Genomic DNA, 57643 nt, shown 5'->3' on the forward strand with positions numbered 1-57643 from the left:
GGCGTCGGCGCAGCCCGCGTGCGCGACCTGTTCCAGCAGGCGCACGACAAGGCGCCCGCGATCATCTTCATCGACGAACTTGACGCGCTCGGCCGTGCACGTGGCATCGGCCCGTTCGCCGGCGGGCACGACGAGAAGGAACAGACCTTGAACCAGCTCCTGGTCGAGCTCGATGGTTTCGACTCGCGCTCCGGCCTCGTCATCCTGGCTGCGACCAATCGCCCGGAAATCCTCGATCCGGCCCTGCTGCGCGCCGGCCGCTTCGACCGCCAGGTGCTGGTCGACCGGCCTGACAAGAAGGGCCGCCGCGACATTCTGGCGGTGCATATGAAGATTGTGCGGCTCGCCCCCGATGTCGACGTCGATGCCGTAGCCGGCTTGACGCCCGGATTTACCGGTGCCGATCTTGCCAATCTCGTCAACGAAGCCGCGCTTCTGGCAACGCGCCGCGGCGCCGAGGCGGTCGGCATGCGTGACTTCAACAACGCCGTCGAGCGTATGGTCGCGGGATTGGAGAAGCGCAACCGCCTGCTCAATCCGAAGGAGCGCGAGATCGTCGCCTATCACGAGATGGGGCACGCGCTGGTCGCGCTCTCGCTGCCCGGGGTCGATCCCGTGCACAAGATCTCCATCATCCCGCGGGGCGTCGGCGCGCTCGGCTACACCATTCAAAGGCCGATCGAGGACCGCTTCCTGATGACCAAGGAGGAGCTGGAGAACAAGATGGCCGTTCTGCTCGGCGGCCGCGCGGCAGAGTTGATCGTGTTCGGTCATCTCTCCACCGGCGCGGCCGACGATCTGCGCCGCGTCACCGACATCGCCCGCAGCATGGTGACGCGCTACGGCATGTCGGAAAAGCTCGGCAGCGTCGCCTACGAGCGCGATCCCGGTAATTTCCTGGCGAGCGCCGACCGGCCCTATCCGGTGCGCGAGCGCGACTATGCCGAGGAAACCGCGGCCGCCGTCGACCGCGAGGTCAAGGATATCGTCGACCGGGTCCTTGAGCGGACCGAAGACCTGCTGACGACGCGCCGTTCGATCCTGGATCGTGCCGCCAAAAAGCTGCTGGAAAAGGAGACGCTGGAGCAAAGCGAGATCGATGCGCTGATCCGGGAGATGCCCAAAGAAGGCGCGAAGGAAGGTCTGCGGGCCGTTTGAGCAGCCGGCCGTTGAGTAGGCTCCGCGGCATTGCCAGCTTTGCAGCGGGCTAGGTCTGATGGCTGTTCGCAGTCGGCTGCCGAGGCTCGGCGGCGTTTTGGTGCGGGGAGGGCGCGTGGGAAACCATAGGCGAAGAGATTTCTGGCGCGCCCGGCGCGTCGTTTGGCGGATGCGGCGCTCTGTGTTCAAGATACAGCTGGCCCGCGACCAGCATGATGCCGGCGCTTAGCAGCACAAGGCTTATGCCCATGAGATCTCGATAATCGTCCATTCGATGTCACCGGCCCCGTCGATCGATCAGAGAACGCCAGTGCTTGTAGGTCGTTCCCGTCGTCTTGATCGATTGCACCGGCTGCCGATCGGCCGCGGCCGTTCAGCAGCCACTGCGGATCCGAAGATACAGCTGACACGATGCCTATGGCAGATTACGGCCCTGGCCCAATTCGCGAGGAGGATCGCGCCTATCTCGAATCCCTCATCCGGGAGGATTTCGCGCGATGCCATCGCGGCGACACGCTGGACGATCTTAAGCGGGGTGCTTCGTTTTCGAAGGAGGATAGGGGATTGTTGCGGGATTGGATGGTGATAGCGGTTCGACGGGCCACAGCCGATCGGGGCAAGGGATCGACCCGATGGAGCGGCGGTTGAGGTGTATCGGCGCGGCTGTCCATCAGCCGAGCTGTCCCGTGAGCAGAAACGCGTGCGCAATAGCGGGATCGTGGTGGGCGAGGAGCAGGCTCAAGCACCACGGCAGGAACGAGGCCAGCGCGATCAGCTGAAACTCGGACGCCAGCGGGAATCGGGTTCTGACTGGCAGCTCAGTGGGCAAGGGGACGCCTCCTTTCCGCGAAGTCCCTCGCGTGAGTGCTTCGCCAGCATGCGCGTCGCATTAACGGCCTCGGCTTCAGCCGTTGCTCAGGAATCGCTGCCGCAACGGCTTGAGCACAAATAGAGCCAATGCCACCACCGCGAAGTTCATGATGGCAGTCAATACGAATACCAAATGCCAACCGCCGCTCGCTGATTTGATGAGATTGGCAATCGGCACGAGGAAGGCCGACGCGCCTTTGGCCGTGTAGAGCAGGCTGAGATTGACGGTTGCAAATTTGGTTCCGAAAGTGTCCGTGCACGTGGACGGGAATAGGCTGAAGATTTCACCCCACGTCAGGAAGATCAGCGCAGCGAAGAGAACGAATGCCCAGGGGGCATGACCCAAAGTCCCCAGCAACCAGTATGCTACTCCGCCCAGACCGAACGCGATCGCCATGGTGTATTCGCGGCCAATCTGGTCTGAGATCCAGCCAAACAGAGGACGCGCTCCACCATTGCAGATGCTGTCGACGACCAGCGCCACGCTCAGCGCCGACGCGCCGAACAGGATCGCCACGTTCCCAATATTGAAGTCCTTGGCAATCGGTGCGATCTGCGCGGTTGCCATCAACCCGCTCGCCGACACCATGATGAACATGATGTAAAGTAGCCAGAATACCCCGGTGCCCAATGCTTGCCGAGGCGTGTAGCTACGCGTCGTCTGCATCACTCTTGGTGCGGCGACGCCGACCATCTCGTCGAGATCCGGTGCCCGCAAGAACCACGCCAGGACGAAGACAAGTCCACCCTGGACCAGCCCGAACCAGAAAAAAGCTGCTTGGTATCCGGCAGCATCGATCACTGCGCGAATAGGAACGACGGTCAGCGCTGCGCCGGCCCCGTATCCGGCAGCCGTAAGACCGACGGCCAAACCGCGACGGTCGGGAAACCATTTGACTGCTTGGCCGACGCAGGTCGCGTACACCGCTCCGCCTCCAGTGCCGCCGACCACCGCACCGAGATAGAGCATTGCGAGAGATTCTGCGTACGCGTTGATCATCCAACCGAGAGCGACCAGGATGCCTCCAACCGCCACGACCAGCTTGGCGCCACGTCGTCCGCCGAGACTGTCAACGATCCAGCCATGGATCGGCGTCAGCCAGGTCTCGAGGGCAATGAAGATGCTAAATGCAACTTGGATCGATGCGATCGACCAGCCATGTGCCTGGCTGATCGGATTGACGAAGAGCGTCCAGCCGTACTGCAGGTTGGCGATCAGTACCATGCATAGGACGCAGCAGATGAGCTGACTTCGCCGCGTCGCCGGAACTGCGGGTGATCGGGAATCAATGGTTGCTGTCGTCATGTTTCCGTCCCTGTTGGCGGCATTGATGTGCCGACGGTTGGCCAGTCATTCGAGGCAGGGACGCCCGCGTATTTCTGAGTTTCGGGGTGGCTAGTTAGAGTCAAGCTTAGTTCCCGAACGTAGGCCTCTTTCCATCTGCCAAGTACGAGGCGGGATTACACTGACCGTTGAATGAACGGCAGGTCCGGAAAGTTCCACATGACGTTCTAGTCCATTCGTCGCGCAGGCAGGAAATGGCCGGTTACTTTGCATCCGCAAAGGGGCCGGCGGCCTGCGGACCTGTTGGTTTCCTTTCTGCGTCTGCGCCGTCTTTTCACTGCAATTTTCCTGGGAGCGCGGCGTAGGGAATCCGGCAGAGAGCGGTCGACCCGGCGGAGCGGCGCTTCAGATGTTCTGCGCGGTCATCGCTGAGGGCCGGTTCGACGGTGACGCCGGATCCGGCGATCGGAAGGCGGCCTCGGGCGGCGCTCCCTGGGATGGTCGATGGGCTGCGGTTGTGGGAAGCACGATCACTTTCGCTCCGACTTTCACCCGCTCGTAGAGGTCAACGACGTCCTCATTGGTCAGCCGGATACAGCCGGACGAAACCCGCCTCCCGATCGTATCGGGCTTGTTGGTGCCGTGAATTCGATATTCGGTCTCGCCCAGATACATCGCCCGGGCGCCGAGCGGGTTACCGGGACCGCCTGCCATGAACCGCGGCAGATAAGGCTGTCGTACGAGCATCTCTGCAGGCGGACGCCAATCCGGCCATTCCATTTTACGCGCCACACTCTGTTCGCCGGACCATGTGAAACCTTCACGGCCGACACCGATGCCGTAGCGCATCGCTTGCGCGTCGTTCAGAACGAAATAGAGGAATGTGTTTTTGGTATCGATGATCACGGTGCCCGGCGCCTGGTGGCTGGCGTAGTCGACCACCTGCCGAACAAACGCTCCGGGACCATCAGCGGCTTTTGGTGGTTCGACCAGAGGGGCCGGGACCGAAATCGGAGCCGGAGCTGGCGCCGATGCATGAACCGGAGCTGCCACGTAGACCGGAGTTGACGATGCCTGGGCTTGGGGCGCAGACGGCTTTCGTATCGGTTGCACGCTCAAGGGGCGAGACAGCAAACCGTAGCCCAATGCGGCGAGGGCCACAGCGCCAATTGCAACTCTTCCGGCCATCGGCAGTGCGAGCGTCTCAGCCTTTCCACGCTTGGCCCGCTTCCTCATGTCTTTCCCCAGGTCACCATGCCCAGAAGAGGTACCCGGCAAAATTTAAGAAAGTTCGAAGCGATGTCGCCCAGATGGGAACCGTCGGCAGTGGTTAACGGCGCACTCCTGTGCGGCAGCATGGAAATTGCGCAACGCGCAGACGACCATTCAGGCGTTTTGTCTTCCGCAGTCTTGCGAAAGAGGATATTCTGTCAGCTGACGCATGCGACCGTTGCTTCGGTCCCGCGGGCTTTGCTCCTCCGCCCATCCTGCGTCTCATCCCCACATTCCGACGTAACCTCACCGAGAAAGACGGGAGACGATCCCATGGCTAATGCCCAATGCCTTTGCGGCGCTCTTTCACTGAAATTGCGAGAAACCTCAAAGCTGATTGTCGCGTGTCATTGCCTCGCCTGCCAGCGACGAACCGGTTCGCCATTCGGCCTCGGCGTTTTCCATGCAATCGACACCGTCGAGATCTCAGGAACGGCTACGGAGTTCATTCGCGTCGGCGATAGCGGCCGTAAGGTGCGATACTATTTTTGTCCAACATGCAGCTCGACGGTCTATTGGAAGCCCGACGCCTTGCCATCTCTCATCGGCGTCGCGGTTGGCGCGCTCGGCGACCCCAGCTTTCCGGCTCCCGCCTTTTCGGTATTCGAGCGGTCGAAGCATCATTGGGTCCACGTTGATGAGGCAGTCGAGCATTTCCAGACAAGCGGACTGCAAAGAGGGACCTGAGCGCCGTGACGAAGTGCAGAAACGACCTTCTACGACCTCGAGCGTGCCACACTGGGAAAGTCACATCTCAGATGGTCTCAACAGCAGACATCACCGGCCCCGGTCGGGAGATCAGAGATGGGCCAACAGCTGCCATTCTACAAAGCCGATTGATGCCGGCGACAGAGATGCTCTCTCTACTCGGCTGAAGCTTCACTCTGTCCGGTCGGCTTGCGTCCCGCCGGCGCGAACATACTCAGCGCGAACCACGAGTGAAACGCGGTCACGTCATCATGTGATCCGTCAAGACGCAGCTGCCCCTCCCGAATTGCCTGGTTGAGCGAAATGTGGCCCAGCCAGACCTGCGTCAGGACGTGTAGACTGGCGCCGACGAATAGGTCAACATCAAAGCCTGGAATGCGATAGCAAAGATCAACAATGCCGTGCTCGAATATCAACCAGTAGCGGCGGCGGCTGATTGGGACGCCTGACAGCTGAAACTCAACGACGTACCGCCCATCGCGCGGCGAAGCTCGGGCCGCAACGTTGCGACGGATATCCCACATCAGAAGGTCGGGATCCAGGTTCGCTGTATCGACAAGATCGTGACGCAGCCAGCGCTGCGCCCAAATGCCCATGCTCTCCACTACCGGAAATAGTTCGCGCCCGGCTGGGGTCAGATGGTACTCAAAACTACGCGCCTCACCGCGCCGCCGCTCGACGATGCCGGCGAACTGCAGCTGTCTGAGGCGCTGTGCCAACAGTGCCGAGGACATGCGCGGCACCCCGCGCTGCAAGTCGTTGAACCGAATGCTGCCACACAACAGCTCACGAATGACGAGCGGCATCCATCTTTCCGCCAGTATCTCGGCGGCAAGGGCGATGGGGCAGAACTGACCGTATCCTCGCTTTTCCGCCATGCCAAATTCCGGCTGAGATCATGAACCGCGCCGCTTCAATTTTTAAAGTTGCCCGCGCCGGCTGTCGATAACAAGCTGGCAAAATGTACCAAACGGAGGTTTGGCTATGACGCGAGTTCCCCACCTGCAAGAGCTTGTTCAAGTCCTCGGCCCGCGCTTTGCGGAAGGCGCCGCCGAACGCGACCAAGGCGACGTCTTTGTCGCCGAGCACTACCACGGGCTGAAACAACACAAAGTATTCTCGGCCCTTGTTCCCACCGAGCTTGGCGGCGGCGGCCTTCGCCACAGCGCGATGTGCGCCTTCCTGCGCCAGCTCGCCCATTATTGCCCGTCGACCGCGCTGGCGTTGTCGATGCATCAGCATCTCGTTGCCGCGGCCGTCTATAATCACCGCAACGGCGGGCCGGGGAAGAAGCTGCTGGAGCGGGTCGCGGCCGACGAGACGGTTCTAATCTCAACTGGCGCGAATGACTGGATGGAATCGAATGGTACGGCTGAGCGCGCCGACGGCGGCTTCCGCGTTAAGGCGCGAAAGCCATTCGGTAGCGGCTCGCCGAGCGGCGGCATATTGGTGACGTCAGCTCCCTTTGAAGACCCTAAGGAGGGCTGGCAGGTTCTACACTTTGCAATTCCGTTCACAGCCAACGGCGTCTCGCTCGCTGACGATTGGAAAACCCTCGGCATGCGCGCCACTGGCTCGCAGTCCATCATACTTGATGATGTCTTTGTGCCCGACGGCGCCATCGCCTTGCGTCGGCCACGCGGTCGCTTCCACCAAGCGTGGAACGTCATTCTGACTGTGGCAATGCCGCTGATCATGTCGGTCTACGCTGGCGTGGCCGAGGCCGCGGCCGCCATCGGCATGGAGCAGGCAAAAAAGCGCAAAGGCGATCCAACCGTGCCCTATGTGCTCGGTGAACTCACCAATCAGTTGACGATCGCACAGCTTGCCGTGGACGATATGGTCCGCTTGGCGGACGATCTGGAATCAGCGACGAACCTGGAAATGGCGAACGCCATGCTGGTGAGAAAAACGATCGTCGCCGAGCACGTCTTGGAGACCGTCGAGAAGGCGTTGGAGGCGGCGGGCGGCGCCGGCTTCTACCGCAAGATCGCTCTTGAGCGGTTCTTGCGCGATGCACACGCTGCGCAGTTCCATCCATTATCCGCAAAGCGCCAGCACCGATTCACCGGCCGCATTGCTCTCGGCCTCGATCCGATAACGGACGCAGCATGATTCACATTGAGATCGAATACCGCCGGAGCCACCTCCCGCCCCGGCGGCCGTTGCGGTTCGCCCAATTCCGGTCCGGGTCACAAGGCGAAGAGCTCAAGCTGAGCAAATCTAGTCCGCCGTTGCTCTCTGAGCAGACCTCTGAGGGTCCGGTACTTCGTCGCCGAGGCCAAGAGAGGTCCTCAGCAAAGCTGGCGCGAAAGCCCTTTACGCGTCGGGTGTCACCCGCGCCGGCACATAAACATTCGCGTGGCTGTCGGAATTGTCTGGTCGCGAGCGTCCTTAGGTTTCAAGGAGGCAGTTTCATGATCCGATCGCGTGAAGTTTCGATCGTGGCCGATGCCCGCGGTCTGGTGGAGTCGCCACGCTGGCACCAAGGACAGTTCTGGTTCGCTGACTGGAGTGCTGGCGAAATTCTTTCAATCGACGACCAGGGAGCGTGCCAAGTGCGAGCTCGCGCGCCGGCACCGCCATTGTGCTTCGATTTCGCCGCAGACGAGGAAATGCTGATCGTTTCGGCTGCGCAGGGATTGCTCCTCAAGCAGCACGCGAGCGGGGAAGTCGCCAATTTTGCAAGACTCGGGCCGGGCATGTGGAACGAGATCGTGGTGGATGGCCGAGGTAACGCCTACATCAATGGCCCTTCCTTGCTGCTGATCCGGCCTGGCGGACAGGTCTCGCAGGAAGCAGACGGATTCGCTTTTCCCAATGGAATGGCGATGTTCCCCGACAACCGCACGCTCATCGTGGCAGAGTCGCACGCGAAAAGGCTTACCGCCTTCGACGTGTCGTCAGATGGCCATCTCTCAGGCCGCCGCGTTTGGGCGCAGCTCGAGGGACCGCCAGACGGCATTTGTATCGATCAGGAAGGCGCCATTTGGTACGCCGACGTCCCCAATTCTTACTGCCGACGGGTCAAGGAGGGGGGCGAAGTGCTGGATGAGGTACGTCTCGACCGCGGAGCATTTTCCTGCGCGCTGGGAGGACCTTCGCGACAGACCTTGATGATTACCGCAGCGAAATGGTTTGGAATGGACCGAATAGCCGACGTTGCGGGCACCGGGCGAATCTTCACGCTTCCGGTGTCTGTAGCCGGCTCTGGTTGGCCATGACGCCAATAAGTCGCTTTAGAAAACTGTGGCCTGACCGAACAAGTATCTCAGGCGACAACGGAAGCAACCGAGAAATCCCCCGAGCCTGGCAATCTGCTCCGGCACGAAAAAACCCGCGGCGGATTGCTCCGCGCGGGTATTACGAAATTCCGATGATGTCATTCTGCCAGTGTTTTGCCCGACGAGTCAAACGCCGATGTGCGCAGCAGATTCCTGTCGCGGACCGGACAGCACTAGTCCAATGATTTCAATGTCCCGGCTACTGTGCATGGGGTTGTTTTGCAGCTTTTTTGTTCCGGCCGCAAAGCGGTGCGAGTTCACCGCCGGCCGCGCGGTGCTTCGGCCTTGGCCGGCGGCTCGGTTTGCGGCGCGCAGGTGGCGGCCGCGAGCGAGGCCTGCGCCTGCGGCATCAGGCCCGGTTCGGCGGCGAGCGCCTTCATCACGATCAGGCCTGTTGTGCTCGGGGAGTCGATGATCAGGCGGTCGGCCGCGGTGATCTCTTCGTCCTCGGGCAACTCGTTGTGCTGCGGCTCGGTCATGAGGTCGAGCTCGATCACCTTCTTGCCCGCCGAGCGGTCGTTGATGGCGTAATAGGCGATCTCGTTGCGGGTGTAGAACGACACCGAGGTGTAGGCCTGGCTCACCGGCACCGTGAGCTTGATCGGGCCGCCCGACAAATCGTAGCGGCAGATCGCCAGCGCAAACGCCGGATCCATGAACGGCATCGGTGAGGTCTGGGGATCGGCGAGCGGAAGCGCGGTCACGGCGTTGAGCTTGGTCATCGGCGTCAGCCGCGAATAGGCGTCCTGCGTCGCGATCCGCGGCAGCGCCAGCACGCTGACGAGGTGGACGACCAGACCCAGCACGATGCCGGCAATGATGGTGAACGCGAGCCGGATCATGAGCAGCCCACCGTCGCGATTGTCGGCATCGGCGCGTCGCGCTTGGTCCGCGTCGCAACGCCGACCGGGGTATCGTAAAGCCGAAGCATCAGCGCGTAGCGCTCGATGCCGCCGGTCGGCAGCCAATTGCCGGAGCGCGAGCGCGAGGCGATGCGGATCTCGAATGAGCCGTCGGACTGGCGGACGATCTCCTGGCTGGTGAAGCCGTAGCGCTGCAGCGAATTGGCGACGAGATGGCCCTTGCGGTCGTAGAGCGTCAAGGTCCAGAACCGCGCCGGCGGCGTCACGCCGGAGACGACGACGTCGCAGCGGCCGTCGAGCGCCTTCTTCTTGTCGTCGGCGGTCGCGGTGAAGGCGACGCCGTCGCCGGTGCCGATCGGCAGTTCGCCGTTGCGCACGATGGTGGCGCGCGAATAGGGATCAACGTCGGCGGTGCCGGTGCGCGGCCGGGCCGTCCAGGGACCGATGGTGAGCGCGCCGATCTCGGTGCCGCGCGTGGTCGTCATCCAGGTCGCGCCGACGCCGACCACGGTCGCGAGCAGGAGGGCCGTCAATGTGATCAGGATCAGCCGCACGGGATACGATCAGTTCTTGCGCGGGGTGGATGAGTTCGCATTGTCCTCCGCCGCATAGTTCTGCGGAAAGGCGAGCGCGCTGGTCGATGACGCCGGTTTGGCCGGCTTGGTCGCGTCGTCGGCCGCCGCCTTGGTCGCGGTCTTGGCCGCGTCGTCCAAAAGCTTCTCGACCCGCACCAGAATATCGGCGCCGCGCTTGGTCAGTACCGGCGGCGGACCGGGCTTGGTCTCCAATATCTTCGGTGCCGCATTGGCCTGCGCGTTGGCGACCCGCTCCGGCGGCAGCTTCTGGCCCATGCCGACGCCGGGGATCTCCCTGACCTCGACGCCCTGATGGGCCGCGAGCATGATGTCGTGCCAGGTCTGCGCCGGCAGCGAACCGCCGGTCATGCGGTTGGTCGGCGAGTAATCGTCATTGCCGTACCAGACCGCGCAGGTGAAGTTGCCGGTGTAGCCGACGAACCAGGCATCGCGATACGCATTGGTGGTGCCGGTCTTGCCCGCGGTCGGAATGCCGTCAAGCGCGGCGCGGCGCGCGGTGCCTTCGCTGACGACGTGGCTCATCATGCCGGCCATGTCGGCGGCAATGTTCGGCGGAATGGCCTGGCGCGGCTTCGGACCGTCGCGGTCCCAGCGCCAGACCAGGTCGCCGGCGCCGGTGCGCACCTCCAGCACCGCATGCGGGGTCACGGCCTTGCCGCGGTTCGGGAAGGTTGCATAGGCGACGGCGTGCTCGAGCACGGTGACTTCATCCGAGCCGATCGGCAGCGACGGCGTGTCGGGCAGGGGGGCCTTCAGGCCGAAGCGGCGGGCGACTTCGACGATCTTGGCCCGGCCGATCTTGGCCGGGTTCGGTGCCTTCGGCTGCTCCTTCTGGCCGATCGCGATCGACAGCTTCACCGGGACCACGTTGATCGAGCGCGTAATCGCCTGCGTCAGCGTCACGGCGCCGGAATAGGAATGGCCATAGTTCTGCGGACACCAATTGCCGATGCAGACCGGGCCGTCGATCACGATCGAGTTCGGCGTAAAGCCGTTCAGCAGCGCGGTGGTGTAGACATAGGGTTTGAATGACGAGCCCGGCTGGCGGTAGGCGTCGACGGCGCGGTTGAACTGGCTTGCGCCATAGTCGCGGCCGCCGACCATGGCACGGATGCCGCCGTCGAGATCGGAGACAACGGTCGCGGCCTGGGTCGCGTGATAGTCGCGGCCGAACTGGCGCAGCTGGTTCTCGATCGCGTCTTCCGCCGCCTTCTGCACGTTGGTGTCGATCGCGAGGCGCACCACGAAAACGCGCTCGGTGTAGGATTTCGGGAAGGTGTCGACCAGCTTGCGCATCTCGTCGAAAGCGTAGTCGAGATAATAGTTCGGCGAGGCCTCGTCGCGGCGGTCGACGGCGAAGGCAGGATTACGGCGGGCGCCGAACACCTGGCCCTCGGTCATGAAGCCGGCGTCGACGAGGTTGTCGAGCACGACGTTGGCGCGGGCGCGCGCGGCGGGCAGGTTGATGTGCGGCGCGTATTTGGTCGGCGCCTTGAACAGGCCGGCGAGCATCGCGGCTTCCGCCAGCGTCACGTCGCGCGCCGACTTGTTGAAGTAGAAATGCGCAGCGCCGTCGACGCCGAAGGTGCCGCCGCCCATATAGGCGCGGTCGAGATACAGCTTCAGGATCTCGTTCTTGGTCAGGCGCCATTCCAGCCAGACCGCGAGGAAGGCCTCGTTGATCTTGCGCTCGATGGTGCGCTCGTTGCTCAGGAACAGGTTCTTGGCGAGCTGCTGGGTGATCGACGAGCCGCCCTGGCGGACGCCGCCGGCCTGGGCGTTGGTGACCAGCGCGCGCGCGGTGCCGGCGATGTCGATGCCGAAATGGTCGTAGAAGCGGCGGTCCTCGGTCGCGAGCGTCGCCTTGATCAGTACGTCCGGAAAGTCTTCCAGCGGGATCGAATCGTTGTGCTTGATGCCGCGGCTGCCGATCGGGTTGCCGTAGCGGTCAAGGAAGGTGACGGCGAGGTCGGACTTCTTCAGCCAATCCTCGTCCGCGGTCTCGCGGAAGGCGGGGATGGCGAGCGTGAGCAGCAGGACCATGCCGCCGAGGCCGATCGTTGCGGCCTCCGACAGCGGTTCGATGAACACCCAGCGCTTCCACCGCCCGACATAGAAGCGGTCCATGAAGGTCGAGTAGCGCTCATAGAGTTCGCGGATGCCTTTGGCCGAGGAGAACAGCGAGGAGTCGATGCGCGCATCGAGATCCAGGAAGAAATTCCGGACCCTGGTCTTCCAATGCGGTGGTATGATCTGGCGCACCTAGAACCCTCGAGGCTCGGTTCGAAAGCGTTCAAGCACCCGGCCGGGGCGGCATCGAGACGTCTTGCGGGAATGTTGCGGCAAACCCAAGGCGCCCGGTTCGCGTCCGAGGGGACTTGCCGTTCCTTCTAGCCGAGCGGGACCCATAAACCAATGGCCACGCTTGCGATTTTGAACAACAGGCCTAATTGACCCCGGTTCATTACGGGCCTCACCCGAGCGCTGCTTGCAGTGCCATGGGCGCGCGCCCTAGATGACGTTAGCCGTAGCTCTTTCGAATCTTGATGAGGCGCATGACCGCAGCTCCCAAACGACCTTCAGGCCAGGAGGGTTTCTTCTGGAAAACCAAGACGTTGGAACAGATGTCTGGGGACGAGTGGGAAAGCCTGTGCGACGGCTGCGGCCGCTGCTGCCTGAACAAGCTCGAGGAAGAAGACACCGGCGAGATTTATTACACCCATGTCGGCTGCAAGCTGCTCGATGCCGGAACCTGCGGCTGCAAGGACTACGCGAATCGTTCCGCCAAGGTTCCTGACTGCGTTCGCCTGACGCCTGCCAATGTCCGCACCCTGAACTGGCTGCCGCCGAGCTGCGGCTACAAGCTCGTTGCCGAGGGGCGCGATCTCTATTGGTGGCATCCGCTGGTCTCCGGCGATCCCAACACCGTGCATGAGGCCGGCGTCTCCGTGCGCGGTCGGGTCGAGGGCAGCGAGGTAGAGATCCCGGATGACGAGCTTGAGAACCACATCGTGCAATGGCCGGCACAGCTGCCGAAACGGGCACGCCTGAAGCGACGTCCGAAGGACTGATGCGCCATCGCACTCCGACGACCATCACGCGTTCGGGATGGACCGGCGGCGGGATGCTCCCATGCGCCCGGGGGCCTGCCTGAGAAGGACTTTGCTGTCTAAATACATTTCATAGAACGAATCCTTCGCCGGCTTTGCGCCGCAACATCACGTCTGACACGCCCGAAATGAACAAGTTCGCACGGCAGAGCAGCCAGGCTGCCGATATCCAGACTTTGCCCGACGACATCGCCGACGAGCTGACCCGTCTTCCGGGCGAGGTCATCAGCGTCAGCGATGCTCCCTCCCTGGCGCCACCGGTGCCGCTGTCGCAGGACGAGGTTCGGACCATCGTCATCAGCCTGATGCTGACGATGTTTTTGGCCGCCCTCGACCAGACCATCGTCGCGACCGCGCTGCCGACCATCGGGCGCCAATTCCACGACGTCTCCAATCTCTCCTGGGTCATTACCGCCTACCTGCTCGCCTCGACAGCCGTTGCGCCGGTGTTCGGGACGCTGAGCGACATCTACGGCCGCAAGGCGATGCTCGTCGTGTCGCTGAGCCTGTTCATTGCGGGCTCGGTGCTGTGCGCGATCGCGCCGAGCATGCCGATGCTGATTCTGGCGCGCGGCCTGCAGGGACTCGGCGGCGGCGGCATCATGCCGGTGGTCCAGACCGTGATCTCCGACGTCGTCTCGCCGCGCGAACGTGGGCAATACCAGGCCTATTTCTCCAGCGTCTGGATGGTCGGCGGCATCCTCGGCCCCGTCATCGGCGGCGTGTTTGCCGAGCATCTGCACTGGTCGATGATCTTCTGGATCAACCTGCCGCTAGCAGCCGCGGCTCTCGCGCTGCTGCTGCCCAAGATGAAGAAGATCCCGGTGTTCCACCGCAAGCGCAAGGTCGACTGGCTCGGCGGCGTGCTGCTGATGGCCTCCGCCGTCGTCTTCATGCTGGTGCTGACCTGGGGCGGCACGCGCTTCCCGTGGCTCTCGCCGACAGTTCTGTCGATGGTGGGCGGCGCTGTCGCGCTCGCGCTCGTCTTCGTCTGGCATGCGCGCCGGGCCGACGAGCCGTTCCTACCGCTGCCGCTGCTCGGCGGGAAGGTCGCACCGTTCGCGTTGACCGCCGGCGGATGCGGCCTCGGCGCCATCACCGGCCTCACCGTGCAGCTGCCGCTCTATTACGAGTCCGTCTACCACCTCAGCGCCAGCGAGGCGGGGCTTGCACTGATTCCGCTCGCGGCGGTGTCGACCTGCGGCGCGGCGATTGCCGGCCGCACCATGGCGCGCGCCAAGCACTACAAGCGCGTCGCCATCATCGGCACCTCCTGGGCTGCGATCTGTGCGCTCGGCCTCACGTTGACGACGTTGCCGCTGTGGGGCCTGCTGACGCTGATGGCTGCCTTCGCGCTCGGGCTCGGCACGACCTTTCCGGTCTGCGTGGTCTCGCTGCAAAATTCGGTTGCCCGCCCCCAGGTCGGCACCATCACCGGCGCGATGAACTTTTTCCGCTCGCTGATGTCGTCGTTCACGGTCGCTGCGTTCGCCGCGATCCTGCTCATTGCGCTCGGCGCCGACGTTCCGCTCGCCGGCGAGCATCACGCCGCCGTCAACGCGATCCCCTCCGACGACATGCGGCACGCGTTCCGCTACGTCTTCGGCGCCGCCACGGCGCTGATGGCCACCGCCGCGCTCTGCCTGATCGCGATGGAAGAGCGGCCGCTCGCCGGTCCGGCCGTCGCGCAGCCGGTGGAGATGGCGGAGTAGGGACCTCTAGCCGCCGCGATCGGGATCGTCGTCGCGACCGCCTGCACTCGTCTTTCGCGCTTTTGCCGCAAGCTGCTCTTTAAGCCGCGCCAGCGCGTCGGCGGACCAGTCATGGACATCGGTGACCGCGACCCAGGCATCGACGTAGTGCTCGGGCGCGTAGACATGGCCAAAGCCCATCGGCGTCTCCGTCGCGACCGCCATGTCGAGGGCGAGCTGCAGCATCGTGACGATGGGATACCATCGCAGCTCCGGTGAGACGTCCGGTCCGCGCGGTGCCTTCATCCAGGCCGGGGGGCGATAGGCATCGCGATAGGCAAAGAACGTGATCGCGTCACTGGCATATTGCAAATAGACCACGCGCATCGGACCCCAGGGCGTATCTGGCGGCACCGTCGGCCCGTTCTGGTTCATGAAGCGGACGAAACGGCTGTCGCGGAATTTCGGCAACCACGCCGGCGAGCCCTGATTGCGGTTCGCGGTGATCGAGCGCCAGATGCGGCTCTCGAACGGCGGCCCGCTCCACAGCGCGCCGGCAATGGGATCGCCGATGGTCTCGAACAGCTCCGCGGATTTTTCCGAGTTCAGGGCACCGAGGCTCAGTCCGTGCAAATACAGTTTGGGCCGGGCGTCCTTTGGCAGCGTCGTCCAGTAGCCGTAGATCTGCGCGAACAGGGCGCGCGACGCCTCTGCTCCGTACTCCGGCTGAAACAGCAGCGACAGCGGGCTGTTGAGATAGGAATACTGCATCGCGACGCTGGCGACATCGCCGTGGTGCAGATATTCGACCGTATCCATCGCGGACGGGTCGATCCAGCCGGTGCCGGTCGGCGTGATGACGACCAGGACCTTGCGTTCAAAGCCGTGCTGGCGCTTGAGCTCCTCGAGCGCCAGCCTGGCGCGCGCCTGCGCGGTGTCGCGGCTACCCAAGCCGACATAGACGCGCACCGGGTCGCGCGCGGGCCGCCCCGTGACGGCACTGATCTCCGCTGCGGTCGGACCCGAGGCAATGAACCTGCGCCCCATGCGTCCGAGCTGCGTCCACTTCACCAGCGATGCCGGGCTTCCTGTTCGCTCAGCGGCGGTCGGCTGCGGCCGCTCGGGCTCCAGCAGGGCATCGACTTCGCGGAAGGACGAGTCGAGCGCGTGGAACGCCGTGCGGATCAGGACATTGCTGACGATCGACCAGAACAGCAGGGCTGCAACGACCACGCCGATCACGTTTGCAATCTTCCGCGGGATGACGCGGCTTTTGCGCGCGGCAAGGAAGCTCGCAGTCAGCGCGAACAGCCGCCCCAGCACCAGCAGCACCATGAAGGTGATCAGGGCGATGGCGCAGACCTTGAGCGGATGTGCGGTCTCGACCGGCGCCATCTTCATCACGGTGCGGATCGAGTTCTGCCATTCGGCCGTGCGCCAGAGAGCGACGATGACCACGATCAGACAGAAGGCTGCGACGAGCGCATTCGCAATCGACCGCGCGCGCGCCGACGGCTCGGGCAATTCGAGATAATGCCACAGCCGGCGCCACAGCACGCCGCTGAGATAGCCGAGCGCAAAGCAGCCGCCGGCGAGCACGCCTTGCGTGAGATAGCTGCGCGGGATCAGCGTCGGCGTCAGCGCGGCCGCAAAGAACAGCGCGCCCAGCATCAGGCCGACGCCGGACAGCGACAGCAATTGCCGCCGAATGAGCCATGCCGATGTTATGAGGACAGTCATGAAATACGCGCGGTCCGTCTCGCAAGCCGCCGAGTTGGCGGAGCAGGCGCCTACTCTAGCTGCATTCGTGCGGTGCGAACACCGTTGAGCAAGCGCTCGACATGAAAGGCGGCCATAGGGACCTGCTGCTCACGCACTCTGTCCGAGCCTGCTGTCGATCTCGTTCCTTAGCAGGGCAAAATCGATCGGTTTGGTCAAGAGCCCGTTGGCCCCGCTTTCCATCGCCTTGCGTCGTGTATCGGCGTCGCCATAGGCGGTGATCATGATGATCGGCACATCCGGGCAGATTTCCCTCGCCTTGGGGAGCATTTCGATGCCGGTCATGCCGGGCATGTTGATGTCCGACAGAATGAGGATCAGCGATTGTGCGGACGCGGCGGCAATGTGCGACAAGGCGGCCGGCGCCGAATTGGCAAAATCCATCACAAAGCGCTCTGCGCGAAGATCGCGGCGAAATTGCTGGCGGAACAAAGCCTCCACATCAGGCTCGTCATCCACCACGAGAACCATCACACCCACGGCTAACCTCTCGTTTCGTCTGAAAAATTGCTTTTGCGCGGCAATCGAATTGTAAATTCAGTAAACTCACCCGAATTCGTTTTCACATCAATCGTACCCCCGTGCTGTTTCACGATGATGTCGTGGCTCATGGAAAGGCCGAGACCGGTTCCTTCGCCGGCCGGCTTGGTCGTGAAAAAGGGATTGAATATCTTCTCCTTCACCTCGGGCGGAATGCCTGTGCCATTATCGCGGATACAGATTTCGACGTGCCCGCCATGGTCACGCGTCGAAGCACTCAGCACGGGCTCGAAGCCTGCGTCGTTCTCGCTGGCGCGTTTGCCCACCGCATAGAACCCGTTGGAGATCACGTTCAACAGCACGCGCGTGATTTCCTGCGGGAACGCCTCGACCATGCCGGCGGCTGGATCGAGCTCGCGCTTGAGGGTGATGTTGAACTGCGGCTGTTCGGCGCGCACCCCGTGATAGGCGAGGTTGAGGCTTTCCTCGACCAGCGCATTCACGTCGGTCGGCCGATGCTCGCCGCTGCCGTCGCGGGAGTGCAGCAGCATGTTCTTGACGATGGAATCGGCGCGCTTGCCGTGCTGCACGACCTTCTGCAGATTGTCCTTCAGAAGGCCTGTCAGCTCGTCGACCTCGTCGCGGACGCTCCCGGCGAGTGCCGTGGAGCCGAGCAGTTGGTTCAGCTCGTCCGTCAGCTCGGCCGAAAGTGCCGCAAAATTGTTGACGAAGTTGAGCGGGTTCTTGATCTCGTGTGCGATACCGGCGGTGAGCTGGCCGAGCGAGGCGAGCTTCTCGGTCTGCACCAGTCGATCCTGGGCGGTGCGCAACTCGTCGAGCGACGTAGCGAGCTCCCTGGTGCGGGCTTGCACCTCCTCGAACAGGCGGACGTTGCCGATTGCGATGACCGCCTGGTCGGCGAAAGTCTGGAGCAGCGTGATCTGCTTTTCGGTGAACGGGTGCATTTCCTTGCGGCGAAGCACGATCGCGCCAATGCTTTCGCTCTCGTGCAACAGCGGCACGCTCAAGATGCTGCGATGACCCATCCGGATCGCCAGCCCGCGTCCGTCGGAGAGGTCCGAATGGCTCTCATCGCTGATATCTTCGATGTGGACCGGTGCTTGATCGATGAACGCCCGCCCGGCTGCCCAGCGCCGGTTGATCGGCCATCTCTCCAGTCCGATCGGGATCGAGCCGTGATGTGCGCTGAAGCGAAGGAACTCACCGTCCTTCAGCAACACGCCGGCATCATAAGCCCCGCAAAGCTCGCAGGCGCTTTCCACGATGGCCTTCAATGTCGGTTCGACGTCGGTCGGTGAAGAGGCGATCACTCTCAGGATGTTGGCGCTGCCGGTCTGGTACGTCAGCGCTTCGCTGAGTTCGCGCGTCTTGGCCTGAACCTCGTCGAACAGCCGTGTGTTCTCGATCGCGATCACGGCCTGGTCCGCGAACATCGCGACGAGCTCGATGTGCTTCTCGGTAAACGAATTGGGCTCGCTCCGGTTGAGCGAAAAAGCGCCGATCAGCCGACCCTCGCGCATGAGCGGCACGGCGAGCGTGGTGCGATAGCGGGCGCGATTCTGCTCGCTGGTCAAACCGTAGTGCGGATCGGCCAGCACGTCCGGAATGCAGACGGGTTTCAGCGATGCGCCGGCGCGGCCGACGGCGGACGGGTGTCCAGGCCGCAATGGCCGGCGCTCCAGCATCTCGTGAACGTCCGGTGGGAAATTCCAGCTCGCCAGGATGCGGAAGACTTCGCCGTCGAAGCGGAAGAACATCGTCTGCTCGGAGCCGCACAGGCGGGCGGCTGTTTCCGAGATGGCTTCGAGAACGGGCCGTAGATCGGACGGCGAGCGGCTGATGACCGAAAGCACCTCGGTGGTGGCGGTCTGCCGCTCCAGTGCCTCCGTCAGATCGAGCGTCTTGGCCTGCACCTCGTCGAACAGCCGCGCATTTTCGATAGCGATCACCGCCTGGTCGGCGAAGGTCTGGACCAGCTCGACTTCGCGTTGCGAGAATTGTCCCTTTCGCTTGCGCGCGAGGGCAAACACGCCAATGCCGCGTCCCTCCCGCATCAACGGGACAAACAGGATTGACCTGAAATCAAGAGCCTCGCTGAACCTCTTGAGCGAGCCAATCTCCCTCTCCTCATCAACGTCAGCAATGTTTCGGATCGCGCCTGCAAGGAGGGTCCGGCCGATATAGGTTGAGTTGTCGGCCTGGAGCGGAGTCCGTCGGAGGAAGTCAGCTTGCGCGGGATCGGCGTCAGCCACGCCGCGCGCGACAAGGACATCACCTTCACGAATGTAGAGCGCGTTGAGCTCTGCCTTGCACAATTCGGCGGCCGAATGTGTCAGCGTGTTCATCACCGAATCCAGGTCGAAAGCCGAGCGGCTGATGACTTTCAGCACGTCGGCGGTGGCGGTCTGCTGCTGCAGCGCCTCGGTCAGATCGCGCGTTCTGGCCTGGACCTGATCGAACAGTCGGACATTCTCCAGTGCGATGACCGCCTGGTCGGCGAAGGTCTGGACCAGGTCGATCTGGCGCTCGGTGAAGGGCCCCGGCACCGGGCGCGACAGCGCCATGATGCCTTCGACCCTGCCGTCGCGGAGCAAGGGAACGGCGAGCACCGCGCGAATTCCGGCAAGGGCAGTCGCAGGCATGGTGATCTCGGGATCCGCTAGCACGTCGGCCACGCAGACCACCTGACCACTCTCGATCGCGCGTGCGATCGCGGAGTTTCGCCCGGCCTTTTGCGGATTTGACTTGAGAAACTGCACCCAATCCGGGTGTAGATCGGCGTAGGACGCCGCCTGGTAATTGAACCGCTCGCCGTCCCGCAAAAAGATGACGCCGCGCCGCGCGGCAGACAGCTCCACGGCGGATCGGATCAGGGTTTCGAGCACGGTTTGCAGGTCGAAAGCCGAGCGGCTGATGACTTTCAGCACGTCGGCGGTAGCGGTCTGCTGCTGCAACGCTTCGGTCAAATCGCGCGTCTTGGCCTGGACTTGCTCGAACAGCCGGACATTCTCGATCGCGATGACGGCCTGGTCTGCAAAGGTCGTCACAAGGTCGATCTGCCGCTGAGTGAACGGCTCCGGCTCCGTGCGCGAGAGACTGAATACGCCGATAGCCTCCTGCTCGCGGAGAAGCGGGACCGCCAGAAGGCTGCGGTAGCCACCCAGTCGCTGCACCTCATTCAGGCGATAATCCGGATCAGCCGTCACGTCGTGGAAATGAACGACAGTGCCAGTCGAGTAGGCGCGTCCAGCGCCGCTGCTCTGGTCCAGCGGCACCGGATTTTCGCGAAAGTGTTGCACCAGCTCGGGCGAGCAGCCGATCTGGGTCGCGAGGCGAAGCGCATCGCCCTCCCGCAGGAAGAAAGTACCGATGGGCGCATTGCACAGATCGAGTGCCGACCTGACCAGCGTTGTCAGGACCGCCTGCAGATCGAAGGCCGAGCGGCTGATCACTTTCAGCACGTCGGCGGTCGCGGTCTGCTGTTGCAGAGCTTCGCCGAGCTCGCGCGACTTCGTCTTCGATTCGTTAAATAGCCGCGCGTTCTCGATTGCGATCACGGCCTGGTCGGCGAAGCTCTGCTGCAGCGCGAGCTCCTCGGCCGTGAAAGGTTCGAGACGACCACGATGTATGATGAGTGCGCCAATGGCCCGTCCCTCGCGGCGAAGCGGCGTGCCGGATATGGTGCGGGTGCCGGCCGTCCGAGCCGGAGCTAACCCCGGCCACCGCGCCATTGCCGCCGGATCGTCGCAGTCGGGAACGTGGACCTGGCGGTTTTCGAGATAGACCGCGCCGGGCATGAACCGCGGCGTGATCGCGACATGCGCCAGCGGGATTGCGGCGGCGATCCGCTCCGAGCCGGCGCCGACCCGGAGCGTCCGGCCCCAGCGCTCGTCATCGGCGATCAGCAGCGAGACGCTGGACGCGCCGAACAGGCTCGCGGTCGTCTCGGCGACCTGCTGCAACGAGGCATCGGCATTGCCGCCCGCGTTGGCGATGGCGCGCAGAATCTCGGCGCTGGCGCTTTGGCGCTCCCGCGCCAGCGTCAATTCATGCTGCAGCCGCGCGTTCTCCGCGGTGCTTGACTGCAATTGCTGCTCGAGGTTGGCAATCCTGCCCCCGAACTCGGCCGCCATGTCCTGCGGAAGCGCCACCATTCCAAAAATCCAATTTGCCCGACGGCCTGCCGGCGTCGGGCCTAATTGCTTAATCCGGAAGGGATTATTCCATCATGGGACCGTTCAGGCTAGGAATATCCTTGCGCATATCGGGGGCGGCCCGCTCGGGCCGGGTTCAGGTGCCCGGCCGCGACACCTCCGTCTCCTTGCTGGTGATGAACTCCAGCAGCACCGGCACGCCTTCCTGCGTCTTCTGGATGCCGCGCCTGATCGCCGGCACGATCTCCTCCGGCCTTGTCACCCGCTCGCCATGGCCGCCGAAGGCGCGCGCCATCGCGGCATAGTCGCCGGAGATGTCGGTCGAGCGATATTTTTCGGTCGAGATCGGCATCACCTTCAATTCGATCGCCATCGAGAAATTGTTGAGCAGGACCGACATGATCGGGATGCGCTCGCGGACCGCGGTCTCGAAATCCATCCCCGTGAAGCCGATCGCCGCATCGCCCCAGACATTGATGCAGAGCTTGTCAGGCTTTGCGAGCTTGGCGCCCATCGCCAGCCCGAGGCCGTAGCCGAGCTGCGTGGTCTTGCCCCAGCCGAGATAGGACAGCGGCTCGACAGCCTTCCAGAACGGAGAGAGCTGATCGCGCGGGCTGCCGGCATCATGGGTGATGATGGTGTTGCGGATATCGACGGTGTGCTGCAGGTCCCAGAGCACGCGATAGGGATTGAGCGGCGCGTCGGTGCTGGCGAGTTTCGGCATCCATTTCGCCAGCCACTCCCTGTGAGAGGCGGCAATCTCGGCGCTGACCGCTGATGCATCGCGATCCCTGGTGACGGTCTTGTTGATCTCTTCCAACAGCGCATCGAGCACGAGGCCGGCATCGCCGACCAGGCCGATCCTGGCCTCCACATCCTTGTTGAGATGGTTCGGATCGAGCGTGGAATGGATGATGGTCTTGCCCCTGGGCATCGCGATGCCGAAGCTTGTCTCCGTGAAGGAGCAACCAATGCCGAAGATGACGTCGGCTTCACTAAGGAATTTCGGCACCGCGCGCGGCACTGCGAGGCCGCCGGAGCCGAGCGAGAGCGGATGGGTTTCCGGAAACGACGATTTGCCACCCAGGCTGGTGGTGACGGGAATGGCAAGCCGCTCGGCGAGCCGTTTCAGCTGCGGCCACGCCTGCGCGTAATGCACGCCCTGACCTGCGTAGATCACCGGACGCTTGGCGTTGACGAGGAGGGCGGCTGCTTCCCTCACATGCACGGGGTCTGCGCCGTAGCGGGTGCGCAGCACCGGCGTATAGTCGAGGGGCTCCGGCACGTCCTCGTTCCACATGTCGGCCGGAATCTCGACGATCACGGGACCGCCGCGGCCGTTCTTCAGCCTCGTGAAGGCGCGGCGGAAGATGTTGACGACTTCCGCGGCCAGGATGATCGGCTCGGATGATTTCGAGAACGCCTTCATCACCTCGCTGGAATTGAAGTTCGGTTCGATATGCGACAGCCGTCGCTGATAGCCCATCGGCAGCACCAGCACGGGCACGGATTCGCCAAAGCACTGCGCCACGCCGCCCATCGCGTTCTCCGCGCCGGGCCCGTGCTGCATGCAGAACGCGCCGATGGTGCGCCCCGACGTCACGCGCGAAATCGCGTCCGCCATGTGGATCCCGACGCGCTCCTGCCGCACCATCACGGGCCGAATCTCGGCCTTGGCCGCGTGCTCGATCAAATGGTTGACGGGATAACCGCAGAGGATCTCGATCCCCTCGCGCCGCATGATTTCCGCAATCGCAGTGCCGAGCTTCATGGCGTCTCTCTCCCTGGGGCAGGCCGGTTGGTCCGGCTGATTGGAGGAAAGAGGATCAGGAAATGGCGGGAGGGTAAAGCGCGGGCGGATCAAGGCTGCCGTAGGTCAGCTATGCAGCGCGGGCGTTCGGCTGATCGGAGTTGCCAGCCGCAAGTCGGCACGTCCGCGGGAACCGCCTACTTGCAGCTTTGACAGATCGTCAGCTTGCGTTTCAACGCCTCATCTTCCTGATCAAGCGACGGCTGCTCCGCGATGCCGTTTGCGTCCAGATTGGGCTTGGAGCCCTTCACTGCGCGAGACCGCTTCGGTCGCATTGCCTGATCGGGGGTGTTATCTTCGACAGTGCCAACGCTAAACCCATCGTAGTCGGTGGCAGGCCCAGGCAAGACTGAAGGTCCGCTGCTGGGCGGTGTCGACGACGCCCTGTCAGATGCTGCCGGAGGGTTTTTAGCGCCCGCTCGTGGCAGCGATGCTTTGGGCGGGGCCAGCGAAACCGGCGGCGTCGCCGAAGTCTGTGCTCTCGCGCTGTCCTGCGGCGAGAGGCCGACAAACGCGAAGCCAAGAACCAGGAGCGTCGCGCTTTTCATCCGCGTCCTCTAAACAGCTTTGGTCTAACGATTGACAGCAAGGCTCTCCGAGCCACGCTGCGTCAACAATATCAGCACACATGGCGGCCAATGTTGACGGAAATGGGGAGCGGGTTCAGCGCTGGCATGGATAGCGGGAAAGTCTAGCTTCACCCATCCTGCCCTTAATGGCTGCAGAAGAGAAGGCGGACGCAACCAAGTCACATTCAAGGTGTTGGATCGGGGGTCAGTCCTCGGGAGCCATGATGACCCAATACTCAGACCCTGTCCAATCCAGGCGAGCCGTGCTCCCTTGGGTCGTCGTTGCACTGGCGGTGATACTGGCCGTCGGTGGTTTCGTCTGGATGAACTACAAGATCGAGGCGCTGCAGCAGGCGGCCGCCCCGCAGCAAGCTTCCGGGGAGGAAGACGTCAGACAGGCGACGGCCGCTCTTGGGCAGACGGTGAAAGAGGTTCAGGCGGGCCAGCAAAAACTTGCCGAGGAGTTGGCCGACATTCAGAGAAAGCTTGCAGCAGAATCCGGCGAACGCAAGCTTCTGTCCGAGCAAGTCGGCGCCCTCAGCTCACGCGTCGACTCCCTCGCATCGGCAAACGCGGCGAGCACCGCGCCGGCGCCACAGGCTCCAAAGAACAGGCGCGCAAAGCAATAACAGGCGGCTTGCCGCGATGTCCCTGAAGCGCGGCCACTTGCCTTCAAAACAAAGCGGCGCTCAGAGCCTGTCCATACAACATTGCGGCGAGAAGCGAGACCAGCAGGCCGGCGCCAGAGAAAATCACGAGGATCTTGAGAGTTTCCACATCGACGTTGGTTCGCGTCGCGCGCGATATCGCCTTTGCAAATGCTGCCATCATCGTCAGCTCCGGAGCAGGCCGCGCGGGAGGCGTGGCCCCACTTCATCTAGCGCGATCCCGCGCGTTTGCGTGTGAAGCAGATTACAGGTGACTTGCGGCCCGATCATTCCGCCAGCGCCCGCTGCGGATTTCGCCGCGAGGCGTTGCAGCATGCGCGGATTCCGACCTCACACCAAATCGCCCCACGCTGGCGGTGCCTTTCGCGTGGGGCGACTAATTGTCCGCAGGGGTTGTGCAACGAACGAAGAACAGCTCTAATGAGACACCCTGCGGCGCCGATCAGGCAAATCTCATGGAGCAGCGTTTTACATTCAATCAAGTCGCGAGCGTCTACAGGGCTGCGCGTCCTGAATATCCCGATGCGCTTGTCGAGGATGTCGTGACATATGCCGATCTCAAGACGAAAGATCGAATCCTCGAGGTCGGCTGCGGTACGGGTCAAGCGACGGTGGGCTTCGCGAAGCGAGGCTTTCCAATACTCGCGATTGACCCTGGACCGGAAATGCTTCGTGCCGCACGTGAGGGCTTGGCAGACTTTGAGAACGTTGAACTGCTCGAGACCACTTTCGAAGCGTGGCCGGCCGACCAGGCAGGATTCCGGCTGATCATTGCCGCGCAATCCTGGCACTGGGTCTCTCCGGAGATGCGGTTCTCGAAAGCGGCCGAGGTGCTTCAGCGCGGCGGTTCACTCGCGGTGTTTGGGCACGTCCCGGTCGGAATACCCGCCCCGCTGCTTGAGCGGTTCAAAGAAATTTATCTGCGTCGAATCGGAAAATGGGGCTCGCCACCGGAGGCCTGGTACCTGCCAGACGGCCCCTTCAAAGACTGGTTTCACCAGTCAGGGCTATTCGAGCCAGTGAAGCACAAGTGCTATCCCTGGAAACGCCAGCACACGACATCAAGCTACACCGATTATTTGCGCTCGCGGTCGGACCACCGGATCTTGGAGGCAGCGAAGCGCGACGAGCTCCTCAGCGAACTCGCGAAAGCGATAGATGATTTCCAAGGGCAGTTTGAAATGGACTACGAAACCCATCTCTATATCGCCCGACGCATTGATCGCGTTTAACGGAACGGCATTCCGGGTTTTATCGACCTTTTGTCAATGAGCAGGACTTCTGTTGGGTCAGAAGCGCCTGTCATCGGGCGGCGCCGCGCGAACCATCGGCACGCGATGACGAGATTGGGATTTACTTCGTGGCCGCGCTGATCGAGTTGAACTTATTGCTGAGGAGGACGCTCCCCGTGTTGGTCACAACCGTCACGATGGCGAGCGCAATACCCGCGGCGATCAGGCCGTACTCGATCGCGGTGGCGGCATTTTCATCGGCAAGAAAAGACTTGAGCAAAGTCATCGCCAACTCCTCTTTATCCAGTCCAATGTATGCTCGCGGCGTTATCAAATTGGTAAATTGACGACCTGGCTTTTGCGCGCACCAGGAAATACAGGTTCGGCCGACCTTGCCCGCAATCTCTTAAGCTAATAGCCGTTAAACGAAGGTTTCATTATCCGGTTGAAATGAACCGAAACAGGACATTGGCAGGGTCGAAGGGCATCGGCGCCGGCCATGGCGGCGCCTCAACGCGTGCCGGCGCGTTCCGGTGCGCGTTTACGAGAGCGTCCCAGTGCTGCCGCGATGCGGCGGACCAGATCGCTCACCACAAGCGGCTGCGCTCGCACCGTAGCGTTTGCTATCCGCTCGTCCTCGGTCGTGTCGCTCACGATGCCGATGTAGTTCTTTCTGGTGTCCTGCTGCTGCACGGTGGTGCGAACCCTGGCTCGATCGATGCCGGACCGTGATGCCCGCAAAGCGAATCGACGGTTAATTTTGCCTCCCGTAGGAATACCCGGTGCGGCATGATTGCACGGCCGTGCCGAAAGGCACCGTGGCGCTTTAAGGGATTGTTGAGGCTGTTCGTCAACCGATCGGCAAGCATGCCGAGCTCTGCGCTCATCTATGCGTCCCCTCGGCGTTCAGTGCACGCAGCATGCCGATGCGGGCAAACATCACCCAGCCGCCGCCGTTCTCCGCCGCATTGATGAGTGTCTCGACCGCTGTTTGCCAGCGCGGCTGCTGCTGCTCGGCCTCGGGCAGCTGCATGATGTAGTCGGCGGCCTGTTGCAGCGTGCGCAACCTGCGGCCGCCGCGTAACGCGATCGGATCCTCGAACGGCGTCGACCAGGGCATGTCAGGCCGCCGGACCGATGAGGAGAGGCATCACGATGCGATCAGCAATATGATGTCGTCAGCCGGCCTTCTTGGTCCGCGCCGGCGCGCGCACCGGCTTCTCGGCCTTCTTGGGTGCCGCCGTCTTGGCTGCAGCTTCCTTGCCGCCCTTGCCCGCGATCGGCAGCAGCATCTCGCGCTGGCCCTCCACGCGCTTCTTCGGCTTCTTGCCCTTGGCGGCGTTGACCGCGGTCTTGGCTGCGGGCGCTGCGTCCTTCTCGTTGGCAATGCTCTTCTTCAACGCATCCATCAGGTTGATGACGTTGCCGCCCGTCTTCGGTGCCGCCTTGGTCGCGATCGGCGCGCCGGAACGCTTCTTGTTGATGAGATCGATCAGCGCGGTCTCGTAGTGATCCTCGAACAGCTCGGGCTCGAACGCGCCGGACTTTTTCTCGACGATATGCCTGGCGAGGTCGAGCATGTCCTTGGTCAGCTTCACGTCCTGAATGTCGTCGAAATATTCCTTCTCGCTGCGTACTTCGTAGGGGTAGCGCAGCAGAGTGCCCATCAGGCCGGTCTCGAGCGGCTCAAGCGCGATGATGTGCTCGCGGTTGGTCAGCACCACGCGGCCGATCGCGACCTTGTCCATGCTGCGGATGGTCTCGCGGATCACCGCATAGGCGTCATGGCCGACCTTGCCGTCCGGCACGAGATAGTAGGGGCGGATCAGGTAGCGGTTGTCGATGTCCGCCTTCGGCACGAATTCGTCGATCTCGATCGTATGGGTCGAGTCCAGCGCGATCTCGTCGAGCTCGTCCTTGCTGACCTCGATATAGGTGTCGGTGTCGACCTTGTAGCCCTTGACGATGTCCTCGGAGGTCACCTCGTCGCCGGTCTCGGCGTCGACCTTGAGGTACTTGATCCGGTGGCCGGTCTTGCGGTTGATCTGGTTGAACGAGACCTTCTCGGTATCCGACGTGGCCGGATAGAGCGCGACCGGGCAGGTCACGAGCGAGAGGCGCAGAAAACCCTTCCAATTGGCACGCGGGGCCATGGGCTACTCCAAACGCAACAGGGACAGCTGACAAGAATACCATCGGGGAACAGCGAATCATAGCGAGGCGGGATGCGGAATCCTGCAACTGCGTTAACCGGCCGCGGGGCGGGCGGTTGCTGCCTGATCCAAATGCAAAGTCCGGAACATCATTTCGGATCAGGCGTTGCCCCGCGAGACGAGGCTGTGACGATGTTGCGACATCGAAAGACGGCCGGAGATTGAGGTCACCATCATGGCAACCAGGCGAGAGCAGCGTCCGATCGTCGAAACCTCGACCGAGGCACGCCAGGGCGAGCCAGGGCCGTCCGTGGCAGCGTTGCTTGCCATCTCGACCGGGCTTGCGATCCTGATCCTCGCCGTCGTCTGGTTCGTGTTCTTCCGGACCTGAGGGCCGGATCCGCCGCGTCGCGCGGCACAACTGCGCCCGCCAAGCCACCGGCTCGTCCGCTGGCCTGGCGGGCGCAGTCGTGTCGGTGCGCGAGCGGGTCGCAAATGACCAAAAAGTAACGTAAGCCGGTTCCCGGTGTTCATATTCAGTTCACGCCGGAATTGCTCATCTCCGGTGGTCATTCATGCGACCTATCTTTGGAGACAAGCGTGCGCCTGCTCGTTGTTGAGGACGACCCTGATCTCAATCGCCAGCTCACCAAGGCGCTGACGGACGCCGGCTACGTCGTCGATCGCGCCTTCGACGGTGAGGAGGGGCATTATCTCGGCGACAACGAGCCGTACGACGCCGTCGTGCTCGATATCGGCCTGCCGAAGAAGGACGGCATCTCGGTGCTCGAGGCCTGGCGCCGCAACGGCCGCACCATGCCGGTCCTGATCCTCACCGCGCGCGATCGCTGGAGCGACAAGGTGCAGGGGTTCGATGCCGGCGCCGACGATTATGTCGCAAAGCCGTTCCATCTGGAGGAGGTGCTGGCGCGCATCCGCGCGCTGCTGCGCCGTTCCACCGGCCATGCCCAGAGCGAACTGAGCTGCGGCCCGGTCACGCTTGATACCAGGACCGGCCGGGTCAGCGTCTCCGGCAACCCCGTGAAGATGACCTCGCACGAATATCGGCTTCTGGCCTACCTGATGCACCACTCGGGCCGCGTCGTCTCCCGCACCGAACTCGTCGAGCATCTCTACGACCAGGACTTTGACCGCGACTCCAATACGATCGAGGTTTTTGTCGGCCGCATCCGCAAGAAGCTCGACGTCGACATCATCCAGACCGTCCGCGGGCTCGGCTATCTCCTGACCCCGCCGGCCGCTTGACGCCTCTTGACGTCACTTGGGCTTGACGGCCGGCCGGACACAGGGCCCTTGGTCGGGTCATGACGTCCGACGATCCGCCATCCCGTGCCCGCCGGAACCCCGCCGATGGCCGCTAGCTCGCTTGCCAACCGACTGTTCCTGTCGGCGACCGCCTGGCTCGTGGTGATCCTGGCCATCACCGGCGTTGCGCTGTCGTCCGTCTACAAGAATGCCACCGAGCGCGCCTTCGACCGCCGGCTCAATCTCTATCTGCGCACGCTGATCGCCGAGGTCGCGACTCCCGACGAGCCGCCGGATCGTCAGTTCCAGTCGCTCGGCGAGCCCTTGTTCGAGCTGCCGCTGTCCGGCTGGTACTGGCAGATCACGCGCACCGACACGGAAAAGCCGGAGGTGCGCTCGTCGCGCTCGCTGTGGGACAAGAAGCTGCCGAAGCTGGAAGAGCAGGGCGCCGAGCTCACGGCCGCCGGCATCCGCCTCGCTTATGTCGACGGGCCGGAGGGGCAGAACCTGCGGATGGTGGAGCGGCCGGTCGATCTCGGCAGCGACGGAAAATATCTCATCAGCGTCGCCGGCGACGACACCGAGATTTTCGACGAGACGCGCAGCTTCGACTATTATCTCGGCGGCACCTTTACCGCGCTCGGCATCGTGCTGCTGCTGACCACGGTATTCCAGGTGCGATTCGGTTTGGCGCCGCTCAAGCGCATCTCGGAGTCCATCGCCGACATCCGTTCCGGCCGGGCGGAGCGGCTCGAGGGCGAATTCCCGGTCGAGATCGCGCCGCTGGCGCGCGAAACCAACGCGCTGATCGATGCCAACCGCGAGATCGTCGAGCGCGCACGCACCCATGTCGGCAATCTCGCGCATGCGATCAAGACGCCGCTCTCGGTCATCGTCAACGAGGCCAACGCGCATGCCGCCGATCCGTTCGCGGCCAAGGTGATGGAGCAGGCGGACGTGATGCGCGATCAGGTCGCCCATCATCTGGAGCGCGCCCGCATCGCGGCAAGGGTTTCCGTCGTCGGGACCGTTACGGAGGTCGCGCCGGCCATCGAGGCCTTGCGTCGGACCATGGAGAAGATCCACCGCGGCCGCGGCATCGTCGTCGAGACCAAGGCCGATCCGTCGGCAAAGTTCCGCGGCGAACGGCAGGACCTCGAGGAGATGGTCGGCAATCTCGTGGACAATGCCTGCAAATGGGCGGCCTCGCGGGTCTTTGTCGAGGTTTTGGTAGACCCCCCGCAGCAGGCCGGCGCCGGCCCGCGGCTGCGGCTGCTCGTCGATGACGACGGGCGGGGCCTGTCGGAGGCCGAGCGCGCCCAGGTCTCACGGCGCGGCCAGCGCCTCGACGAGTCCAAACCCGGATCGGGGCTTGGCCTGTCCATCGTGGTCGACCTCGCCGCGCTCTATGGCGGCAGCCTCTCGCTGGGGCCCGCGCCGATCGGGGGCCTGCGGGCCGAGTTGGTGCTGCCCGGAATATAATCCCTTGTTCCGGCGCGATTTTCTGCTCTGGCCGACGTCGATGCGGACGAAATCGGGGGCATTCGCCGCAACTTCCTCAACGGCTTCTTAAGGCGCGCGCCCCTATGATCGCGCCCGGACGCATCCCATGTCCGCCACTTTAGCGTGCATTACCCGGGCGCATGAGCCAGACATCGATCGAGCGGCTGAGAGAATATCTCGCGCAGCTCCCGCCGCAGGCGCAGGCGCTGCTGATGCGGGAGTTCGAGCGCGCGCTTGAGCGCGGCCAGGACACGGCTGTGGCGACCCTGGTGCTCGACCAGCTACGCAAGATCGTGCGCAAGACCGAATCAGAGGAAGCCCCGCCGCCGCGCACCGAGGATCTGTCGCGGCTGCTGTTCCAGATAGTGGAACCGTTCCTGGTCGACGCCGGCGCACCAACCCGGGTCGGACAGATCCGGCGCTCCTCGCTGCAGCCGATCTGGCAATGGCTCGGCCGTGACGGTGCCCCGGCCAAGCTGAACGAATTCGAGGCGACGCTGGCGCGCATGCCGGCTGCCGACAGTGCCGGCCAGGTCGAAACGCTCGCCCATGATCTCCTGGCCGTCGCGGCGGATGCGATCTTCGCGCTCACCGGGCCGGGCGGCGGCGACAAGTCGCGCGCGCTCGCGCGCGTCGGGCCGCCCAATGTGATCGAGGATCTCTATTCGATCGGCGCGGTGCTGCAGATCCGCGAGGCGATCGGCACGCTCAACGAAAAGCTTCCGCGCTTCCTGCGCACGTTCGGCGATCCCCAGGTCGCCGCAGTGACTGCTGCGCTCAACATTCCCGCGGTCCAGACGCCCCAGATGCTTCCCTTCGCGCTGTCGCTGGTGATCCAGCGCATGGCCGCGCCGTGGCAGATCATCCGCCTCGCCATCAAGATCGCGGCGTCGGACGACGAGATCCGCGTCGCGGCGACGCCCTACGGCGTTGCCGTCACGATGGCGCTGCACGATTTGTCCTGCGTTGCCGCGAATTTGCGCACGGATATCAAGCGCAGCCGCTTCGACACCATTGCCGACAATTTGAAGGCGCTGCATGACGGTGTGCGCGGCCTGCGCACGGAGCTCGATCTGCGCAACGATTCCACCTGGGGCAAGCAGCTGACCTCGATTCGGGCCGACATCTCCAATGCCCTGCAATCGGAGATCGACAGCGTTCCCGGCCGCGTTCGGCGCATTCTGCGCCAGCGCGCGGAAAAGGACATCCCGCCGGGGGCGCGCATCGACAGCACCGAGGTCGAGGAGACCGTGGCGCTGATCGATTTCGTCGCGACTTGCCGCAATTATGCCAGCGAGCTCGCGATCAACGAGGTGACGTTGCGCACCTATTCCGACCTCCAGCAATATGTGGAGCGGTCGACAGAATCGCTGGTGCAGTCGCTGCGCGCGGCCGATCACAAGGTCCGCACCTATCGCCAGCAGCAGGTTCAGGCCGCGATCCGATTCTGCGAGGTGCTGTTCGGCGACGACTACGCCTCGTTGATGAGCCGCGCCGCAGAAAACGCGGTAACGGGCGAGCGAAAATCGACGCGCGCCAGCTGAACCAGGCGCATCTTTTCGTGATCACAATTTATGGTTGACGATGCTGGTGGCCGGCCGTACGGTCGCCGCGCATGTTTGGGGACATTTTATTTGTGGGCGCATGAAACCAATTATCAGCTTCGTCGAGATTGAGAACCGCGTCATTGTTGCCAAATATCAAAGACTGATGGTCAGCGCGAAGGTGGTGCTGGTCGATAAGGCAAGCGGTCGGCAACTGCCTGAGACAGTCACCACAATTGCGTCCCCGGTTCCGCTGGGCGCCGTGCGCATCAGACTGCCGGAAGCGATCACGCCAGGAACCTATTTCCTGAAGGCGCTCAACGGGCGCGGCGAGGATGCCGCCCAGAGCGTGGACTTCCAGATCGGCTAAGCCGTTGGATTTCCACCGCTTCGAGACGGCGCCGCTCGCGCCGAATTGACAATTGTCAATTGCCGCCCTGTCCGGCCGTGGTGTAAAGCCACGTGGTGTAAGGCCACGTGATAAAGCCATTGATGGGCGCGGTTCGCGCCCTCCCGGAAGCTTGCCCGATGACGCTATGGTTCGTGTTCGCGCTGATGACGGTCGCGGCGATCTTCGCCGTGCTCTGGCCGCTCGGCCGTGGCGCAGGCGCACAGCGCCAGGACACCGAGAATCAGGGCAGCGAGGTCGCCGTCTACAAGGACCAGCTGGCCGAGATCGAGCGTGATCTCGCCTCGGGGCTGATAGCCGCGCCGGAAGCCGAAGCCGCGCGCGTCGAGATCAGCCGCAGGCTGCTCGCCGCGGCCGGCAGCGAGTCTGTGTCCGAGCCGAAGTCCGATCTCAAATGGCGCCGTGCGGCCGCCGTGCTGGCGCTCATCGGCCTGCCGCTCATCGCGATGGGCGTGTACATTCCGCTCGGTTCGCCGAAGCTTCAGGACTTCCCGCTGGCGCAACGGGAGCGTGGGCCGGGACCCGGCATGGCGCAGTCGCTCGAGACTCTCGTCGTGCAGGTCGAGCAACATCTGGAGAAGAATCCGACCGACGGTCGCGGCTGGAGCGTGCTCGCCCCGGTACTGGAACGGCTGGGCCGCTTCGACGACGCGGTGCGCGCCTATCGCAATGCGCTGACCTACAACGGCGAGAGCCCGGAGCGTCGGTCGGATCTCGGTGAGGCGATCGCGGCCGCTGCCAGCGGTGTGGTGACGGCGGACGCCAAGACCGAGTTCGAGCGCGCGCATGCGCTCAACGCCGACGATCCCAAGGCGAACTATTTCCTGGGGCTCGCCGCCGAGCAGGACGGCCGCAAGGATGATGCGGCCAATATCTGGCGGGCGCTGCTTGCGAAGGCGCCGGCGGATGCGCCGTGGCGCCCTCTGGTGCAATCCTCACTGGCGCGCGTCGGCGGCGGCGGTACGATGCCGACATTGTCGGACGACACGATCGCAGCTTCCAAGGATATGAGCGAGGGCGATCGCGGCACGATGATCCGCGGCATGGTCGAACGTCTGGCCACGCGGTTGAAGCAGAACGGCGACGATGTCGACGGCTGGCTGCGTCTGGTGCGCGCCTATCTCGTGATGGGCGACCGCGACAAGGCGGTGGGTGCTTCGACCGATGCCCGTCAGGCGGTCGCCAACGACGCCGAACGGCTGCGCCAGCTCAACGAAGGCCTCAAGACTCTGGGGCTCGACGGATGACGATTTTGCAACGAGACGCGCGGAGAACGGATACGCCATGACGCGCAAGCAGCGACGTATGACCATCATCGGCGGCTCGCTCGCCGTGCTCGCGCTGGCCGCCGCGCTCGTGCTCAACGCGCTGCGTGACTCCATCGTGTTCTTCTCGACCCCGACCATGGTCGCCGAGAAGCACGTCCAGCCCGGCAAGCGGTTTCGTCTCGGCGGCCTGGTGCAGCCCGGCTCGCTCCAGCGTGGCGCCAATCTCGCGGTGACGTTCGAAGTGGCCGACGGCGGTGCCAAGCTGCCCGTCGCGTACAAGGGCATCCTGCCTGATCTGTTCCGCGAAGGGCAGGGCGTCGTCGCCGAAGGCGCACTCGATGCCAATGGCGTGTTCAAGGCCGACACGGTGCTGGCCAAGCACGACGAGACCTACATGCCCAAGGACGTCGCCGATGCCCTGAAGAAACAGGGGCACTGGAAGGACGATTACGGTGCCAAGGCATCTGATGGCGTCAAGCCGGCGGCGACGACCGCGCAGGGCAATTCGCAGGGAGCGGTGCGGTGATCGCGGAAGCCGGACATTATGCGCTGGTGCTGGCGCTCGCGCTGGCGTTGATCCAGTCGATCGTGCCGCTGATCGGGGCGCGCTTGCGTGATACCGCGCTCATGAACGTGGCGCGCTCAACCGCGCTGGCGCAGTTGCTGTTCGTCGGCGCATCGTTTGTCGCACTCGTCACCTTGCACGTGACCTCGGATTTCTCCGTCGCCAACGTTTACGAGAATTCGCACTCCATGAAGCCCTTGATCTACAAGATCACCGGCGTGTGGGGAAACCATGAAGGCTCGATGCTGCTCTGGGTGTCGATCCTGGCGCTGTTCGGCGGGCTGGTCGCCGCCTTCGGCAACAATCTGCCGTTGTCGCTGCGCGCGCATGTGCTTGCGGTGCAGGCCTGGATCGCCAGCGCCTTTTATCTCTTCATCCTGGTGACCTCGAATCCGTTCCTGCGCATCGTCAATCCGCCGATCGAGGGACGCGATCTCAACCCGGTGCTCCAGGATATCGGCCTCGCCGTGCATCCGCCGATGCTCTATCTCGGCTATGTCGGCTTCTCGATCTCGTTCTCCTTCGCGATCGCGGCGCTGATCGAGGGGCGGATCGACGCGGCCTGGGCGCGCTGGGTGCGGCCGTGGACGCTGGTCGCCTGGATCTTCCTGACGCTCGGCATCGCCATGGGCTCCTACTGGGCTTATTACGAGCTCGGCTGGGGCGGCTGGTGGTTCTGGGACCCGGTCGAGAACGCCTCGCTGATGCCGTGGCTCGCCGGCACCGCGCTGCTGCATTCGGCGCTGGTGATGGAGAAGCGCAACGCGCTGAAGGTCTGGACCATCCTGCTGTCGATCCTGACTTTCTCGCTGTCGCTGCTCGGTACTTTCCTGGTGCGCTCGGGCGTCATCACTTCCGTGCACGCCTTCGCCAATGATCCGACCCGCGGCGTGTTCATTCTCCTGATCCTCTGCCTGTTCATTGGCGGCAGCCTGTCGCTGTTCGCGGCGCGTGCCACCGCGTTGAAACAGGGCGGCCTGTTCGCGCCGATCTCGCGCGAGGGCGCGCTGGTGTTGAACAACCTTCTGCTCACCGTCGCCTGCGCGGTCGTGTTGTTCGGCACGCTCTATCCGCTGGCGATGGAGGTGCTGGCCGATTTCAAGATGTCGGTCGGCGCACCGTTCTATAATCTCAGCTTCGTCCCGCTATTTGTCCTGCTGCTGCTCGCGGTGCCGTTCGGGCCGATGCTGGCGTGGAAGCGCGGCGATCTGCTCGGGGTCACCCAGCGCCTGCTCGCGGCCGGTGTCGCCGGGCTCGTCGTGATCGCCCTTGTCTGGGCCTGGACGCGGGGCGGCAGCGCGCTGGCGCCGTTGGCGATCGGGCTTGGAGTGTTCGTCATCGCCGGCGCCGTGACGGATCTCGCCGAACGAACCGGCTTGTTTCGCCTGCCGTTCGCAACGTCGTTGCATCGCGCCCGCGGCCTGCCGCGCTCGGCATGGGGGTCTGTGTTCGCTCATGCCGGTCTCGGCGTCGCGCTGATCGGGATCGTCTGCGAGACCACCTGGAACAGCGAATACATCGCGACGATGAAGCCGAACGACGTCGCCCAGGTCGCGGGCTACGATCTGAAGCTCGACGGCTTGTTTGAGCGCCAGGGACCGAACTACCGCGAGATGATCGCGCAGTTCAACGTCAGCCTGGACGGCCGAACGCTCAGCGTGATGACGCCCTCGAAGCGCAGTTTCACCACGCGCGGATCCTCGACCACCGAGGCTGCGCTGCTGACGCGTGGCGCAAGCCAGCTCTACATCTCGCTCGGCGACGTCGCCGCCGACGGTGCGATCGCGGTGCGGATCTATCACAAGCCGCTGGTGCTCTTGATCTGGTGGGGACCCGTGCTGATGGCATTCGGCGGCATGCTGTCGCTCTCGGACCGGCGCCTGCGGGTTGGTGCGCCGAAGCCGGCGCGGGCCAAGCAACGCCTCCAGCCGGCGGAGTGATTCTGATGCGCCGGATGATGGCCGCGATCGTCGCGCTTGCGCTGCTGGCTTCGCCTGCGGCCTACGCCGTGCAGCCCGACGAGATCATGTCGGACCCCGCCAAGGAAGCGCGCGCACGCGACTTGTCGCGCGAGCTGCGTTGCATGGTCTGCCAGAACCAGTCGATCGACGATTCCGATGCGCCGCTCGCGCGCGACCTGCGGCTGCTGGTGCGCGAACGGATCGCAGCCGGCGACAGCAATTCCCAGGTGCTCGACTTCCTGGTGGCGCGCTATGGCGAATTCGTGCTGCTCAAGCCGCGCTTCGAGCGTCAGACGATGCTGCTGTGGCTGCTCGCGCCGCTGCTGCTGGCCGGCGGAGGTCTGGCGCTGTGGCTGCAAATTCGGCGCCGCGCGCGAAGTGGTGCAGACGTACCAGCTCCGCCGCTCACGCCCGATGAAAAGGCGCGACTAGCGGCCTTGATGTCGGACGAGGCATCACGTTAGCAGGCGTCGACGATGGCATTGCGGGAACCTCATTAAGTTCCTGCAGCAGCACGATTTTTTGCCTGCGATAAACTGCCGCATGCAAGCGCGGCCTTCATTACCAAAGTTTAACCCCGCAGCCAGCGCGCGGTAAGGCGGCGGCCCCCATCTTGGGGATCGTAAGGTGCTGCCCACCGGCACCAAGTGGATTTCAAGGCCCTGGAGACCTCCGCATGACTGACCGTCCCGATCTCACGAACCTTCCGTCCTTCCGGCAGCCCCGCCGCTCGGTTTTCTCGGCCCGCAGAATCGCGCTGATGGCTTCGGTCGTCGCCGGTCTCGGGATCGCCGTCCACGGCTTCAGCCCATCGACCTCGCCTGCCGACCTGTTCTCAAGCCCGGCGCACGCGCAGGTCAACAACGAGGTCAAGAAGGTCGAACGTCCGATCGGTTTCGCCGATATCGTCGAGCGCGTGAAGCCGTCGGTGATCTCGGTGAAGGTCAACATCAAGGAAAAGACCGCCAGCAATGACAGCGGCGACGACGAGTCCTCGCCGTTCCAGCCGGGCTCGCCGATGGAACGCTTTTTCCGCCGCTTCGGTGGGCCGGATGGCTTCCCGGGCCTGAAGGGTGGTCGTGGCCGCGTCGTGCAGGGCCAGGGCTCCGGCTTCTTCATCTCGGCCGACGGCTATGCCGTGACCAACAACCACGTGGTCGACAGCGCCGACAAGGTCGAAGTCACGACCGACGACGGCAAGACCTACACCGCCAAAGTGATCGGCACCGACCAGCGTACCGACCTCGCTCTGATCAAGGTCGAGGGCGGCTCCAACTTCCCGTTCGCCAAGCTTGCCGACGGCAAGCCGCGGATCGGCGACTGGGTGCTCGCGGTCGGCAACCCCTTCGGACTCGGTGGCACCGTCACGGCCGGCATCGTCTCGGCGAGCGGCCGCGACATCGGCAACGGTCCGTATGACGATTTCATCCAGATCGACGCGCCCGTGAACAAGGGCAATTCCGGCGGTCCGGCCTTCAACACCGACGGCGAGGTGATGGGCGTCAACACCGCGATCTACTCGCCCTCCGGCGGTAGCGTCGGCATCGCGTTCTCGATTCCCGCGAACACCGTGAAGAGCGTGGTTGCCCAGCTCAAGGACAAGGGTTCGGTCAGCCGCGGTTGGATCGGCGTGCAGATCCAGCCGGTGACGTCCGACATCGCCGACAGCCTCGGCATGAAGAAGGCCGAAGGCGCGCTGGTGGCGGAGCCGCAGGCGAACGGTCCGGCCGCCAAGGCCGGCATCGAGTCCGGCGACGTGATCACCTCGGTCAACGGCGAATCCGTCAAGGACGCCCGCGAACTCGCTCGCACCATCGGCGGCATGGCGCCCGGCGCGACCGTGAAGCTCAACGTGCTGCACAAGGGGCAGGACAAGGTCGTGAACCTCACGCTCGGTCAGCTGCCCAACACGGTCGAGGCCAAGGCCGACACCGATAACGACAGCGGCAAGAGCGCGAGCAAGGGCACCGACGTGCCGAAGCTCGGCATGACGGTGGCGCCCGCCAATTCCGTCGCCGGTGCCGGCAAGGACGGCGTCGTGGTCACCGAGGTCGACCCGAAGAGCGCTGCGGCCGAACGCGGCTTCAAGGAAGGTGACGTGATTCTCGAAGTCGGCGGCAAGAGCGTGAGCACCGCCGGCGATGTCCGCGAGGCCATCAACGCGGCGAAGACCGACAACAAGAACAGCGTCCTGATGCGCGTGAAGAGCGGCGGCCAGTCGCGCTTCGTCGCGGTGCCCCTCGCCAAGGGGTAACGCCCAGGAGGCTTGCGAGACAAGGGTGTCGCCGGCATCAGTCGCCCCGCCGACGGCGCCCTTCCCGGGAGCGAAGCAACGCTCCCCATGTCTACCTTCCGGTGGAATTACGCCCCCCTCCGTCGGAAGGCCTAGGGCGGTGAAGTCCCCCCAGCTTCACCGCCCGCCTTTTTCTCGATGCCGGAGTCGCTCGGCTTGCACGCGATCGCCGCTCGCGCCATGTTTAGAGAAGGTTGACCTCCTTGACCGCCCCCGAACGCACGATGCGCCTCCTCATCATCGAAGACGACCGCGAATCCGCCGACTATCTCGTGAAGGCGTTTCGCGAGGTCGGACACATTGCCGACCACGCCGCCGACGGCGAGGAAGGCCTCGCCATGGCCGAGAACGGTGATTACGACGTGCTGGTGGTCGACCGCATGCTGCCCAAGCGCGACGGCCTGTCGCTGATCGGCGCGCTTCGCGACAAGGGCGACTCGACGCCGGTGCTGATTCTCTCCGCCCTCGGTCAGGTCGACGACCGCATCAAGGGGCTGCGCGCCGGTGGCGACGACTATCTGCCAAAGCCCTATTCCTTCGCCGAGCTGCTGGCGCGCGTCGAGGTGCTGTCACGCCGCCGCGGCGGTCCGGCCGAGGATACGCTCTACCGTGTCGGCGATCTCGAACTCGACCGGCTGTCCCATCGCGTCGCACGGGGCAAGGACGAGCTGACGCTTCAACCGCGCGAGTTCCGCCTGCTCGAATATCTGATGAAGCATGCCGGCCAGGTGGTGACGCGCACCATGCTGCTGGAGAACGTCTGGGACTACCATTTCGATCCGCAGACCAACGTGATCGACGTGCACATTTCGCGGCTGCGCTCCAAGATCGACAAGGGCTTTGAGCGCCCGCTGCTGCACACCATCCGCGGCGCCGGGTACATGATCCGTGACGGCATTCGGTAAACTCGTCCGCACCACGGCATTCCGGCTGACGCTGGTCTACCTGTTTTTGTTTGCGATTTTCGCGGCGTCGCTGCTGGCCTATTTCGCCTGGAATACACGGCGCCTCATCACCGAGGAGATCACGCAGACGGTCAACGCCGAGACCTCGGAAATCTCCGAGATCTACGGCCGCCGCGGCATGTTCGGCCTCGTGCGCACGATCGAGTACCGCGCGCTGCGACCGGGCGCCAATCTCTATCTCGTGACCACCCCGACCGGCCAGGCGATCGCTGGGAACGTTGGCTCGCTGGCGCCGGGCGTGATGGCGACGCGCGGCTGGACCGAGACCGCCTACCGGCGGATCGAGGAGGCGGATGATCGCGATCACCGCGCGCTGGTACGCGTCACCGAGCTCGAGAACGGTTTCCGGCTCTTGATTGGCCGCGATCTTGCCGAGCGGCGGCGCTTGTTCAGCATCGTCGCCAAGGCGGCACAATGGTCGATCCTGATCGTCGTAGTGCTCGGCCTCGGTGGCGGCATCTTCGTTGCCCGCAGGGTGCTGACGCGCATCGACGCGATGTCCGGCACCGCGCATCGCATCATGATCGGCGACCTCAGCGAGCGCCTGCCGGTCGGGCGCAGCGGCGACGAGCTCGATCGCCTCGCCGAAAATCTCAACGCCATGCTGGAGCGGATCGAAGCGCTGATGGCGGGGCTGAAGGAAGTCTCCGACAACATTGCCCACGATCTCAAGACCCCGTTGACGCGCCTGCGCAACCGCGCCGAGGAGGCGCTGGCGAAATCGGGCAGCGAGGGCGACTACCGCGCCGCACTGGAACGCACCATCGAGGAATCGGACGGACTGATCCGCACCTTCAATGCGCTGCTGATGATCGCGCGCGCGGAGTCCGGGCAGGCGCGCGGCAACATGGATGATTTCGATGCCGCCGATGTCGCGGGCGGCATCCACGAACTCTACGAGCCGTTGGCCGAAGACGACGGCATGACCTTGAAGGTCAAGAGCCAGCCCGCGCCGATTCACGGCAATCGCGAACTCATCAGTCAGGCGCTTGCCAATCTGGTCGAGAACGCCATCAAATACGGCAAGCCGGCGGCGCAGACGGCCGGAACGGTGGTCAGCCTGGATAGCCGGCAGATCACGATCGAGGCAAGGCGCGAGGGCGATCAGGTGCTGCTCAGCGTCACCGATCGCGGCCTGGGAATTCCCGAGGGCGACCGCAAGCACGTCGTCGAGCGATTCGTGCGGCTCGAGGCGAGCCGTACGCTGCCCGGTTCCGGCCTCGGCCTCAGCCTCGCATCGGCCGTTGCCACATTGCATGGCGGCGAATTGCGCCTCGGCGACGCCCAGCCTGGGCTCGTGGCCACGTTGGTGCTGCCCGCGCGCGCGGGCGCCGGCGACAGGGTTGCTCCGCCAATACCGGATGTGCCACAGAAGGTGGCATGAACCACTCCGCGCCGGGAAACGCGGACAAGCATGGTGAGAGCCTGGCGGCCCGCTTCGCGGAGGCTCCCCATATTGCCGCTTCCGCAACCGACGAAACACGCTTTGAAAGTTGGCTGGCCGAGCTCGAGCCGGCACCATTGGCCCGTCTTCAAGCGCTGCTGGTTCATCGCTTCGCGCGGGATATCCTGGCCGCCATTGCGGAATTTTCGCCCTATCTTTTCGAGCTGGTTCGCGCCGATCCGCAGCGTCTGATCCGGCTGCTTGAATCCGATCCGGATGCGCATCTGGCCGCGCTGATCGCAGAGGCGAGGGGCGCGGTGCTCGCAGCGAGCGACGAGGCCGAAGTGATGCGGCTGCTCCGCCGCATGAAGGCGGAGGCAGCGCTTCTGATCGCGCTGTGCGACATCGGCGGAGTCTGGCCGGTGATGCGGGTGACGGCGGCACTGACTGACATTGCCGTATCCTCGGTGCAGGCCGCGCTCCGATATTTGCTGCGGCAGGAAGCCGCACGCGGCAAGCTCATACCTCCTGACCCCGAGGCGCCGGAGAGAGGTTGCGGCCTGATCGTGCTCGCGATGGGCAAGATGGGTGCGGGCGAGCTGAACTATTCCAGCGACATCGATCTGATCGTGTTCTTCGATTCTGATAACACGACACTGGCGCCCGACATCGAGCCGCAGCCGTTCTTCGTCCGGGTGACGCAAGCGATGGCGCGCATTCTCCAGCAGCGCACCTATGACGGCTATGTCTTCCGGGTCGATCTGCGCCTGCGCCCCGATCCGTCCTCGACCCAGGTCGCGATCTCCCGCGACGCGGCGCTGCACTATTACGAGCGGGAAGGGCGCACCTGGGAGCGCGCCGCGATGATCAAGGCGCATGCCTGTGCCGGCGATCCCAGGGCGGGCGAAGCGCTGCTCGCCGAAATCTCCCCCTTCGTCTGGCGTAAGCATCTCGACTTCGCCGCGCTCGCCGACGTCCACGACATGAAGCGGCAGATGCAGACCTATCGCGGTCAGAGCGAGATCGCAGTCGAAGGCCACAACGTCAAGGTCGGCCGCGGCGGCATCCGCGAGATCGAGTTTTTCGCGCAGACGCAGCAGCTGATCGCCGGCGGGCGCCATCCGGAGCTGCGGGTGCGGCCGACGCTCATCGCACTCGACGTGCTCGCCGCCAGCAACTGGATCACCTTTGAAGCGCGCGAGGAATTGACCAGGGCCTATGAATTCCTCCGCCGGGTCGAGCACCGGCTCCAGATGATCGCCGACGAGCAGACCCATGCCTTGCCCGACGACAAGCAGGCGGTCGAGCGCTTCGCCCGGTTCTTCGGCTACGAGAACCGCGAGACTTTCGCCCGTGACCTGTTGCGCCAGCTTGAAATCGTCCAAGGGCATTACGAAAAGCTGTTCGAGGGCGACGACCCGGCCGGAACGGCAAGTCTGCCGGCCCTCGACTACCACGCCGGCCGCGATGATCCGCGCCTGCTCCAGCACCTGACGACGCTCGGATTCAAGAAGCCCGCCGCCGTCGCGCAGACCGTGCGCGAGTGGATCAGCGGCGACTATCGCGTGTTCCGCAACGAGCAGACGCGCAGCGCCTTCGTCGAGTTCGTGCCGGCGCTGATTGACGGGCTCGCGCATGCCGAAGAGCCCGACCGCGCGGTCGTGGCGTTCGATCATTTCCTCAGCGCGCTTCAACGTGGTGGTCGATTGATCACGCTGCTCGGCCAGAACCGCGATCTCGTGGCGCTGGTGGCCCTGGTGCTGGGCGCCGCCCCCCGGCTTGGCGAGATGCTGGCGCGGCAGCCGCAGCTCATGGACGGCTTGATTGATCCGCGCTTCTTCGGCGCGATGCCGGACCGGCGGGAATTGTCGGTGCGGCTGGCGGCCACGGTCCAGGACGCAGGCTCCTACGAGGAATTTCTCGATCGTTTGCGTCTGTTCGGCCAAGAGAGCCTGTTCCTGATCGGCACCCGCATCCTCTCTGGCACCGTCTCGGCGCAACAGGCAAGCACGGCCTTTGCCGATGTCGCCGAAGGCATCGTCCATACCGTGCATGGGCTGGTCGCCGATCGCTTCGCCGCCCAGCACGGGCGGATCAAGGGGCAGGAGACCGCGATCATCGCCATGGGCCGGCTCGGCGGCCGCGAGATGACGGCGTCCTCCGATCTCGACCTGATCCTGCTTTATGATTTCGATAGCGATGACCCGGATTCCGACGGGCCGAAATCGCTCCAGGGTGCGCATTATTTTGCCCGCCTCACCCAGCGCCTGATCAGTGCCTTCACCACGCGCACCAATTACGGCGTGCTCTACGAGATCGACATGCGGCTGCGCCCCTCGGGGCGTGCCGGCCCGGTGGCGTCGAGCCTCGTTTCGTTCGCGGACTACCAGGCCAACGAGGCCTGGACCTGGGAGCACATGGCGCTGACGCGTGCGCGCGTGGTGTCGGCGTCCCCCGAATTCCGCGAGCGCATCGAACAGATCATCCGCGAGGTCCTGACCCGCCGCCGCGACCCGTTGGTCATTGCCACGGATGTCGCCGACATGCGGCGCGCGATCGCGCAGGAGAAGGGCGAGACCGACCATTGGGATCTCAAATATGCCGCCGGCGGCATGGTCGATATCGACTTCATCGCGCAATATCTGCAGCTCGTGCACGCGCACGACAAGCCGGGGATTCTCGACGTCAGCACGGTGCAGGTGCTGGAGAATGCTGCCAGGCTCGGCCTGCTGCCGCACTCGGAAGCCGAGATCCTGCGCGCGGCTGCGCGGCTCTATCACGATCTGACGCAGATCCTGCGGCTCTGTGTCAGCGATCGCTTCAAGCCGGATACCGCCGGCATCGACCTTCAACGCGTGATGGCGCGCGCCGGCGATGCGCCGGACTTCTCCTCGCTTGAGGCGCGCGTCAAGGAGACGCAGAGCGAGGTGCGGCGGGTGTTCAGCGTGCTGCTGGAAGGGAAGTAGCCTGCTTCAGCGATGTGAGGGCTTCGCGCACGTTCGGCTCAAGTCCCGCACCGCCCGCATCGACATGAGCGAAGATCGCGCGCTTCATCCGGGGATCCCAGAATTTCTTGATGTGCTCGGCGATCCCCGGCACGGCCTTGTCGTGGCCCTGGCTGCGGAAGAACGTACCGATCTGGTTGGCCATGTAGATCAATCGGTCAGGCGACATCGGCAACCTCCGTGGCATGGCGCGCGACGATGCGGCTGCCATGGGTAAACACTTCGAACCCGTCTTGTCGCGCAATCGCGACCAGCGTGATCCCGGCGGCATCCGCGGTGCGGACGGCGAGCGCAGTGGGGGCGGAGACCGCGACCATCACCGGCGCGCCGATCGCGGCGGCCTTCTGCACCATCTCGACCGAGACCCGGCTCGTCAGCAGCACCAGACCGCCGCTCGCAACGGTGCGGCTGCGTGCCAGCGAGCCCGCGAGCTTGTCGAGCGCGTTATGGCGGCCGACATCCTCGCGCAGCGCCACGATGCCGCCCTCAGGCGACCAGAACGCGGCGGCGTGAACGGCGCGGGTTTGCACGTTGATAGATTGCAGGGGAGCGATCGCCTGCATGGCCGTCATGATCTGCTCGGGCGTGAAGGTCTGCCCCTGCGGCACGGCGGCCGCTGGCCGCACGGCTTCTGCAATCGAGTCGATGCCGCAGATGCCGCAGCCGGTCGGGCCGGCAATGTGGCGCCGGCGCTCGCTGATGCGTCCTGCATCCTCTGAGGCCAGCCACATCCGCAGCTCGATGCCATGATCGAGACGGACGACTTCGAGCGACCGGATCTCATCGATCGATTTGACGACGCCTTCGTCCAGGCTGAAGCCGACGGCAAAGTCTTCCAGATTCTGCGGCGTCGCCATCATGACGGCGTAGGTGCCGCCATTGTAGGTCAGCGCGAGCGGGGTCTCCTCAGGGATCAGCCGCGTCCCTTCGGACGCGACGCCGTCGCGAAAAATTTCGCGGTCGATGGGCTGGACCGGCACGTGCATGCGGTTATTCCGCGGCTTCGGCCGGCGCGATACGGCGGGAGTGCCGCGCCTGCGCATCGTAGGTCTTTTGCCAATCGGACGGGCCGTTCGAGGGCGAGATCTGCACCGCCGTGACCTTGTATTCGGGGCAGTTGGTCGCCCAGTCCGAATAGTCGGTCGTGATCACATTGGCCTGCGTGTCCGGATGATGGAAGGTGGTGTAGACCACGCCCGGCGCGACCCGGTCGGTGATCTCCGCGCGCAGCGTGGTTTCGCCCGCGCGGCTCTGCAGCCGCACCCAGTCGCGGTCGCGCACGCCGCGCTGCTCGGCGTCGTGCGGATGGATCTCCAGCCGGTCCTCGGCATGCCAGACCACGTTCTCGGTGCGCCTTGTCTGCGCCCCGACATTGTACTGGCTGAGGATGCGCCCCGTCGTGAGCAGCAGCGGAAAGCGCGGGCCGGTGCGCTCGTCGGTGGCGATATACTCTGTGACGATGAATTTGCCCTTGCCGCGGACGAAGCCGTCGATGTGCATCACCGGCGTGCCCTCCGGCGCCTTTTCGTTGCAGGGCCACTGTACCGAACCGAGCTCATCGAGCTTGGCGTAGGAGACCCCAGCGAAGGTCGGCGTCAGCGCCGCGATCTCGTCCATGATCTCGGACGGGTGGCCATAGGTCATCTCATAGCCCATCGCCCTGGCAAGGCCGATCGTGACCTCCCAGTCCGCCATGCCGTTCTTCGGCGTCATCACCTTGCGCACGCGCTGGATGCGGCGTTCGGCATTGGTGAAGGTGCCGTCCTTTTCGAGGAAGCTCGAGCCGGGCAGGAACACATGGGCGTAGTTCGCGGTCTCGTTCAGGAACAGGTCGTGCACGATGACGCATTCCATCGCCGACAGCGCCGCGACTACATGCTTGGTGTTGGGATCGGATTGCAGGATGTCCTCGCCCTGGACGTAGAGTCCCATGAACGTGCCCTCGACCGCGGCATCGAACATGTTGGGAATGCGCAGCCCCGGCTCCGGGTTGAGCTTGACGTTCCACAGCGCTTCGAACTGGTCGCGCACGGCATCGCCCGAGATGTGGCGATAGCCGGGCAGCTCGTGCGGAAACGAGCCCATGTCGCAGGAGCCCTGCACGTTGTTCTGGCCGCGCAGCGGGTTCACGCCGACACCGGGACGGCCGATATTGCCTGTCGCCATCGCCAAATTGGCGATCGCGATCACCGTGGTCGAGCCCTGGCTGTGCTCGGTGACGCCGAGGCCGTAATAGATCGCGCCGTTGCCGCCGGTGGCGTAGACGCGGGCGGCTTCGCGCAGATCGTTCGGATCGACCCCGGTCAGGATCGCGGTCGCTTCCGGGCTGTTGTTGGGCTGGGCGACGAAGGCGGCCCATTCCTCGAACTCGCTCCAGTCGCAGCGCTCGCGCACGAAGGCTTCGTCGACGAGGCCTTCGGTGACGATGACATGGGCGATCGCGGTCATCACCGCGACGTTGGTGCCGGGCATCAAGGGTAGGTGCAGCGCCTTCACATGCGGCGATTCCACCATCTCGGTGCGGCGCGGATCGATCACGATCAGCTTGGCGCCCTGGCGCAGCCGTTTCTTCAGGCGCGAAGCGAAGACGGGATGAGCAGACGCCGGATTGGCGCCGATGACCACGACCACGTCGGTCTGCTCGACGGAGTCGAAATCCTGCGTACCGGCCGAGGTGCCGAAGGTGACCGACAGGCCATAGCCGGTCGGCGAATGGCAGACCCGGGCGCAGGTGTCGACATTGTTGTTGCCGAAGCCGGCGCGGATCAGCTTCTGCACCAGATAGGTCTCTTCATTGGTGCAGCGCGACGAAGTGATGCCGCCGATGGCGTCGCGGCCGTATTTTTGCTGGATGCCACGCATCCTGTCGGCGGCGAACGCGAACGCGTCATCCCATGACACTTCGCGCCAGGGATCCTCGATCCGTTCGCGGATCATCGGCTTGAGAATGCGTTCCTTGTGGTTGGTGTAGCCCCAGGCGAAGCGGCCCTTGACGCAGGAATGGCCGCGATTGGCCTTGCCGTCCTTGTAAGGCACCATGCGCACGACCTCCTCGCCGCGCATTTCCGCCTTGAAGGTACAGCCGACACCGCAATAGGCGCAGGTGGTGACCACCGAATGCTCGGGCTGGCCGATCTCGATCACCGACTTTTCCGTCAGCGTCGCGGTCGGGCAGGCCTGCACGCAGGCGCCGCAGGACACGCATTCCGAGCCGAGGAAGCTTTCGCTCATCCCGGGCGAGACGCGGCTGTCGAAGCCGCGGCCCGAGATCGTCAGCGCGAAGGTGCCTTGCACCTCCTCGCAGGCGCGGACGCAGCGCGAGCAGACGATGCACTTCGAAGGATCGTAAGTGAAGTAGGGGTTGGAGTCGTCCTTCGGCATCCAGGCGGCGTTGACCTCGCCATGAGACTTGCCATGGGATTTGGCGAACACATGATTCTCGCCGTCATAGCCGTAGCGGACGTCGCGCAGGCCGACGGCGCCGGCCATGTCCTGTAATTCGCAGTCGCCATTGGCGCTACAGGTGAGACAGTCGAGCGGATGGTCAGAGATATAGAGCTCCATCACGCCCTTGCGCAGCTTCTTCAGCCGTTCGCTCTGGGTGTGCACGACCAGGCCGGGCATCACCGGCGTGGTGCAGGAGGCCGGCGTGCCGGCGCGGCCCTCGATCTCGACGACGCAGAGGCGGCAGGAGCCGAACGCGTCGACCATGTCGGTCGCGCAGAGCTTCGGGATCTGGTGGCCAGCCTCCATCGCGGCACGCATGATCGAAGTGCCCTCGGGCACGCTGACCTCTTTGCCGTCGATGGTCAGCGTCACCATGATTTCCGATGTCGAGCGTGGCGTGCCGAAGTCGAGTTCTTGGATCAGAGACATTGTCGTTCTCCTATTCGGCGGCCTGAAGCGTGGTCGGCACGGGTGCGAAATCTTCCCGGAAATGCTTCAATGCGCTCAGCACGGGGTAGGGCGTGAAGCCGCCGAGCGCGCAGAGCGAGCCGAATTTCATGGTGTTGCAGAGGTCCTCGACGAGCGCGATGTTCTCGCTCACCCGCTCGCCGCGGATGATCTTCTCGATGGTTTCGACGCCGCGAGTCGAGCCGATCCGGCACGGCGTGCACTTGCCGCAGGATTCGACGGCGCAGAACTCCATCGCGAAACGCGCCTGCTTGCGCATGTCGACGCTGTCGTCGAACACGACGATGCCGCCATGGCCGATTAGGCCGTCGCGCGCCGCAAACGCCTCGTAATCGAACGGCGTGTCGAACAGCGCGCGCGGAAAATAAGCGCCGAGCGGGCCGCCGACCTGCACCGCGCGGACGGGACGGCCGGTCAATGTGCCGCCGCCGATGTCGTCGACGAGATCGCCGAGCGTCACGCCGAACGCGGTTTCGAACAGCCCGCCCTGGCGGATGTTGCCGGCGAGCTGGATCGGCATCGTGCCGCGCGAACGGCCCATGCCGAAATCGGCATAGGCCTTGGCGCCCTCGGTGAGGACGAAGGGGACGGCCGCGAACGACAGCACGTTGTTGATGACGGTCGGCTTGCCGAACAGGCCGTGATGCGCCGGCAGCGGCGGTTTTGCGCGCACGAGGCCACGGCGGCCTTCCAGACTTTCCAGCAGCGAGGTCTCTTCGCCGCAAACGTAAGCGCCGGCGCCGACGCGCACGTCGAGATCGAAGCTGGATGTGGAGCCGCCGATCTTGTCGCCGAGATAGCCGCCGCGCTTTGCAACCTGGATGGCGGCCTTCATCGCTGCGACCGCGTGCGGATATTCGCTGCGGATGTAGATGTAGCCCTTGGTCGCGCCAACCGTGATCGCGGCGATCGTCATGCCCTCGATGACCAGGAAGGGATCGCCTTCCATGATCATACGGTCCGCAAAAGTGCCACTGTCGCCTTCGTCGGCGTTGCAGACGACGAACTTTCGATCCGCCTTGGTCTGGGCGACCGTCTTCCATTTGATGCCGGTCGGAAAGCCGGCGCCGCCGCGGCCGCGCAGGCCGGACGCAGTCACTTCGTTCAGGATCGTGTCCGAGCCGAGCGACAGCGCGCGTTGCAGGCCCTTGTAGCCGCCATGGGCGCGATAATCGTCGAGCGAGCGCGGGTCGATCACGCCGCAGCGGGCGAAGGTGAGGCGGGTCTGGCGCTTGAGCCAGAGGATTTCGTCGGCGACGCCAAGCCGCAGCGGATGCGGTCGGTTGCTCGCCATCGACTCGAGCACGGAGGCGACATCCTCCGGGGTCACCGGGCCGTAGGCGACGCGGCCCGCAGGGGTCGCCACCTCGACCATCGGCTCCAGCCAGCAAAGCCCGCGCGAGCCGGTCCTGACGATCTCGATCGGGAGGCCGCGCTGCTCCGCGATCTGCTCGAATGCCGTGACGATTTCATTGGCGCCGACCGCGATCGCAGCCGCGTCGCGAGGAACGAATATCCGCATCTTCATCGTTGCGCCTCCGCCAGCAGCGCATCGAGCCGCTTGTCGTCGAGCCGCCCGACGAGGCGACCGTCGAGCATCGCGGACGGCGCGGTCGCGCATAGTCCGAGGCAATAGATCGGCTCCAGCGTGACGCGATCGTCCGCGGTGGTATTGCCGAGCGAGATGCCGAGCTTCGCTTCGGCGCGGGCAGCCAGCATATCCCCGCCCGCGGCCTGACAGGCCTCCGCGCGGCAAAGCTTCAGCACATGGCGGCCGGCCGGCTTGTGCCGAAAATCATGATAGAACGTGAACACGCCATGCACCTCGGCGCGCGACAGATTGAGTGCTTGCGCGACCATGGGAATGGCGGCCTGCGGCACGTAGCCGAATGCCTGCTGAAGCGCATGCAGAACGACCAGCGTCGCGCCCTCTTGGCCGGCATGGTCGGCGATGATCTCGGCGCCGCGCGTCTCGTCCCAAAGCTCGTAATAAGATTCGTAACAAGGCTCGTCAATCGCTGTCATTGTTCGTTCTCAACCAGAGCGTTTCTTCGCCGTAAACTATTTGGAATCGTTCGAAGATCAATAAAGCTGTCTCATGCTGCGATTGCGGATTCAGATCGATTGACCGGTGCAATCGATCGATATGAAATCGCAATCGTGGCCGATCCGCCGCCCGGTTTTCAGGTGTTGGCAGGGGTGAGGCGTGCTAGCTTGTGTGCCACGTCAGAATTCGAGGGGATGCACGGTTGCTCGACAAGCTTGAACTACTGCTGGCGCTGGCGAAGGAGCGGCATTTCGGGCGCGCGGCGGAAGCCTGCGGCGTGACCCAGCCGACCATGTCGACCGGGTTGAAGCAGCTTGAGGAAATTCTCGGCGTGATGCTGGTCGAGCGCGGCTCCCGCTTTCAGGGCTTCACGCCCGAAGGCGAGCGGGCGCTGGACTGGGCGCGGCGGATCGTGGGCGACGCCCGGGCGATGCGCCAGGAAATCAATTCGCTGAAGGAAAAGCTGTCCGGCGAGATCCGCATCGCGGCGATCCCGACCGTGCTCGGCATGGTCGCCGCGTTGACGACGCCGTTCCGCGCCAAGCATCCCGATGTGCGTTTCCGCATCCAGTCGACGACCTCATCGGAGGTGCTGGGACTGCTGGAAAATCTCGAGGTCGATGCGGGGCTGACCTATATCGAGAACGAGCCGATCGGCAAGGTGCGCACCATTCCGCTCTACAACGAGAGCTATCGCCTGCTGACCGCGCCGGATGCGATGTTCGGCGATCGCGAGTCCGTGACATGGACCGAGGTCGGGCAGGTGCCGCTGTGCCTGTTGACGCCCGACATGCAGAACCGCCGCATCATCGACCGCGCGCTGCGCTCCGTCGGCGCGGAGGCGACCCCGACCCTGACCTCGAACTCGCTGCTCGTGCTGTACACGCATGTCAAGACCGGACGCTGGGCGAGCGTGATGCCGGCCAAGCTCGCCGAGACGCTCGGCCTTTCCGACAAGGTCCGCTCGATCCCCATCGTCGATCCCGAAGTCAATTACAGCATCGGCCTCGTGATCCCGCAGCGCGATCCGATGACGCCGCTGATCGCGGCCCTGGTCAATGTCGCCCGCGAAGTGGCACCAACGCTGCAATCCTAAAGCGGAACGTGTTTGGTTGAATCGATTGCCGCGGCTCTTTCACCTCTCCCGCTTGCGGGAGAGGTCGGCGCGAAGCGCCGGGTGAGGGCTTTCTCCTCGGAGATTGTCCCATTGCGGAACCACCCTCTCTCCGACCCTCTCCCGCAAGCGGGCGAGGGAGCACACCTGCGTCTTTGCAGCGATCGAGCTTCATCTCATCGCGCTCTAGGCCTCAGGCCGCAGCGGAAATTCCGGCTACCGCCTTGATCGCGTCGCGCGGCAGGGTCACGCGGACGACGGTGCCGACGTCGAGCTTGGAGCGCAGCCGCATCGAGCCGCCGTGGAGTTGGGCCAACGAGCGCGCGATCGCCAGGCCAAGGCCGGAGCCGTGATAGGTCTTGGTGAGCTGGCTCTCGACCTGCTCGAACGGACGCCCCAACCGCGCCAGCGAGTGTTGTGCGATGCCGATGCCGGTGTCGGCGATCATCAGCACGATCCTGTCCTCGAGCTGGCGGCCGCGCACCACGATGCGTCCGCCATCGGGGGTGAACTTCACCGCGTTCGAGAGCAGGTTGACGATGATCTGCTTGGTCGCGCGGCGGTCGGCGACGACCGAGATGGAGGTCTCGATGTCGGCATCGAGCGTCAGGTGCTTGTCGTGGGCGCGGCCGGAGACGACACGCAGGGATTCCGCGAGTGTCTGCGCCAGATCGAGCTCTTCCATGTCGAGCTTCATGCGACCGGCTTCGATCTTGGACATGTCGAGGACGTCGTTGATGACCTCGAGCAGATAGTGGCCGCTGGTCAGGATGTCGTGGCAGTATTCCTGGTACTTCTCCGAGCCCAGCTCGCCGAACATGCCTGAGCCCATGATCTCGGAGAAGCCGATGATCGCATTCAGCGGCGTGCGCAGCTCGTGGCTCATATTGGCGAGGAATTTCGACTTGGTCTGGTTGGCTTCCTCGGCCCGGGTCTTTTCGCGCTGATACTTCTCGGCCAGGTCGGCGAGCTCGTTGGTCTGGCGTTCCAGCGCCGCCTGGGAGCGCTTCAGGTCGATCACGGTGGCGCGCAGGCGCAGATCGTTGTCGACGAGCTTCTGCTCGTGCTCCTTGATGCGGGTGATGTCGGTGCCGACCGAGACGTAGCCGCCGTCCTTGGTGCGGCGCTCGCTGATGTGCAGCCAGCTGCTGTCGTCGAGCTGGGCCTCGAAGGTACGCGCACCCGGGCCTTGGGTTGCGGTCTCGTTGTGGCGGGTGCGGACCTCCGGCATGCGGCCGACTTCGAGCACGGTTTCATAGGACGTGCCCGGAATGACGGCCGAGTCCGGCAGCTTGTGCAGGCGCTGGAAGTGCGAGTTGCAGAGCACCAGGCGGTCGCTCGCGTCCCACAGCACGAAGGCTTCCGGAATGGTCTCGATCGCGTCGCGCAGGCGCAAATCGGCTTCCACGGTCCTCTCGGCGAGGCTCTTCTGCTCGGTGATGTCGACCGCGATGCCGATCAGGTGCACGCCGGCATCGCCCGCCCCGTGCGTCCGCTCGCAGCGGACGCGGAGCCAGATCCAATGGCCGTCGACATGCTGCATGCGGAACGTCTGGTCGATATGGTCGATCTTCTCGGAGATGAGCTGGTCGGCGATCGCGAACAGGTCGATGTCGTCGGACTTCACCAGCGCGTTGACTTCGCCGAAGGTGAGGAGCTCGTTGCGGCCGTCGAGCCCGAGCATCGAGAACATCGATTGCGACCAGAAAATCCGGCCGCGCGACAGATCCCAGTCCCACAGGCCGCAGCGGCCGCGGTTGAGCGCGGTGTCGATGCGGCCGCGCACGGCGTCGTTGATCAGATCGCCTTCGCGGGCCCGGGTCGATTGCCAGTGGAAGGCGAAGCCGAGGATGAGGACGACGAAGCCGGTGGTCGCCGACAGCGTCACCGAGAGCGCGGCGTCCGAACCCCAGATCGGCTCGTTGCGCTCCTGGATCACGGTGACGAGTCCCGGCAGCGACTTGATCGGCCGTGAGGTCGCGAGCGCGGCGTTGCCGTCCGGCAGTGTCATGTTGGAGACGTCATTGTCGCGCGGTGGCGCCGCGAGCAGCTGTGCCGTGGTGATCGCATCGAGCAGATGGTCATTGCCCGAGGGATCGCTGTCGATCGGAATGCGGGCGAGGACGCGGCGTTCGATGCCGGCCGAGGTGACGACAACGTGGCGGCCCGAGACTCTGGCCCGGGACGGGATCATGTCGGACAGCAAGATCGGCAGGTTCTCGATGCTCTTCAGCCGCTCCGCGCGGGACGAGGTGAGGCGGTCGATGCGCTCGGCGAGCAGTTCGGCAAGCATCGAGATGTCGTTCTGGATCACCAGCCGCTTCTGCCGCGTCTGGTCGACGACCTGGACGAAGGCGCCGAGACAGATCGTGATGAGGAAGGCGATGATGAGCGTGGGCACGGCGCGGCGCAGCGCCGGCTCCGCGATCAGGAGCCTATGATAGGCAGGTTTCGCGATCGATTGCGCCAATCCTTTGATCGAATCGGATTGGACGCACGCGTTCGCGGCGTCTGCGCGCGCCATGCCTTCGGCCCCCTGAAAACCTGCTTGCAATACTTGTCCGAAAGCAGCCCCACATCGCTTTCGAATCACAGCGATTTGAATCCAGTTTGCGCAGGCTGTCGAGAGTCAACGAAACGTTAACGCGAAATAATTCTTATCCAATGAAGACTTCGCACGCGCATTATCCGTACGACTACGTTTGCGATGAGTCCGAAACGAGAACGTGCGACTCGTCGCACCTTCTGCATCATGCGCGCGGCGGCTCGGCGTGGCTGATGACGCGCTTCACGCTTGGAAAAGCGCGGCGCAGCGCGCGCTCGATCGCGTCGACATGCTCGTGCACCTTGATCACGCTCATCGACGGCGCGGCGCGGCAGTGGAAATTGACGATCTCGCCGGCATCGGTGTTGCGCACGCGCACATTATGAATGTCGTGGATTTCGCTGCCGGCGGCGTATTCGGTGAGCGCTGTTGCGATGGTTTGCACCCGTTCCGGCCCGGCATCGACGCCGAACGGCAGTTCCGGTTCCAGGGGCTCGATATGGACGTCGACCTCGACGTCCGCGCCGAACTCTTCCTGGATATTGCGCTCCAGCGTGTTGGCAACCTCATGGGCGGCATCGAGCTGCATCTCGGCGCCGACCTCGAGGTCGATGCTGACGATCAGCTTGCCGCCCGAGTCTTGAATCGTACCCAACTCGTGTACCGTGACGTGGTGAACGGCGAGCCCCGAATTATGCGCGATCACCATGATGCGATCGCGCACGGTCTCGTTGTCGCGCGCGACCGGCACGGCAGTGAAGGTGAGGTCGGCATCGCCGAACGCCTTGTCCACGGCTGCTTGCGCCTTGCGCTTGATCTCCTCGACGCGGTCGATCGGATAGGTCCGCGGCACCTTTACGATGGCGTCGATGAAGGTGGTCGCGCCGACCATGCGCACCCGCAGCCGCTCGACGTCGATCACGCCGGGCACGCCGCCGATCGCGGCCGTGGCCTTCTCCTGTGCGCCCTCCGGTGCGCGATCGACCAGCGTCTGCACCGTCGAGCCCGCCATGCGCAGGCCGAGAGCCGCGATCATCACGGCGACGGCCGCGGCCGCCGCGGCGTCGCCCCACCAGAAGCCGAGACCGGCCAGGACGAGACCGATGATCACAGCGAACGAGCCCATGACGTCGGAGGCGAAATGCAAGGCGTCTGCGGCCAGCGCCTGGCTCCGTGTCTCTCGTGCGGCACGGTGGAGCGCACGGGCGCGCCAGAGATTGACCACGATGTCGATCACCAGCACGACGAACGGCACGGCCGAGATCGTCGGTGGCGGGGTTCCCTCGCGCAACCGGCTATAGGCCTCAACGAGGATGCCGCCCGCCAGCACGTAGAGTAGGGCAGTGACCCCGAGCGCCGAGATGCTTTCCAGCTTGCCGTGGCCGTAATGATGCTCGTCGTCCGCCGGCTTGTCCGAGACCCGCACCACCGCCCAGGTGATGATGGTCGCAACCAGGTCGACCGAGGAGTGCAGGGCTTCCGAAATCAGCGCCAGTGAGCCGATCGCGACGCCGACCACGAATTTGGCCGCCGCCATGCCGCCGCTGGCAAGGATTGAGACTGCCGCGACCGATGTCTTGCTGTGCTGTGCGCTCATGGCGGGGATTTAGCAGTCCCCGGGTGAACATCAAGCGATGATCCACAGGCGTAGTCGCGAGTGATTTGCAGGAGCGGGACTGTCGTTGGTGTCATTTCTGGTGGTCAAGGACAGGTCTCGTAGGGTGGGCAAAGCTAGCGTGCCCACCGCAAACCGTTGATCAGGAGACACTGTTGGTGGGCATGGCGCTACGCGCCTTTGCCCACCCTACAACACCGCCCCGGAACGACCGCTACGGCATGGTCACCACAATCTTCCCCAGATGCTTGTTCGCCTCCATGTGCTCGAACGCCTTGTCGATGTCGGCGAATGCGAACACCTTGTCGATCGGCAGTTGCAGCTTGCGCGACTCGACCGCGCCCCAGATGTCCTTGCGGACCTCCTCGAAGATCTCGCGGACCTCTTCGATGGTGCGGGTGCGGAAGGTCACGCCGATATAGCTGATGCGGCGCGCCGCATGCAGGTCGAAGTTGAAGTCGGCATGGGTGCCGCCGAGCCGGCCGACATTGACGATGCGGCCCTTGATCCTGCTCGCGGCAAGGTTCTGGTTGGCGACTTTGCCGGAGACCTGGTCGACGATGAGGTCGACGCCTTCGCCGTTCGTCACTTTCAGCACCTCGTCGACCCATTTGGGGTCGGTGGAGTCGACGGCGAGGTCGGCGCCATATTCCGTGAGTCGGCCGCGGCGATAGGCATCGGTCGAGGAGCCGATCACAAGTCTGGCGCCCTTGAGCTTGGCGATCTGCATCGCCATCAGGCCGACCCCGGAGCTCGCGCCCTGGACCAGCACGGCTTGCCCCGGCTGCACGCCGCCCACAGTGACGACCGCGTTGTGCATGGTCGCAAGCGCGACGGGGAGGGTGGCGGCCTCCTCGAAATTCATGTTCGAGGGCGCGCGGAACAGCCGGCCGTGGTCGGCCAGCGTGTATTCGGCGAACGCCGCGCCGCCCGAGCCCATGATGCGGTCGCCGATCTTGACGCCCTTCGCGTCGGACCCGAGCTCGGCGACTTCGCCAGCCCATTCCATGCCGAGCACGGTGCCGGCGCCGCCGGCCGCGCCATGGGCGTGGCCCTTGCGCATGCCGGTATCGGCGCGGTTCAGCCCGCAGGCGCGGACCCGGACCAGCACCTGCGTGCCTTTAGGCGTTGGTTGAGCGACGTCGGAAATCTGAGCGCCGTCAGGGCCGTAGACATAAGCCTTCATGAATTGCTCTCGCTTGTTGCAGTGATTATTCCGCCGCTTCGCGTTGTGGATGAACGATCATTGCCTCGAGCCGGCTGCGGATGATGGCTTCCGCCTCGCGCACGATGCGGGAGATCAGCTCGCCGCAGCTCGGGATGTCGTGGATCAGGCCCTGCACCTGGCCGGCCGACCAGATGCCTTCGTCCGAATTGCCGGTGGCGTAGACCATCTTGCCGCGGGCGCCGGCGACGAGTTCGCGGATGTCCTCGAACTTGGCGCCTTCCTTCTCCATGGCGACCACCTTGGTCGAGATCTCGTTCCGGGCGACCCGCGAGGTGTTGCGCATGGTGCGGAAGATCAGCTCGGTCTCGCGCTCGTCGTTGGCGACGATCTTCTCCTTGATGAGCTGGTGGATCGGGCTCTCCTTGGTGGCCATGAAGCGTGTCCCCATGTTGATGCCCTCGGCGCCGAGCGCCAGCGCGGCGACGAGGCCGCGGGCGTCGGCAAAGCCGCCGGAAGCGATCATCGGGATCTTGACCTTGTTGGCGGCGGCCGGGATCAGGATCAGGCCGGGCGTGTCGTCCTCACCCGGGTGGCCGGCGCACTCGAAACCGTCGATCGAGATGGCGTCGACGCCCATGCGCTCGGCGGAAAGCGCGTGGCGGACGCTGGTGCATTTGTGCACGACCTTGACGCCGTTCTTCTTGAATTCGTCGACATGCTCCTGCGGCTTGTTGCCGGCGGTCTCGACCACCGTGATACCGCTCTCGATGATAGCGGCGCGATATTCGGCATAAGGCGGCGGCTTGATCGCGGGCAGAATGGTGAGATTGACGCCAAACGGCTTGTCGGTGAGGTCGCGGCAGCGCGCGATTTCCCTGGTGAGGTCCTCCGGCGTCGGCTGGGTCAGCGCCGTGATGAAGCCGAGCGCGCCGGCATTGGCAACGGCGGCGACCAGCTCGGCGCGCCCGACCCATTGCATGCCGCCCTGGACGATCGGGTGCTCGACGCCGACGAGCTTCGTGAACCGTGTCTGCAACATGCTCTGTTTCCCCCGCCCGCGTGGCCCGCAGGCTGTGTTATCGCTGATCACGGCAGGATGCCGCCCGGGTCGGGAAAAGTCTATTGCAGGGGCGTGCGGTGGGGGCGGACCGCTCATGCGAGCGGACGGGTGATTCCGCAGGGCGGATAATTGGACGGTTGACGCCGGGATGGTGGTGACGGGCGCCGTGCTTCCACATCGTCATTGCGAGGAGCCCTTCGCGACGAAGCAATCCACAATCCCTCAGCGGAGAGATTCTGGATTGCTTCGCTTCGCTAGGAAGAAACAGGTAATGGTTTAGCGTCAGGCGGCCTCCGCGATGGGCTGGAGTTGA

48 protein-coding genes are annotated in these 57643 nt (G+C 64.2%); 22 read left to right on the top strand and 26 right to left on the bottom strand.

The genetic code is table 11. The features are described from left to right. Window positions 1-1158, top strand: a 1158-nt coding sequence (locus AC0L2O_RS31675) for an ATP-dependent metallopeptidase FtsH/Yme1/Tma family protein (RefSeq protein ID WP_473372531.1), incomplete at its 5' end; no start/stop codon positions are given. A gap of 670 nt (window positions 1159-1828) precedes the next feature. Here the strand turns inward: AC0L2O_RS31675 and AC0L2O_RS31680 are convergent. The 3 genes from AC0L2O_RS31680 to AC0L2O_RS31690 form a co-directional block, all read right to left on the bottom strand. Next, entirely contained in the window at window positions 1829-1987 is a 159-nt protein-coding gene (locus AC0L2O_RS31680; protein ID WP_369725097.1) for a hypothetical protein, read from the bottom strand. A gap of 75 nt (window positions 1988-2062) precedes the next feature. Beyond that, the gene (oxlT, locus tag AC0L2O_RS31685) at window positions 2063-3334 is read right to left on the bottom strand and encodes an oxalate/formate MFS antiporter (RefSeq protein WP_473372532.1); all 1272 of its coding nucleotides are present in this window, start codon (window positions 3332-3334) and stop codon (window positions 2063-2065) included. 384 nt (window positions 3335-3718) lie between these two features. Continuing rightward, window positions 3719-4549 carry a L,D-transpeptidase gene (locus tag AC0L2O_RS31690; RefSeq protein WP_473372533.1) on the bottom strand — a complete coding sequence of 277 codons (831 nt, stop codon included), beginning with the start codon at window positions 4547-4549 and terminating at the stop codon, window positions 3719-3721. Between the two features lie 309 nt (window positions 4550-4858). Here AC0L2O_RS31690 and AC0L2O_RS31695 point away from each other — a divergent pair, with 309 nt between their 5' ends. Next, window positions 4859-5272 (top strand): GFA family protein, encoded by a 414-nt coding sequence (locus AC0L2O_RS31695; protein ID WP_473372534.1) that lies wholly within the window; start codon window positions 4859-4861, stop codon window positions 5270-5272. Window positions 5273-5448: 176 nt separating this feature from the next. Here the strand turns inward: AC0L2O_RS31695 and AC0L2O_RS31700 are convergent, their stop codons facing one another. Beyond that, entirely contained in the window at window positions 5449-6171 is a 723-nt protein-coding gene (locus tag AC0L2O_RS31700; protein ID WP_369725094.1) for a winged helix-turn-helix transcriptional regulator, read from the bottom strand. Window positions 6172-6277: 106 nt separating this feature from the next. On the opposite strand from AC0L2O_RS31700, the gene AC0L2O_RS31705 reads away from it, so the two are divergent. Both AC0L2O_RS31705 and AC0L2O_RS31710 read left to right on the top strand, forming a co-directional pair. Next, on the top strand, window positions 6278-7408 hold the full coding sequence (locus AC0L2O_RS31705) for an acyl-CoA dehydrogenase family protein (protein WP_409189462.1): 1131 nt from the start codon (window positions 6278-6280) through the stop codon (window positions 7406-7408). 302 nt (window positions 7409-7710) lie between these two features. Continuing rightward, the gene (locus AC0L2O_RS31710; protein WP_473372535.1) at window positions 7711-8517 is read left to right on the top strand and encodes an SMP-30/gluconolactonase/LRE family protein; all 807 of its coding nucleotides are present in this window, start codon (window positions 7711-7713) and stop codon (window positions 8515-8517) included. Between the two features lie 317 nt (window positions 8518-8834). Here the strand turns inward: AC0L2O_RS31710 and AC0L2O_RS31715 are convergent, their stop codons facing one another. From AC0L2O_RS31715 to AC0L2O_RS31725, 3 genes are read right to left on the bottom strand one after another with little or no spacing between them, the layout of a single operon-like run. Then, window positions 8835-9419, bottom strand: coding sequence for a DUF1254 domain-containing protein (locus AC0L2O_RS31715; protein ID WP_369725088.1), 585 nt, complete (start codon window positions 9417-9419; stop codon window positions 8835-8837). Next, window positions 9416-9994: a DUF1214 domain-containing protein gene (locus AC0L2O_RS31720; protein ID WP_369725086.1), complete on the bottom strand. Its 579-nt coding sequence runs from the start codon at window positions 9992-9994 to the stop codon at window positions 9416-9418. The genes AC0L2O_RS31715 and AC0L2O_RS31720 overlap by 4 nt, the downstream gene beginning before the upstream one ends. Before the next feature lie 9 nt (window positions 9995-10003). Continuing rightward, entirely contained in the window at window positions 10004-12298 is a 2295-nt protein-coding gene (locus AC0L2O_RS31725; protein WP_473372536.1) for a transglycosylase domain-containing protein, read from the bottom strand. Between the two features lie 293 nt (window positions 12299-12591). Between AC0L2O_RS31725 and AC0L2O_RS31730 the strand changes: the two genes are divergently transcribed. Together AC0L2O_RS31730 and AC0L2O_RS31735 are read left to right on the top strand one after the other, a co-directional pair. Beyond that, on the top strand, window positions 12592-13107 hold the full coding sequence (locus tag AC0L2O_RS31730) for a YcgN family cysteine cluster protein (protein ID WP_473372537.1): 516 nt from the start codon (window positions 12592-12594) through the stop codon (window positions 13105-13107). A 167-nt stretch (window positions 13108-13274) separates the two neighbouring features. Continuing rightward, complete coding sequence (locus AC0L2O_RS31735; RefSeq protein WP_473372538.1) at window positions 13275-14858, top strand: MDR family MFS transporter; 1584 nt, start codon at window positions 13275-13277, stop codon at window positions 14856-14858. Window positions 14859-14864: 6 nt separating this feature from the next. Here AC0L2O_RS31735 and AC0L2O_RS31740 read toward each other — a convergent pair whose 3' ends face one another. From AC0L2O_RS31740 to AC0L2O_RS31760, 5 genes are all read right to left on the bottom strand, one after another. Further along, a complete protein-coding gene (locus AC0L2O_RS31740; protein ID WP_473372539.1) occupies window positions 14865-16577 on the bottom strand; it encodes an alpha/beta hydrolase in 1713 nt (570 codons plus the stop codon). A 129-nt stretch (window positions 16578-16706) separates the two neighbouring features. Beyond that, window positions 16707-17096: a response regulator gene (locus AC0L2O_RS31745; protein WP_369725081.1), complete on the bottom strand. Its 390-nt coding sequence runs from the start codon at window positions 17094-17096 to the stop codon at window positions 16707-16709. Between the two features lie 2 nt (window positions 17097-17098). Then, window positions 17099-21271 (bottom strand): GAF domain-containing protein, encoded by a 4173-nt coding sequence (locus AC0L2O_RS31750; protein ID WP_473372540.1) that lies wholly within the window; start codon window positions 21269-21271, stop codon window positions 17099-17101. 136 nt (window positions 21272-21407) lie between these two features. Beyond that, complete coding sequence (locus AC0L2O_RS31755) at window positions 21408-23135, bottom strand: thiamine pyrophosphate-requiring protein (RefSeq protein WP_473372541.1); 1728 nt, start codon at window positions 23133-23135, stop codon at window positions 21408-21410. An 83-nt stretch (window positions 23136-23218) separates the two neighbouring features. After that, window positions 23219-23629 (bottom strand): hypothetical protein, encoded by a 411-nt coding sequence (locus AC0L2O_RS31760; protein ID WP_409189455.1) that lies wholly within the window; start codon window positions 23627-23629, stop codon window positions 23219-23221. Window positions 23630-23871: 242 nt separating this feature from the next. Between AC0L2O_RS31760 and AC0L2O_RS31765 the strand changes: the two genes are divergently transcribed. Then, window positions 23872-24279: a hypothetical protein gene (locus AC0L2O_RS31765; RefSeq protein WP_409189454.1), complete on the top strand. Its 408-nt coding sequence runs from the start codon at window positions 23872-23874 to the stop codon at window positions 24277-24279. Between the two features lie 43 nt (window positions 24280-24322). Here the strand turns inward: AC0L2O_RS31765 and AC0L2O_RS31770 are convergent, their stop codons facing one another. Next, the gene (locus tag AC0L2O_RS31770; RefSeq protein WP_369725075.1) at window positions 24323-24481 is read right to left on the bottom strand and encodes a hypothetical protein; all 159 of its coding nucleotides are present in this window, start codon (window positions 24479-24481) and stop codon (window positions 24323-24325) included. A 292-nt stretch (window positions 24482-24773) separates the two neighbouring features. On the opposite strand from AC0L2O_RS31770, the gene AC0L2O_RS31775 reads away from it, so the two are divergent. Continuing rightward, window positions 24774-25550, top strand: coding sequence for a class I SAM-dependent methyltransferase (locus AC0L2O_RS31775; RefSeq protein WP_473372542.1), 777 nt, complete (start codon window positions 24774-24776; stop codon window positions 25548-25550). 121 nt (window positions 25551-25671) lie between these two features. On the opposite strand, the gene AC0L2O_RS31780 is transcribed toward AC0L2O_RS31775, so the two are convergent. From AC0L2O_RS31780 to ku, 4 genes are all read right to left on the bottom strand, one after another. Beyond that, a complete protein-coding gene (locus AC0L2O_RS31780; RefSeq protein ID WP_369725072.1) occupies window positions 25672-25836 on the bottom strand; it encodes a Flp family type IVb pilin in 165 nt (54 codons plus the stop codon). 224 nt (window positions 25837-26060) lie between these two features. Beyond that, complete coding sequence (locus AC0L2O_RS31785; protein ID WP_473372543.1) at window positions 26061-26243, bottom strand: hypothetical protein; 183 nt, start codon at window positions 26241-26243, stop codon at window positions 26061-26063. 190 nt (window positions 26244-26433) lie between these two features. After that, window positions 26434-26670, bottom strand: coding sequence for a hypothetical protein (locus AC0L2O_RS31790; protein WP_473372544.1), 237 nt, complete (start codon window positions 26668-26670; stop codon window positions 26434-26436). A gap of 58 nt (window positions 26671-26728) precedes the next feature. After that, window positions 26729-27703, bottom strand: coding sequence for a non-homologous end joining protein Ku (gene ku / locus AC0L2O_RS31795; RefSeq protein ID WP_473372545.1), 975 nt, complete (start codon window positions 27701-27703; stop codon window positions 26729-26731). Window positions 27704-27938: 235 nt separating this feature from the next. Between ku and AC0L2O_RS31800 the strand changes: the two genes are divergently transcribed. The 13 genes from AC0L2O_RS31800 to AC0L2O_RS31860 all read left to right on the top strand — a co-directional run bounded on the left by AC0L2O_RS31800 (window position 27939) and on the right by AC0L2O_RS31860 (window position 43827). Continuing rightward, on the top strand, window positions 27939-28094 hold the full coding sequence (locus AC0L2O_RS31800) for a hypothetical protein (RefSeq protein WP_369725064.1): 156 nt from the start codon (window positions 27939-27941) through the stop codon (window positions 28092-28094). Window positions 28095-28303: 209 nt separating this feature from the next. After that, window positions 28304-28969, top strand: a complete 666-nt coding sequence (locus AC0L2O_RS31805; RefSeq protein WP_018315821.1) for a response regulator transcription factor — start codon at window positions 28304-28306, stop codon at window positions 28967-28969. A gap of 105 nt (window positions 28970-29074) precedes the next feature. Then, entirely contained in the window at window positions 29075-30451 is a 1377-nt protein-coding gene (locus AC0L2O_RS31810; protein WP_473372546.1) for an ATP-binding protein, read from the top strand. A gap of 161 nt (window positions 30452-30612) precedes the next feature. Continuing rightward, a complete protein-coding gene (locus tag AC0L2O_RS31815; protein WP_473372547.1) occupies window positions 30613-32016 on the top strand; it encodes a hypothetical protein in 1404 nt (467 codons plus the stop codon). Window positions 32017-32116: 100 nt separating this feature from the next. Next, window positions 32117-32386 carry a hypothetical protein gene (locus tag AC0L2O_RS31820; RefSeq protein ID WP_369726470.1) on the top strand — a complete coding sequence of 90 codons (270 nt, stop codon included), beginning with the start codon at window positions 32117-32119 and terminating at the stop codon, window positions 32384-32386. A 158-nt stretch (window positions 32387-32544) separates the two neighbouring features. Further along, window positions 32545-33672, top strand: coding sequence for a c-type cytochrome biogenesis protein CcmI (gene ccmI, locus AC0L2O_RS31825; RefSeq protein ID WP_473372548.1), 1128 nt, complete (start codon window positions 32545-32547; stop codon window positions 33670-33672). A 37-nt stretch (window positions 33673-33709) separates the two neighbouring features. Continuing rightward, window positions 33710-34219 carry a cytochrome c maturation protein CcmE gene (gene ccmE / locus AC0L2O_RS31830; protein ID WP_473372549.1) on the top strand — a complete coding sequence of 170 codons (510 nt, stop codon included), beginning with the start codon at window positions 33710-33712 and terminating at the stop codon, window positions 34217-34219. Beyond that, window positions 34216-36198: a heme lyase CcmF/NrfE family subunit gene (locus AC0L2O_RS31835; protein ID WP_409189449.1), complete on the top strand. Its 1983-nt coding sequence runs from the start codon at window positions 34216-34218 to the stop codon at window positions 36196-36198. Before ccmE ends, AC0L2O_RS31835 begins: the two co-directional genes overlap by 4 nt. A 5-nt stretch (window positions 36199-36203) precedes the next feature. After that, on the top strand, window positions 36204-36683 hold the full coding sequence (locus AC0L2O_RS31840; RefSeq protein WP_473372550.1) for a cytochrome c-type biogenesis protein: 480 nt from the start codon (window positions 36204-36206) through the stop codon (window positions 36681-36683). A 212-nt stretch (window positions 36684-36895) separates the two neighbouring features. Then, the gene (locus tag AC0L2O_RS31845) at window positions 36896-38473 is read left to right on the top strand and encodes a Do family serine endopeptidase (RefSeq protein ID WP_409189447.1); all 1578 of its coding nucleotides are present in this window, start codon (window positions 36896-36898) and stop codon (window positions 38471-38473) included. A gap of 263 nt (window positions 38474-38736) precedes the next feature. Then, window positions 38737-39417, top strand: coding sequence for a response regulator transcription factor (locus AC0L2O_RS31850; protein WP_282518800.1), 681 nt, complete (start codon window positions 38737-38739; stop codon window positions 39415-39417). Then, a complete protein-coding gene (locus tag AC0L2O_RS31855) occupies window positions 39401-40861 on the top strand; it encodes a sensor histidine kinase (RefSeq protein WP_473372551.1) in 1461 nt (486 codons plus the stop codon). Before AC0L2O_RS31850 ends, AC0L2O_RS31855 begins: the two co-directional genes overlap by 17 nt. Next, on the top strand, window positions 40858-43827 hold the full coding sequence (locus AC0L2O_RS31860; protein WP_473372552.1) for a bifunctional [glutamine synthetase] adenylyltransferase/[glutamine synthetase]-adenylyl-L-tyrosine phosphorylase: 2970 nt from the start codon (window positions 40858-40860) through the stop codon (window positions 43825-43827). Before AC0L2O_RS31855 ends, AC0L2O_RS31860 begins: the two co-directional genes overlap by 4 nt. Here the strand turns inward: AC0L2O_RS31860 and AC0L2O_RS31865 are convergent. The 5 genes from AC0L2O_RS31865 to AC0L2O_RS31885 are packed head-to-tail and all read right to left on the bottom strand — an operon-like array spanning window position 43802 to window position 49806. Next, a complete protein-coding gene (locus tag AC0L2O_RS31865) occupies window positions 43802-44035 on the bottom strand; it encodes a formate dehydrogenase subunit delta (RefSeq protein ID WP_473372553.1) in 234 nt (77 codons plus the stop codon). The genes AC0L2O_RS31860 and AC0L2O_RS31865 overlap by 26 nt on opposite strands. Further along, a complete protein-coding gene (gene fdhD / locus AC0L2O_RS31870) occupies window positions 44025-44852 on the bottom strand; it encodes a formate dehydrogenase accessory sulfurtransferase FdhD (protein ID WP_473372554.1) in 828 nt (275 codons plus the stop codon). Before fdhD ends, AC0L2O_RS31865 begins: the two co-directional genes overlap by 11 nt. 4 nt (window positions 44853-44856) lie before the next feature. After that, window positions 44857-47742 carry a formate dehydrogenase subunit alpha gene (gene fdhF / locus AC0L2O_RS31875; RefSeq protein WP_473372555.1) on the bottom strand — a complete coding sequence of 962 codons (2886 nt, stop codon included), beginning with the start codon at window positions 47740-47742 and terminating at the stop codon, window positions 44857-44859. Window positions 47743-47752: 10 nt separating this feature from the next. Beyond that, window positions 47753-49309 carry a formate dehydrogenase beta subunit gene (locus AC0L2O_RS31880; protein ID WP_473372556.1) on the bottom strand — a complete coding sequence of 519 codons (1557 nt, stop codon included), beginning with the start codon at window positions 49307-49309 and terminating at the stop codon, window positions 47753-47755. Next, window positions 49306-49806, bottom strand: a complete 501-nt coding sequence (locus tag AC0L2O_RS31885; protein WP_473372557.1) for a formate dehydrogenase subunit gamma — start codon at window positions 49804-49806, stop codon at window positions 49306-49308. The genes AC0L2O_RS31880 and AC0L2O_RS31885 overlap by 4 nt, the downstream gene beginning before the upstream one ends. A 224-nt stretch (window positions 49807-50030) precedes the next feature. Between AC0L2O_RS31885 and AC0L2O_RS31890 the strand changes: the two genes are divergently transcribed. Continuing rightward, window positions 50031-50924 carry a LysR family transcriptional regulator gene (locus AC0L2O_RS31890; RefSeq protein ID WP_369725042.1) on the top strand — a complete coding sequence of 298 codons (894 nt, stop codon included), beginning with the start codon at window positions 50031-50033 and terminating at the stop codon, window positions 50922-50924. A gap of 211 nt (window positions 50925-51135) precedes the next feature. Here AC0L2O_RS31890 and AC0L2O_RS31895 read toward each other — a convergent pair whose 3' ends face one another. The 4 genes from AC0L2O_RS31895 to AC0L2O_RS31910 all read right to left on the bottom strand — a co-directional run bounded on the left by AC0L2O_RS31895 (window position 51136) and on the right by AC0L2O_RS31910 (window position 57309). Further along, window positions 51136-53466 carry a PAS domain-containing sensor histidine kinase gene (locus AC0L2O_RS31895; RefSeq protein ID WP_473372558.1) on the bottom strand — a complete coding sequence of 777 codons (2331 nt, stop codon included), beginning with the start codon at window positions 53464-53466 and terminating at the stop codon, window positions 51136-51138. A 226-nt stretch (window positions 53467-53692) separates the two neighbouring features. Further along, window positions 53693-55084 carry a cation diffusion facilitator family transporter gene (locus tag AC0L2O_RS31900; RefSeq protein WP_473372559.1) on the bottom strand — a complete coding sequence of 464 codons (1392 nt, stop codon included), beginning with the start codon at window positions 55082-55084 and terminating at the stop codon, window positions 53693-53695. 232 nt (window positions 55085-55316) lie between these two features. Further along, complete coding sequence (locus AC0L2O_RS31905) at window positions 55317-56288, bottom strand: quinone oxidoreductase family protein (protein ID WP_473372560.1); 972 nt, start codon at window positions 56286-56288, stop codon at window positions 55317-55319. A 25-nt stretch (window positions 56289-56313) separates the two neighbouring features. Then, on the bottom strand, window positions 56314-57309 hold the full coding sequence (locus AC0L2O_RS31910; protein WP_473372561.1) for an NAD(P)H-dependent flavin oxidoreductase: 996 nt from the start codon (window positions 57307-57309) through the stop codon (window positions 56314-56316). Window positions 57310-57643: the final 334 nt, after the last annotated feature.

The sequence above is a fragment of the Bradyrhizobium sp. Kon10 genome, assembly GCF_055807395.1.

Coding starts and splice junctions, on each gene's coding strand:
- AC0L2O_RS31850 (WP_282518800.1), top strand. CDS start 38,737: ATGCGCCTCCTCATCATCGAAGACGACCGCGAATCCGCCGACTATCTC.
- AC0L2O_RS31880 (WP_473372556.1), bottom strand. CDS start 49,309: ATGAAGATGCGGATATTCGTTCCTCGCGACGCGGCTGCGATCGCGGTC.
- ccmE (WP_473372549.1), top strand. CDS start 33,710: ATGACGCGCAAGCAGCGACGTATGACCATCATCGGCGGCTCGCTCGCC.
- AC0L2O_RS31900 (WP_473372559.1), bottom strand. CDS start 55,084: ATGAGCGCACAGCACAGCAAGACATCGGTCGCGGCAGTCTCAATCCTT.
- AC0L2O_RS31700 (WP_369725094.1), bottom strand. CDS start 6,171: ATGGCGGAAAAGCGAGGATACGGTCAGTTCTGCCCCATCGCCCTTGCC.
- AC0L2O_RS31715 (WP_369725088.1), bottom strand. CDS start 9,419: ATGATCCGGCTCGCGTTCACCATCATTGCCGGCATCGTGCTGGGTCTG.
- AC0L2O_RS31690 (WP_473372533.1), bottom strand. CDS start 4,549: ATGAGGAAGCGGGCCAAGCGTGGAAAGGCTGAGACGCTCGCACTGCCG.
- AC0L2O_RS31750 (WP_473372540.1), bottom strand. CDS start 21,271: ATGGTGGCGCTTCCGCAGGACATGGCGGCCGAGTTCGGGGGCAGGATT.
- AC0L2O_RS31710 (WP_473372535.1), top strand. CDS start 7,711: ATGATCCGATCGCGTGAAGTTTCGATCGTGGCCGATGCCCGCGGTCTG.
- AC0L2O_RS31740 (WP_473372539.1), bottom strand. CDS start 16,577: ATGACTGTCCTCATAACATCGGCATGGCTCATTCGGCGGCAATTGCTG.
- AC0L2O_RS31860 (WP_473372552.1), top strand. CDS start 40,858: ATGAACCACTCCGCGCCGGGAAACGCGGACAAGCATGGTGAGAGCCTG.
- AC0L2O_RS31840 (WP_473372550.1), top strand. CDS start 36,204: ATGCGCCGGATGATGGCCGCGATCGTCGCGCTTGCGCTGCTGGCTTCG.
- AC0L2O_RS31765 (WP_409189454.1), top strand. CDS start 23,872: ATGATGACCCAATACTCAGACCCTGTCCAATCCAGGCGAGCCGTGCTC.
- fdhF (WP_473372555.1), bottom strand. CDS start 47,742: ATGTCTCTGATCCAAGAACTCGACTTCGGCACGCCACGCTCGACATCG.
- AC0L2O_RS31845 (WP_409189447.1), top strand. CDS start 36,896: ATGACTGACCGTCCCGATCTCACGAACCTTCCGTCCTTCCGGCAGCCC.
- AC0L2O_RS31705 (WP_409189462.1), top strand. CDS start 6,278: ATGACGCGAGTTCCCCACCTGCAAGAGCTTGTTCAAGTCCTCGGCCCG.
- AC0L2O_RS31820 (WP_369726470.1), top strand. CDS start 32,117: ATGAAACCAATTATCAGCTTCGTCGAGATTGAGAACCGCGTCATTGTT.
- AC0L2O_RS31780 (WP_369725072.1), bottom strand. CDS start 25,836: ATGACTTTGCTCAAGTCTTTTCTTGCCGATGAAAATGCCGCCACCGCG.
- AC0L2O_RS31770 (WP_369725075.1), bottom strand. CDS start 24,481: ATGATGGCAGCATTTGCAAAGGCGATATCGCGCGCGACGCGAACCAAC.
- AC0L2O_RS31730 (WP_473372537.1), top strand. CDS start 12,592: ATGACCGCAGCTCCCAAACGACCTTCAGGCCAGGAGGGTTTCTTCTGG.
- AC0L2O_RS31905 (WP_473372560.1), bottom strand. CDS start 56,288: ATGAAGGCTTATGTCTACGGCCCTGACGGCGCTCAGATTTCCGACGTC.
- AC0L2O_RS31800 (WP_369725064.1), top strand. CDS start 27,939: ATGGCAACCAGGCGAGAGCAGCGTCCGATCGTCGAAACCTCGACCGAG.
- AC0L2O_RS31695 (WP_473372534.1), top strand. CDS start 4,859: ATGGCTAATGCCCAATGCCTTTGCGGCGCTCTTTCACTGAAATTGCGA.
- AC0L2O_RS31865 (WP_473372553.1), bottom strand. CDS start 44,035: ATGTCGCCTGACCGATTGATCTACATGGCCAACCAGATCGGTACGTTC.
- AC0L2O_RS31895 (WP_473372558.1), bottom strand. CDS start 53,466: ATGGCGCGCGCAGACGCCGCGAACGCGTGCGTCCAATCCGATTCGATC.
- AC0L2O_RS31790 (WP_473372544.1), bottom strand. CDS start 26,670: ATGCCCTGGTCGACGCCGTTCGAGGATCCGATCGCGTTACGCGGCGGC.
- AC0L2O_RS31885 (WP_473372557.1), bottom strand. CDS start 49,806: ATGACAGCGATTGACGAGCCTTGTTACGAATCTTATTACGAGCTTTGG.
- AC0L2O_RS31760 (WP_409189455.1), bottom strand. CDS start 23,629: ATGAAAAGCGCGACGCTCCTGGTTCTTGGCTTCGCGTTTGTCGGCCTC.
- AC0L2O_RS31815 (WP_473372547.1), top strand. CDS start 30,613: ATGAGCCAGACATCGATCGAGCGGCTGAGAGAATATCTCGCGCAGCTC.
- AC0L2O_RS31910 (WP_473372561.1), bottom strand. CDS start 57,309: ATGTTGCAGACACGGTTCACGAAGCTCGTCGGCGTCGAGCACCCGATC.
- fdhD (WP_473372554.1), bottom strand. CDS start 44,852: ATGCACGTGCCGGTCCAGCCCATCGACCGCGAAATTTTTCGCGACGGC.
- ku (WP_473372545.1), bottom strand. CDS start 27,703: ATGGCCCCGCGTGCCAATTGGAAGGGTTTTCTGCGCCTCTCGCTCGTG.
- AC0L2O_RS31810 (WP_473372546.1), top strand. CDS start 29,075: ATGGCCGCTAGCTCGCTTGCCAACCGACTGTTCCTGTCGGCGACCGCC.
- oxlT (WP_473372532.1), bottom strand. CDS start 3,334: ATGACGACAGCAACCATTGATTCCCGATCACCCGCAGTTCCGGCGACG.
- AC0L2O_RS31775 (WP_473372542.1), top strand. CDS start 24,774: ATGGAGCAGCGTTTTACATTCAATCAAGTCGCGAGCGTCTACAGGGCT.
- AC0L2O_RS31735 (WP_473372538.1), top strand. CDS start 13,275: ATGAACAAGTTCGCACGGCAGAGCAGCCAGGCTGCCGATATCCAGACT.
- ccmI (WP_473372548.1), top strand. CDS start 32,545: ATGACGCTATGGTTCGTGTTCGCGCTGATGACGGTCGCGGCGATCTTC.